This window comes from Streptomyces sp. NPDC001941, assembly GCF_040296945.1.
GTDB lineage: Bacteria > Actinomycetota > Actinomycetes > Streptomycetales > Streptomycetaceae > Streptomyces.
Window position 1 is genome coordinate 285576 of the sequence record NZ_JBEOYE010000003.1, and the last position, 50252, is coordinate 335827.

The 50252-nt window shown below is 73.0% G+C and carries 47 protein-coding genes (1 of these 47 only partly in view); 29 read left to right on the forward strand and 18 right to left on the reverse strand.

The features are described from left to right. From ABT160_RS04885 to ABT160_RS04915, 7 genes are all read right to left on the reverse strand, one after another. Positions 1-882, reverse strand: partial view of an acyl-CoA dehydrogenase family protein gene (locus ABT160_RS04885; protein ID WP_351643582.1) — the 5' portion only. The gene continues 324 nt to the left of window position 1, outside the view; 882 of the gene's 1206 nt are visible here — the first part of the coding sequence; its start codon is at positions 880-882; its stop codon lies off the left edge, out of view. Positions 883-884: 2 nt separating this feature from the next. Beyond that, complete coding sequence (locus ABT160_RS04890) at positions 885-1394, reverse strand: MaoC family dehydratase (RefSeq protein WP_351643585.1); 510 nt, start codon at positions 1392-1394, stop codon at positions 885-887. Positions 1395-1398: 4 nt separating this feature from the next. Further along, on the reverse strand, positions 1399-2364 hold the full coding sequence (locus tag ABT160_RS04895; RefSeq protein ID WP_351643587.1) for an HpcH/HpaI aldolase/citrate lyase family protein: 966 nt from the start codon (positions 2362-2364) through the stop codon (positions 1399-1401). Further along, entirely contained in the window at positions 2361-4421 is a 2061-nt protein-coding gene (locus tag ABT160_RS04900) for an ethylmalonyl-CoA mutase (RefSeq protein ID WP_351643589.1), read from the reverse strand. Before ABT160_RS04900 ends, ABT160_RS04895 begins: the two co-directional genes overlap by 4 nt. A gap of 22 nt (positions 4422-4443) precedes the next feature. Next, positions 4444-5781 (reverse strand): crotonyl-CoA carboxylase/reductase, encoded by a 1338-nt coding sequence (ccrA, locus tag ABT160_RS04905; protein WP_351643591.1) that lies wholly within the window; start codon positions 5779-5781, stop codon positions 4444-4446. 405 nt (positions 5782-6186) lie between these two features. After that, on the reverse strand, positions 6187-7005 hold the full coding sequence (locus ABT160_RS04910) for a TetR family transcriptional regulator (protein WP_351643593.1): 819 nt from the start codon (positions 7003-7005) through the stop codon (positions 6187-6189). 100 nt (positions 7006-7105) lie between these two features. Continuing rightward, entirely contained in the window at positions 7106-8911 is a 1806-nt protein-coding gene (locus ABT160_RS04915; protein WP_351643595.1) for a 3-hydroxyacyl-CoA dehydrogenase family protein, read from the reverse strand. 737 nt (positions 8912-9648) lie between these two features. Here ABT160_RS04915 and ABT160_RS04920 point away from each other — a divergent pair. Further along, on the forward strand, positions 9649-10224 hold the full coding sequence (locus tag ABT160_RS04920) for an adenylosuccinate lyase (protein WP_351643597.1): 576 nt from the start codon (positions 9649-9651) through the stop codon (positions 10222-10224). 121 nt (positions 10225-10345) lie between these two features. Here ABT160_RS04920 and ABT160_RS04925 read toward each other — a convergent pair whose 3' ends face one another. From ABT160_RS04925 to ABT160_RS04935, 3 genes are all read right to left on the reverse strand, one after another. Beyond that, on the reverse strand, positions 10346-10876 hold the full coding sequence (locus ABT160_RS04925) for a GNAT family N-acetyltransferase (RefSeq protein WP_502984158.1): 531 nt from the start codon (positions 10874-10876) through the stop codon (positions 10346-10348). A gap of 233 nt (positions 10877-11109) precedes the next feature. Then, a complete protein-coding gene (locus tag ABT160_RS04930; protein WP_351643599.1) occupies positions 11110-12717 on the reverse strand; it encodes an alpha/beta hydrolase in 1608 nt (535 codons plus the stop codon). Positions 12718-12862: 145 nt separating this feature from the next. Further along, positions 12863-13909 (reverse strand): Rv2578c family radical SAM protein, encoded by a 1047-nt coding sequence (locus ABT160_RS04935; protein ID WP_351643600.1) that lies wholly within the window; start codon positions 13907-13909, stop codon positions 12863-12865. A 199-nt stretch (positions 13910-14108) separates the two neighbouring features. On the opposite strand from ABT160_RS04935, the gene ABT160_RS04940 reads away from it, so the two are divergent. The 7 genes from ABT160_RS04940 to ABT160_RS04970 all read left to right on the forward strand — a co-directional run bounded on the left by ABT160_RS04940 (position 14109) and on the right by ABT160_RS04970 (position 24771). Then, the gene (locus tag ABT160_RS04940) at positions 14109-14552 is read left to right on the forward strand and encodes an SRPBCC family protein (RefSeq protein WP_351643602.1); all 444 of its coding nucleotides are present in this window, start codon (positions 14109-14111) and stop codon (positions 14550-14552) included. Between the two features lie 199 nt (positions 14553-14751). Continuing rightward, positions 14752-17178, forward strand: a complete 2427-nt coding sequence (locus tag ABT160_RS04945; protein ID WP_351643603.1) for an MFS transporter — start codon at positions 14752-14754, stop codon at positions 17176-17178. A gap of 241 nt (positions 17179-17419) precedes the next feature. After that, on the forward strand, positions 17420-18253 hold the full coding sequence (locus ABT160_RS04950; RefSeq protein WP_351643605.1) for a M55 family metallopeptidase: 834 nt from the start codon (positions 17420-17422) through the stop codon (positions 18251-18253). Further along, positions 18246-19577 carry a M20/M25/M40 family metallo-hydrolase gene (locus tag ABT160_RS04955; protein WP_351643607.1) on the forward strand — a complete coding sequence of 444 codons (1332 nt, stop codon included), beginning with the start codon at positions 18246-18248 and terminating at the stop codon, positions 19575-19577. The genes ABT160_RS04950 and ABT160_RS04955 overlap by 8 nt, the downstream gene beginning before the upstream one ends. Before the next feature lie 11 nt (positions 19578-19588). Beyond that, entirely contained in the window at positions 19589-21592 is a 2004-nt protein-coding gene (locus ABT160_RS04960; RefSeq protein WP_351643608.1) for an LpqB family beta-propeller domain-containing protein, read from the forward strand. Then, positions 21589-22524, forward strand: a complete 936-nt coding sequence (locus tag ABT160_RS04965) for a S66 peptidase family protein (protein ID WP_351643610.1) — start codon at positions 21589-21591, stop codon at positions 22522-22524. Before ABT160_RS04960 ends, ABT160_RS04965 begins: the two co-directional genes overlap by 4 nt. Before the next feature lie 411 nt (positions 22525-22935). Beyond that, positions 22936-24771, forward strand: coding sequence for a CocE/NonD family hydrolase (locus ABT160_RS04970; protein ID WP_351643612.1), 1836 nt, complete (start codon positions 22936-22938; stop codon positions 24769-24771). A 121-nt stretch (positions 24772-24892) separates the two neighbouring features. On the opposite strand, the gene ABT160_RS04975 is transcribed toward ABT160_RS04970, so the two are convergent. Together ABT160_RS04975 and ABT160_RS04980 are read right to left on the reverse strand one after the other, a co-directional pair. Further along, on the reverse strand, positions 24893-25993 hold the full coding sequence (locus ABT160_RS04975; RefSeq protein ID WP_351643614.1) for an adenosine deaminase: 1101 nt from the start codon (positions 25991-25993) through the stop codon (positions 24893-24895). Positions 25994-26141: 148 nt separating this feature from the next. Further along, complete coding sequence (locus ABT160_RS04980) at positions 26142-26891, reverse strand: GntR family transcriptional regulator (RefSeq protein ID WP_351643615.1); 750 nt, start codon at positions 26889-26891, stop codon at positions 26142-26144. A gap of 258 nt (positions 26892-27149) precedes the next feature. On the opposite strand from ABT160_RS04980, the gene ABT160_RS04985 reads away from it, so the two are divergent. From ABT160_RS04985 to ABT160_RS05000, 4 genes are all read left to right on the forward strand, one after another. Then, positions 27150-28619, forward strand: coding sequence for an MFS transporter (locus ABT160_RS04985; RefSeq protein WP_351643616.1), 1470 nt, complete (start codon positions 27150-27152; stop codon positions 28617-28619). Positions 28620-28863: 244 nt separating this feature from the next. Then, on the forward strand, positions 28864-29106 hold the full coding sequence (locus ABT160_RS04990; RefSeq protein WP_351643618.1) for a LapA family protein: 243 nt from the start codon (positions 28864-28866) through the stop codon (positions 29104-29106). Further along, positions 29106-29432 carry a hypothetical protein gene (locus ABT160_RS04995; RefSeq protein WP_351643619.1) on the forward strand — a complete coding sequence of 109 codons (327 nt, stop codon included), beginning with the start codon at positions 29106-29108 and terminating at the stop codon, positions 29430-29432. The genes ABT160_RS04990 and ABT160_RS04995 overlap by 1 nt, the downstream gene beginning before the upstream one ends. A 161-nt stretch (positions 29433-29593) precedes the next feature. Beyond that, complete coding sequence (locus tag ABT160_RS05000) at positions 29594-30172, forward strand: GNAT family N-acetyltransferase (protein WP_351643622.1); 579 nt, start codon at positions 29594-29596, stop codon at positions 30170-30172. Here the strand turns inward: ABT160_RS05000 and ABT160_RS05005 are convergent. Then, on the reverse strand, positions 30150-30488 hold the full coding sequence (locus tag ABT160_RS05005) for a DUF6204 family protein (RefSeq protein WP_351643624.1): 339 nt from the start codon (positions 30486-30488) through the stop codon (positions 30150-30152). The genes ABT160_RS05000 and ABT160_RS05005 overlap by 23 nt on opposite strands. A 93-nt stretch (positions 30489-30581) precedes the next feature. On the opposite strand from ABT160_RS05005, the gene ABT160_RS05010 reads away from it, so the two are divergent. Both ABT160_RS05010 and ABT160_RS05015 read left to right on the forward strand, forming a co-directional pair. Further along, the gene (locus tag ABT160_RS05010) at positions 30582-31481 is read left to right on the forward strand and encodes an arginase family protein (protein ID WP_351643626.1); all 900 of its coding nucleotides are present in this window, start codon (positions 30582-30584) and stop codon (positions 31479-31481) included. 139 nt (positions 31482-31620) lie between these two features. Then, complete coding sequence (locus tag ABT160_RS05015; protein WP_351643628.1) at positions 31621-33594, forward strand: DUF5107 domain-containing protein; 1974 nt, start codon at positions 31621-31623, stop codon at positions 33592-33594. 94 nt (positions 33595-33688) lie between these two features. Here ABT160_RS05015 and ABT160_RS05020 read toward each other — a convergent pair whose 3' ends face one another. After that, a complete protein-coding gene (locus ABT160_RS05020) occupies positions 33689-34048 on the reverse strand; it encodes a VOC family protein (RefSeq protein WP_351643630.1) in 360 nt (119 codons plus the stop codon). A gap of 134 nt (positions 34049-34182) precedes the next feature. After that, positions 34183-35010: a methyltransferase domain-containing protein gene (locus tag ABT160_RS05025; RefSeq protein ID WP_351643633.1), complete on the reverse strand. Its 828-nt coding sequence runs from the start codon at positions 35008-35010 to the stop codon at positions 34183-34185. 178 nt (positions 35011-35188) lie between these two features. Between ABT160_RS05025 and ABT160_RS05030 the strand changes: the two genes are divergently transcribed. The 4 genes from ABT160_RS05030 to ABT160_RS05045 all read left to right on the forward strand — a co-directional run bounded on the left by ABT160_RS05030 (position 35189) and on the right by ABT160_RS05045 (position 39915). Then, positions 35189-35689 carry a phage holin family protein gene (locus ABT160_RS05030; protein ID WP_351643635.1) on the forward strand — a complete coding sequence of 167 codons (501 nt, stop codon included), beginning with the start codon at positions 35189-35191 and terminating at the stop codon, positions 35687-35689. Positions 35690-35821: 132 nt separating this feature from the next. After that, entirely contained in the window at positions 35822-36580 is a 759-nt protein-coding gene (locus ABT160_RS05035) for an MBL fold metallo-hydrolase (RefSeq protein WP_351643692.1), read from the forward strand. Positions 36581-36685: 105 nt separating this feature from the next. Further along, entirely contained in the window at positions 36686-38038 is a 1353-nt protein-coding gene (locus tag ABT160_RS05040) for an NAD(P)/FAD-dependent oxidoreductase (protein ID WP_351643637.1), read from the forward strand. An 8-nt stretch (positions 38039-38046) separates the two neighbouring features. Then, on the forward strand, positions 38047-39915 hold the full coding sequence (locus ABT160_RS05045) for a transketolase (protein ID WP_351643640.1): 1869 nt from the start codon (positions 38047-38049) through the stop codon (positions 39913-39915). A 100-nt stretch (positions 39916-40015) separates the two neighbouring features. Here ABT160_RS05045 and ABT160_RS05050 read toward each other — a convergent pair whose 3' ends face one another. From ABT160_RS05050 to ABT160_RS05060, 3 genes are all read right to left on the reverse strand, one after another. Beyond that, the gene (locus tag ABT160_RS05050) at positions 40016-40705 is read right to left on the reverse strand and encodes a VOC family protein (protein ID WP_351643642.1); all 690 of its coding nucleotides are present in this window, start codon (positions 40703-40705) and stop codon (positions 40016-40018) included. 171 nt (positions 40706-40876) lie between these two features. Then, the gene (locus ABT160_RS05055; RefSeq protein ID WP_351643644.1) at positions 40877-42160 is read right to left on the reverse strand and encodes a globin domain-containing protein; all 1284 of its coding nucleotides are present in this window, start codon (positions 42158-42160) and stop codon (positions 40877-40879) included. A 163-nt stretch (positions 42161-42323) separates the two neighbouring features. Next, entirely contained in the window at positions 42324-42770 is a 447-nt protein-coding gene (locus tag ABT160_RS05060; RefSeq protein ID WP_351643646.1) for an RrF2 family transcriptional regulator, read from the reverse strand. Positions 42771-43073: 303 nt separating this feature from the next. Between ABT160_RS05060 and ABT160_RS05065 the strand changes: the two genes are divergently transcribed. The 11 genes from ABT160_RS05065 to ABT160_RS05115 all read left to right on the forward strand — a co-directional run bounded on the left by ABT160_RS05065 (position 43074) and on the right by ABT160_RS05115 (position 50142). Then, positions 43074-43529, forward strand: a complete 456-nt coding sequence (locus ABT160_RS05065; RefSeq protein ID WP_351643649.1) for a gas vesicle protein GvpO — start codon at positions 43074-43076, stop codon at positions 43527-43529. A 267-nt stretch (positions 43530-43796) separates the two neighbouring features. Next, entirely contained in the window at positions 43797-44222 is a 426-nt protein-coding gene (locus ABT160_RS05070; RefSeq protein ID WP_351643651.1) for a gas vesicle structural protein GvpA, read from the forward strand. Further along, complete coding sequence (locus tag ABT160_RS05075) at positions 44219-44935, forward strand: GvpL/GvpF family gas vesicle protein (protein WP_351643653.1); 717 nt, start codon at positions 44219-44221, stop codon at positions 44933-44935. The genes ABT160_RS05070 and ABT160_RS05075 overlap by 4 nt, the downstream gene beginning before the upstream one ends. 2 nt (positions 44936-44937) lie before the next feature. Beyond that, positions 44938-45171, forward strand: a complete 234-nt coding sequence (locus tag ABT160_RS05080; RefSeq protein WP_351643655.1) for a gas vesicle protein GvpG — start codon at positions 44938-44940, stop codon at positions 45169-45171. Continuing rightward, entirely contained in the window at positions 45168-45938 is a 771-nt protein-coding gene (locus ABT160_RS05085; RefSeq protein WP_351643657.1) for a DNA primase, read from the forward strand. Before ABT160_RS05080 ends, ABT160_RS05085 begins: the two co-directional genes overlap by 4 nt. Before the next feature lie 7 nt (positions 45939-45945). Continuing rightward, a complete protein-coding gene (locus tag ABT160_RS05090; RefSeq protein WP_351643659.1) occupies positions 45946-47130 on the forward strand; it encodes an SRPBCC family protein in 1185 nt (394 codons plus the stop codon). Next, positions 47127-47570: a gas vesicle protein gene (locus ABT160_RS05095; protein ID WP_351643661.1), complete on the forward strand. Its 444-nt coding sequence runs from the start codon at positions 47127-47129 to the stop codon at positions 47568-47570. The genes ABT160_RS05090 and ABT160_RS05095 overlap by 4 nt, the downstream gene beginning before the upstream one ends. Beyond that, the gene (locus ABT160_RS05100) at positions 47567-48400 is read left to right on the forward strand and encodes a GvpL/GvpF family gas vesicle protein (RefSeq protein ID WP_351643664.1); all 834 of its coding nucleotides are present in this window, start codon (positions 47567-47569) and stop codon (positions 48398-48400) included. Before ABT160_RS05095 ends, ABT160_RS05100 begins: the two co-directional genes overlap by 4 nt. Before the next feature lie 17 nt (positions 48401-48417). After that, entirely contained in the window at positions 48418-48672 is a 255-nt protein-coding gene (locus ABT160_RS05105) for a gas vesicle protein (RefSeq protein WP_351643694.1), read from the forward strand. Between the two features lie 173 nt (positions 48673-48845). Continuing rightward, positions 48846-49094 carry a gas vesicle protein K gene (locus ABT160_RS05110; RefSeq protein WP_351643697.1) on the forward strand — a complete coding sequence of 83 codons (249 nt, stop codon included), beginning with the start codon at positions 48846-48848 and terminating at the stop codon, positions 49092-49094. A 19-nt stretch (positions 49095-49113) separates the two neighbouring features. Further along, positions 49114-50142: a cation diffusion facilitator family transporter gene (locus tag ABT160_RS05115; RefSeq protein ID WP_351643666.1), complete on the forward strand. Its 1029-nt coding sequence runs from the start codon at positions 49114-49116 to the stop codon at positions 50140-50142. The last annotated feature ends 110 nt before the right edge of the window (positions 50143-50252 follow it).

The window sequence follows — 50252 nt, forward strand, 5'->3', positions numbered from 1 at the left end:
GTGCTGGGCGATCGGCTTCCCGAAGGTGTGGCGCTGCTGCGCGTAGGAGACGCCCAGCTCGAAGGCACGCTGAGCGACGCCGCAGCCACGTGCCGCGACGTTGACGCGGCCGACCTCCACGCCGTCCATCATTTGGTAAAACCCTCGGCCGGTGGTCCCGCCGAGTACGCGATTGGCCGGAATGCGCAGTCCGTCCATGATGAGCTCGGTCGTGTCGACGCCCTTGTAGCCCATCTTGTCGATCTTGCCGGGGATGGTGAGGCCGGGGCGCACCTCGCCGAAGCCGGGCTCCTTCTCCACCAGGAAGGTCGTCATCGACTTGTGCGGCGCGGTGCCCTCGGGGTGTCCTTCGTCACTGCGCACCAGGACGGCCACCAGCGTGGAGGTGCCGCCGTTGGTCAGCCACATCTTCTGGCCGTTCAGGACGTACTCGTCGCCGTCCCGCACCGCCTTCGACGTGATCGCCGACACGTCCGAGCCCAGCGCGGGCTCCGACATCGAGAACGCGCCGCGCACCTCGCCGGCCGCCATCCGCGGCAGGAAGTGGTCCTTCTGCTCCTGCGTGCCGTGCTGCTTGAGCATGTACGCCACGATGAAGTGCGTGTTGATGATCCCCGACACGGACATCCAGCCGCGCGCTATCTCCTCCACGCACAGCGCGTACGTGAGCAGGGACTCGCCCAGGCCCCCGTACTCCTCCGGGATCATCAGCCCGAAGACGCCGAGCTCCTTGAGGCCGTCGACGATCTCCTGCGGGTACTCGTCGCGGTGCTCGAGGTCGGTGGCGACCGGGATGATCTCCTTGTCGACGAAGTCCCGGACGGTGGCCAGGATCTCCTGCTGGACGTCGGTCAGACCGTGGGTCTGGGCGAGACGGGCCATGGCTACTTGTTCTCCTGCGGCTCCGGGCGGCCGGGCTGTTCGCCGCCGCGCTCCTTGATGTACGTCTCGGTGGGGACCATCACCTTGCGGCGGAACACGCAGACCACCGTGCCGTCCTGCTTGTAGCCCCTGGTCTCCACGTACACGATCCCGCGGTCCGACTTGGACTTCGACGGCGTCTTGTCCAGGACCGTGGTCTCGCCGTAGATGGTGTCGCCGTGGAAGGTCGGCGCGATGTGCCGCAGCGACTCGACCTCCAGGTTGGCGATCGCCTTGCCGGACACGTCCGGCACGCTCATGCCGAGCAGCAGCGAGTAGACGTAGTTGCCCACCACCACGTTCTTGCCGAAGTCGGTCGTCTTGCCCGCGTAGTTGGCGTCCAGGTGCAGCGGGTGGTGGTTCATCGTCAGCAGGCAGAACAGGTGGTCGTCGTACTCGGTGACCGTCTTCCCCGGCCAGTGCTTGTAGACGGCGCCGATCTCGAACTCTTCGTAGGTACGGCCGAACTGCATCGCGTCACGCCTCCGGGATCTCGAACTTCGACGTACGGGTCATCCCGGCGGCGCGGCCCTTGCCGGAGATCACGAGCGCCATCTTGCGGCTGGCCTCGTCGATCATCTCGTCGCCGAGCATCGCCGAGCCCTTCTTCCCGCCCGCCTCGGACGTGTAGTAGTCGTACGCGTCCAGGATCAGCTCGGCGTGGTCGAAGTCCTCCTGGGACGGCGAGAAGATCTCGTTCGACGCCTCCACCTGGCCGGGGTGCAGCACCCACTTGCCGTCGAAGCCGAGCGCCGCGGCGCGCCCGGCGACCTCGCGGTAGCCCTCCACGTTGCGGATCTGCAGGTAGGGGCCGTCGATCGCCTGGAGGTCGTTGGCGCGGGCGGCCATCAGGATCTTCATCAGGATGTAGTGGTAGGCGTCCGCGCCGTAGCCGGGCGGCTGCTCGCCGACGACCAGCGACTTCATGTTGATCGACGCCATGAAGTCGGCCGGGCCGAAGATGATCGTCTCGATCCGGGGGGACGCCTCGGCGATCGCGTTGACGTTGTTCAGGCCGCGCGCGTTCTCGATCTGCGCCTCGATGCCGATCTTCCCGACCTCGAAGCCCATCGTCTTCTCGATCTGGGTGAGCAGCAGGTCCAGGGCCACCACCTGCTCGGCGGTCTGCACCTTCGGCAGCATGATGCAGTCGAGGTTCTGCCCGGCGCCCTCGACGACGGTGACGACGTCGCGGTAGGTCCACTCGGTCGTCCAGTCGTTGACCCGTACGACCCGCGTCTTGCCCGTCCAGTCGCCCTCGTTGAGGAACTTCACGATGGTGTGCCGGGCCTCGGGCTTGGCCAGCGGGGCGCAGGCGTCCTCCAGGTCGAGGAAGACCTGGTCGGCGGGCAGGCCCTGGGCCTTCTCCAGGAACCGCGGGTTGCTGCCGGGCACGGCCAGGCAGGAGCGGCGCGGACGGAGCCGGTTGACGGGGCTGGTCATGCGGGGACCTCCGAGCTTTCGAGGGGGTTGAGCTTGTTCGCTGTGCGGATCTCGTCGACGATACGGCCGATGATCTCCGTGATGCCGAAGTCCTTCGGGGTGAAGACGGCTGCCACGCCCGCCCGCCTCAGGTCGTCGGCGTCGCTGTTGGGGATGATCCCGCCGACGATCAGCGGGATGTCGGCGCCCCCGGCCTCGCGCAGCCGCTCCAGGACGTCCGGGACCAGTTCGGCGTGCGAGCCGGACAGGATGGACAGTCCCACGCAGTGCACGTCCTCGGCCAGGGCGGCGCTCACGATCTGCTCGGGAGTCAGTCGGATGCCCTGGTAGACGACCTCGAAGCCGGCGTCGCGGGCGCGCACGGCGATCTGCTCGGCGCCGTTGGAGTGCCCGTCCAGGCCGGGCTTGCCGACCAGCAGGCGCAGCCGTCCCGCGCCGAGCTCGTCGGCGGTGCGGGAGACCTTCTCGCGGACGACGGCGAGCGGGGTGCCCGCCTCGGCGGTGACCGCGACGGGCGCGGAGGAGACACCGGTGGGGGCGCGGTACTCGCCGAAGACCTCGCGCAGCGCGCCCGCCCACTCGCCGGTGGTGACCCCGGCGCGGGCGCACTCCAGGGTGGCCTCCATCAGGTTCTCCGTGCCCGCGGCGGCCTCCTTGAGCCGGTCGATGGCCTGGTGGACGGTGGGGAAGTGGAACGGGTCGCCCATGCCCTGGCGGTCGCTGGACTCCTGGCGGGTGGTGCGCCAGTCGGCGAGGGCCCGCACGACCTTCGCCTCGACGGCGTGGTCCACCGTCATGATCGCGGTGTCCAGGTCCGCGGTGAGCGGGTTGGGCTCGGTGGTCTCGAAGATGTTGACGCCGACGATCTTCTCCTGGCCGCCCTCGATGCGCGCGCGCCGCTCGGCGTGCGAGGAGACGAGCTGCGACTTGAGGTAGCCGGACTCGACGGCGGCCATCGCGCCGCCCATCTCCTGGATCCGCGCGATCTCGGCGAGGCACTCGGTGACGAGGGCGTCGACCTTGGCCTCGATGACGTGCGACCCGGCGAAGATGTCCTCGTACTCGAGCAGGTCGCTCTCGTGGGCCAGGACCTGCTGGATGCGCAGGGACCACTGCTGGTCCCAGGGGCGCGGCAGGCCGAGGGCCTCGTTCCAGGCGGGCAGCTGGACGGCGCGGGCGCGGGCGTCCTTGGAGAGGGTGACGGCCAGCATCTCCAGGACGATGCGCTGGACGTTGTTCTCCGGCTGGGCCTCGGTCAGGCCGAGGGAGTTGACCTGGACGCCGTAGCGGAAGCGGCGCTGCTTCGCGTTCTCGATGCCGTAGCGCTCGCGCGTGATCTGGTCCCAGATCCGCCCGAACGCCCGCATCTTGCACATCTCCTCGATGAAGCGGACGCCCGCGTTCACGAAGAAGGAGATGCGGGCCACGACGTCCCCGAACTTCTCGGCGGGGACCTGCCCTGAGTCGCGGACGGCATCGAGAACGGCGATGGCGGTGGACATCGCGTACGCGATCTCCTGGACCGGTGTGGCCCCCGCCTCCTGGAGGTGGTACGAGCAGATGTTGATCGGGTTCCACTTGGGGACGTGGGACACCGTGTAGGCGATCATGTCGGTCGTCAGGCGGAGGGAGGGCCCCGGGGGGAAGACGTGCGTCCCCCGGGACAGGTACTCCTTGACGATGTCGTTCTGGGTCGTGCCCTGGAGCGTGGCGATGTCCGCGCCCTGCTCCTCCGCGACGACCTGGTAGAGCGCCAGCAGCCACATCGCGGTGGCGTTGATGGTCATCGAGGTGTTCATCTGCTCCAGGGGGATGTCCTGGAACAGCCGCCGCATGTCACCGAGGTGGGACACCGGGACGCCGACCCGGCCGACCTCGCCGCGGGCGAGGACGTGGTCGGGGTCGTAACCGGTCTGCGTCGGCAGGTCGAACGCGACGGACAGGCCGGTCTGGCCCTTGGCGAGGTTGCGGCGGTACAGCTCGTTGGACGCCTCGGCGGTGGAGTGACCGGCGTACGTCCGCATCAGCCACGGCCGGTCCTTCTGACGCTCAGTCATGATCGTGTGCTCCCCGGGATGTTCAGACGTTGCGGAAGCGGTTGATGGCGTCGATGTGCTGGGCGCGCTTGGCGTGGTCGCGCACGCCGAGCCCCTCCTCGGGGGCGAGTGCGAGGACGCCGACCTTGCCCTGGTGCAGGTTGCGGTGGACGTCGTAGGCGGCCTGGCCGGTCTCCTCGAGGGAGTAGACCTTGGAGAGGGTGGGGTGGATCTTGCCCTTGGCGATCAGGCGGTTGGCCTCCCAGGCCTCGCGGTAGTTGGCGAAGTGGGAGCCGATGATGCGCTTGAGCGACATCCACAGGTAGCGGTTGTCGTACTCGTGCATGTAGCCCGAGGTGGAGGCGCAGGTGGTGATGGTGCCGCCCTTGCGGGTGACGTACACGCTCGCGCCGAAGGTCTCGCGGCCCGGGTGCTCGAAGACGATGTCGATGTCCTCGCCGCCGGTGAACTCGCGGATGCGCTTGCCGAAGCGCTTCCACTCCTTGGGGTCCTGGGTGCGCTCGTCCTTCCAGAACTTGTAGCCCTCGGCGTTGCGGTCGATGACCGCCTCGGCGCCCATCGCGCGGCAGATGTCGGCCTTCTCGGGGCTGGAGACCACGCAGATGGGCGTGGCGCCGCCGGCCAGCGCGAACTGCGTGGCGTACGAGCCGAGTCCGCCGCTGGCGCCCCAGATGAGGACGTTGTCGCCCTGCTTCATCCCGGCGCCGTTGCGCGAGACCAGCTGGCGGTAGGCGGTGGAGTTGACCAGGCCGGGAGCGGCGGCCTCCTCCCAGCTGAGGTGGTCCGGCTTGGGCATCAGCTGGTTGGACTTGACCAGGGCGATCTCGGCCAGGCCGCCGAAGTTGGTCTCGAAGCCCCAGATGCGCTGCTCGGGGTCGAGCATCGTGTCGTTGTGGCCGTCGGAGGACTCCAGCTCGACGCTGAGGCAGTGCGCGACGACCTCGTCGCCGGGGTGCCAGGCGTTGACGCCGGGGCCGGTGCGCAGGACGACGCCGGCCAGGTCGGAGCCGATGACGTGGTAGGGCAGGTCGTGCCGCTTGGTGAGCTCGCTGACGCGGCCGTAGCGCTCCAGGAAGCCGAAGGTGGACAGCGGCTCGAAGATCGAGGTCCACACGGAGTTGTAGTTGACCGAGGAGGCCATGACGGCCACCAGGGCCTCGCCCGGGCCGAGTTCGGGCAGCGGCACCTCGTCCAGGTGCAGCGACTTGCGCGGGTCCTTGTCGCGGGTGGCGAGCCCGGCGAACATCTCGGTCTCGTCCTTGTGCACGGTGATCGCGCGGTACGACTCGGGGAGCTTGAGCGAGGCGAAGTCGGCCGGGGTGGACTCGGGCGACTGGATCGCGTCCAGGATTTCCTTCACGGTGGTGCCTCCGGCGAAGCGAGCCCCCTGTGCGGGGGCGGCTGAGGGAACGTCGGGAAGTGCTGCTGTGGAGGTGTGCCGTCGGTTCGGCCGGTGGTGCTTGGCAGCGCTGGTGAGCGCGGGAGGTTGCCTGTGACGCAGGCGTCCGGGCGCGCACCCCGATGGGGTGCGGGGACAGCCGGCACTCGATGTGATCTCGGTGCGCCGGCCGCCCGGACAACATCAACGTATGGCACCCCGTGACAGGTGACAAGGCACCGAGTGCCAAAAAGTTCTCTCACTTGAAAACTTCTCGTCACATATGAGCGATGATCGATCGAACCGGGGTGCCCGGACATGCGAAAAGGGACGTTCCCCCAGGGAACGCCCCTTCTCGTCCTACGGTCCTGCTACGGCCCGGCGCGCTCAGCCGCTGCGGCCCAGCGCCTTCCTGATGGTCCGCATGACCTCGTCCAGCGGTGCGTCCGTCCGGGCGACGGCGACCAGCACCTCGCCGTCCGACGACGCGGTCGCGGCCGGCGCGGCGGAGCCGTTCGCCCCCGCCTTGCGGCCCGCCCCGATGCCGGTGCCGAAGGTGTCCCGGACGATCGCGAAGGCGTGGTCGAGGTGGGTCTCCACGTCGCCCTGGCCGCCCGCCCGCAGCCAGCGGCGCAGCACGTGGTTGTGCGCGGTGACCACCGCGGACGCGGCCACCTCCGCCAGCAGCGGGTCGTCGTTGCCGTCGTGGTGGTCGCGCTCGTCGAAGTGGCCGAGCAGGTAGCGGGTGAACAGCCGCTCGTAGCGGGCCACCGACGCGATCTCCCGCTCGCGCAGCGTGGGCACCTCGCGGGTCAGCCGGTAGCGCTCCACGGAGACCGAGGGCGACGCCGCGTACATCTTCATGACTTCCTTGATGCCCCGGCAGACCGTGTCCAGCGGGTGCTCGTGCGCCGGGGCCGCGTTGAGCACGGCCTCCGCGCGCACCAGGGTGTCGTCGTGGTCCGGGAAGATCGCCTCCTCCTTGGACCGGAAGTGCCGGAAGAAGGTCCGCCGGGCCACCCCGGCCGCCGCCGCGATCTCGTCGACCGTCGTCGCCTCGTAACCCTTGGTGGCGAACAGTTCCATGGCCGCCGCCGCCAGCTCGCGGCGCATCTTGAGGCGCTGCGCGGCGGCGCGACTGCCTGCGGCACTTTCGGGCGCGTCGGGCGCGGCGCTGGCACGGGGTGTCTTCGACGGCTGGGGCATGAGCTGAACGTACTGCATTCGTGCAGGAGAGCGCGCCTGTGGGGCGGGGCTGCCCGAGGGGTCGAGCAGCCCTCCCCAGCCTCCAGGCGTCCCCGCGGCCTCAGCGCCGGGCATATTCCCGGAAGCCGCGTCCCGTCTTGCGGCCCAGGCAGCCCGCGGCCACCAGGTGCTCCAGCAGCGGCGCCGGGGCCAGGCCCGGGTCGCGGAACTCGCGGTGCAGCACCCGCTCGATGGCCAGCGACACGTCCAGGCCGACCACGTCGAGCAGCTCGAACGGGCCCATCGGGTAGCCGCCGCCGAGCCTCATGGCCGCGTCGATGTCGTCCAGCGACGCGTAGTGCTCCTGGACCATCTTCACGGCATTGTTCAGGTACGGGAAGAGCAGCGCGTTGACGATGAAGCCGGCCCGGTCGCCGCAGTCCACCGGGTGCTTGCGCACCTTGGCGGTGACCTCGCGGACGGTGGCGTGCACGTCGTCGGCGGTGAGCACCGTGCGCACCACCTCGACCAGCTTCATGGCCGGGGCCGGGTTGAAGAAGTGCATCCCGATGACGTCCTGCGGCCGCGAGGTGGCGCGGGCGCAGGCGATCACCGGCAGCGAGGAGGTGGTCGTCGCGAGCACCGCGCCCGGCTTGCAGACCTTGTCGAGCGCGGCGAACAGCGCCTGCTTGACCTCCAGGTCCTCGGCCACCGCCTCCACGGCCAGGTCGACCTCGGCGAACGCGTCGAGCGACCCGGCCGGGGTGATCCGCTCCAGGGCGGCCTCGCGGGCCTCGGCGGTCATCCGGCCCTTGTCCACCGAGCGGGCCAGCGACTTGGCGATGCGCGCCTTGGCGGTGTCGGCCTTCTCCGCGGAGCGGGCCGCGAGCACCACGGCGTACCCCGCCTTGGCGAACACCTCGGCGATCCCGGACGCCATGGTGCCCGAGCCGGCCACCCCGACGGAAGCCACCTCCCGCGCCCCGACGGCCAGTTCGGCGGTACGGGGGGTGAGCGCGTCCGGCATCACCACCGCGCTGCCCGGCGCCTCGTACGTGTAGAAGCCGCGCCCGGACTTGCGCCCGCTCAGGCCCGCCTCGCTGAGCTGCTTGAGGATGGGGGCGGGCGCGTGCAGCCGGTCGTGGGACTCGGAGTACATCGCCTCCAGGACCGTGCGCGCGGTGTCCACGCCGATCAGGTCGAGCAGGGCGAGCGGGCCCATGGGCAGGCCGCAGCCCAGCTTCATGGCCGCGTCGATGTCCTCGCGCGAGGCGTAGCGCGACTCGTACATCGCGGCGGCCTGGTTGAGGTAGCCGAACAGCAGCCCGTCCGCGACGAACCCGGGCCGGTCGCCGACCGCGACGGGCTCCTTGCCCAGGTCGATGGCGAGCGAGGTGACGGCGGCGACGGCGCCCGGCGCGGTCAGCACCGAGGAGACCACCTCGACCAGCTTCATGGCCGGGGCCGGGTTGAAGAAGTGCAGGCCGAGGACCCGCTCGGGGTGCCGGGAGTCGGCAGCGAGCCGGGTCACCGACAGCGCGTTGGTGCCGGTGGCCAGGACGGTGCCGGGACGCACGATCGCGTCCAGCGCGTGGAAGACCTGCTGCTTGGCCTCGTACGACTCCGGGACGACCTCGATCACCAGGTCGGCGTCGGCGGCGGCGTGCAGGTCGGTGAAGGTGCGGAAGCGGGCCAGCACGTCGCCGCGCTCGCGCTCGGTGATCCGTCCGCGCTCCACCGAGCGGGCGGTGGCGGCCTCCAGGGAGGCGACCGCCCGGCGGGTGGCCGCCTCGCTGATGTCGATGCCGACGACCTCGCGGCCCGCGCGGGCGAGGACCTCGGCGATGCCGGCGCCCATCGTGCCGAGGCCGACGACGGCGATGGTGGAGAGGGGACTCTCGTGAGGGGTGTCCACAGGGGTGTCCATCAGGGGACTCCAGGAATGAGTGACGACTGGGACGACTGGCTGCGCACGCGTACCGGTGCCCGATGCTCGGCGACGGGTACGGAGGTGCCGGTGCGGGAGGAACCGACGCGGACGCCAAGGGGCGCACCGCGTGCGGGAGTTGGGCGTCGTACGGAAGAGGGTGGACCGGCGCCGTCCGTGAGGGGACCGCGCGGTCACGGGAAGTCGTGCCGCGGCGCCGCGCCGTGGCGGCGCGAGCCGGGGATGCCGACCGACCCTGTCCCGGAGCCGAGTCGTGAAGTACCGCTGGGTGGTGCTGGGTTACCGCTGAACCGACGGAGCACTCACGGCGGCTGCGTCACCAGGCCGCCCTGAGGTGTGCGGGTGTGGTGGCCCGCTCACCTGAGATTAACCGGCGGGTAACGAGCGCGCCAGAGGTGGCGTGATCGATCATTGACGGATCGCGTGGGGTGTGTTGGGGGGTGTGGGGAGGGCGGAGTGGGGGTGCGGAGTAGGGGTGGTCCGGGGTGGTCCGGGGCGTGGGGCAGGTGGCGGTCGGGGCGTGTGGTCCGGGGTGAGCGGGGTGCCGTTCGGGGTGAGCGGGGGTGCCGTTCGGGCTGTGGGCCGGGGCGGTCGGTGGTGCGTTCGGGGCGTGCGGTCCTGGGTGGTCGGTGCGGGGTGGTGGTCCGGGCGGCTGCGGCGGACCGGCGTGACGGAAGCGCGATCATGGAGCCGTCCCCGGGCGTAGAGTGATCCGCATGGACGCGGAACTGCAGTCGCTCGCCCACCGGTTGAGGGAGGAATCCGGGGACGGGGCGCAGGGCGCCGCGCTCGACCGGCTCCTGGCCACCCGGGACCACGACGAACTGGCCGCCGTCCTCACCGAGTCCGGCCGCCCCCTGTGGGCGCGCGAACTGGCCGCCTTCCGGCTCGGCCTCGCGGGCGACCGGCGCGCCTTCGAGGCCCTGGTGCTGCTCCTCAACCACCGCGACCCCGACCGCTGCGTGACCGCCGCCTACGCGCTCGCCCGGCTCGGCGACCCGCGCACCCCGCGCGCGGCCGCCGCGCTGGCCACCAACGAGCTGCGCGTGGCCTACGCGCTCTCACCGGTGCGGCTGCTCGTCGAGCTGCGCGCCCCCGAGTCCGTGCCCGCGCTCATCACCGTATTGGCGCGCCGTCTCGCCCCGCACGACCCGCACTGGCGGGTCGGCGTGGCCTGCGCCGAGGGTCTTGGCGCGCTCGGCGACGAGCGGGCCCGCCCGGTCCTCGAAGAGGCCCGGGCCCACCCGCGCCTGGCCCTCGCCGCGGCCCAGGCGCTGCGACGGCTGGGCTGAGAGGGCGGGTCGCCGAGGGGGCAGGGTCGCGAGGGTACGGGCCGCGGCGGTGCGGCCGGGGGCTCCGCGTGCCCGGGCGGACCGGGACCCTGACCCCGTGCCACAGGCCCCCCGCCCGTGGCTACCCGCGCGGCAGCTCCCGTACGTAACGCACCTCGGCGACCGTGACCCCGTCCACCTCGAAGGGCTCCTCCGCGCCGTCCGGCACGTACCCCGCGCGCTCGTAGAACCGGCGGGCCCGGCCGTTCTCCTTCAGGACCCACAGCCGCAGCTCCCGGTAGCCGTCGGCGACCGCCCGCGACTGGGCCTCGGCCAGCAGCGCCCAGCCCACGCCCGTCGACACCCGCCGCGGCAGTACGTAGATCGCGTACAGCTCGCCCAGGCCGGGCACCGCGCCCTCCGCGTCGTCCTCGCGGTAGGGCCCGTACGCCGCCCAGCCCAGGACCTCCCCGTCCGCCTCGGCCACCAGCTGCACGGTGCCCCGGTTGCCCTCGGCGAACAGCTCCTTGCGCCGCACCGTCTCCTCGGCCACGTCCATCGCGTCCAGGTAGGAGTCGGGTATCAGCCCGGCGTACGCGAACTGCCAGCCGCGCACCCGCACCTCGGCGACCGCCGCGCAGTCCGCCTCGCGCATCTCCCGGATCCGGGTCACGACGCGGACCCTGTGACGGGCCCGGTCCCGGGCGCCCGGACGGCGGCGGGCAGCGCGGGGGCGGCCGGGGCGTGCGCCGGTTCGTGCGCCGGAGCGGAAGGGCGTCTGGTGCTCATGGCCCTCATCCTGGCGCATGCCACTGACAATCGGCACGCAAAATACCGCCCGGGCCGATCCGGCCCGGGCGGCACTCCTCCCACCTGCCCCGCAACGCGCTTGCGGTCAGGGCCCGTTCAGCTCCCCGGGGTGAAGCCGAGCAGCCCGTGCAGGGCCGCCCCGCCCGTCGCCGCCCCGGTGATCCCGGCCGCCTTCGTCACCGAGGGCGCCGCCGGCGTGGGGTCCGGGACCTTGGCGCAGACCGCGTCCGCGTCGCCGTGCCCGCTGCCCCGGGGCACCTTGCCGGTGTCCAGGTACTGCGCCAGGTAGCGGTCCAGGCAGGCGTTCCCGCCCAAGGTGATCGCGTGGTTGCCGCCGCCCTGCTCCACCACCAGGCTGGAGCCGCGCAGCAGCCGGTGCACGGCCACGCCGCCCGGGTAGGGGGTGGCCGGGTCGTCGGTCGCCTGGAACAGCAGCACCGGCGGCAGTTCGCGGTTGGCCAGGCCCGGCTGCTTCAGCGAGCCCACCGGCCAGGTCGCGCACGGCGCGTTGTACCAGGCGTTGTTCCAGGTGGTGAACGGCGCCTTCTTGTAGACCTCCTGGTTGTCCTCGCGCCAGGTGTCCCAGTCGCGCGGCCAGCGCGCGTCGCGGCACTGCACGGCCGCGTACACCGAGTAGCCGTTGTCCCCGGAGGCGTCGATCGCCGCGAAGGCGCGGTAGGTGTCGACCAGCGGGGCGGTGTCGTGCCCGTTGGCGTACGCGGCGAACGCCTCGGCCAGGTAGGGCCAGTAGCCGTTGTAGTAGCCGCCGGGCAGGAAGGTGTCCTCCAGCTCGGCCGCGCCGACCACCCCGCCCGCGGGACGGGCACGCAGCTCGCGCTGCATCGCGTACCACTTCGCCTCGACCTTCGCCGGATCGGTGCCCAGGTGGTAGGCGGAGTCGTACTTCGCCGTCCAGGCGAGGAAGGCCTTCTGGCGGGCGTCGAAGCCGAGGTCCTGGCTGAGGTTGTCGTCGTACCAGACGCCGCGCGGGTCGACCACGGAGTCGAGGACCAGGCGGCGCACCCGCTCGGGGAACAGGCGCGCGTAGACCGCGCCGAGGTAGGTGCCGTAGGAGTAGCCGAAGTAGTTGATCTTCCGGGCGCCCAGTGCCTTCCGGACGGAGTCCAGGTCGCGCGCGGTGCTCAGGGTGTCGATGTGGCGCAGCAGGGAGCCGTACTTCTTGCCGCAGGCGGCGGCGAAGGACGCGGCGCGCGCCCGGTTGGTCCGCTCGTCGCGCGCGCCGAGCGGCACGGAGGCCGGGCGCACGGGGTCGAAGTAGCCGGGCACGCAGTCCAGCGCGGGACTGCTCTTGCCGACGCCGCGCGGGTCGAACCCGATCACGTCGTACTGCGCGGCCGTCGCGGCGGGCAGCGAGGCCGCGACGAACCCGGCCAGGGTGAGGCCGCTGGCCCCGGGGCCGCCGGGGTTGACGAGCAGCGGGCCCTGGTAGGTCTTCGCGGTGTGCGCGACCCGCGACAGGGCCAGCGTGATCTGCTGCCCGCGCGGGGCGTCGTGGTCCAGCGGGACCCGGACCGAGGAGCACTCCAGCCGCGGGTAGTCGTCGGTGGGACACGGCGTCCACTTCAGGGACGAGGCCGTCTCCTGGAGGGGGTCGGTGCGCGGCTGGGCCGCCGACGGCAGGGCCGACAGCAGTCCGGCGGTCAGGGTCGCCACCCCGATGAGTACTCCTGCGCGTTTCTTCACTTGGCCTCCCGGTCGGAAGGGAACGCGGCTGTGGGTCCCCACAGCCCCCGCCGCATGGTGCCGGACGGGGCGTACGGGAGGGGCGCGTTCTGCCGGGACTTGACCTGATCGAGGGGTTCGGGGCCGCGGGGTCTCCGGCCGGGGCTCAGAGCAGGGTCAGCTGCGTGGGGCCGTCCTCGCGCGCGTGCGCGTGGTGCTCGGGCACCGGGACGCGGCGGGCGGCGCCGCGCCCGGCGGGGCCGATCCCGTACTCGGCGGCGAGCTCGTGCACGTACCGGGTGATGCGCCGCTGGTACCAGGTGGGCGCGTACGCCCCGTCCGCGTACAGCCGCTCGTAGCGCCCCACCAGCTCCGGGTGCAGCCGCCGCAGCCAGCTGAAGAACCACTCCCGCGCGCCCGGGCGCAGGTGCAGCACCAGCGGGGTCACCGAGGTCGCACCGGCCTCGGCGATCGCGCGGACGGTGGCCCGCAGCTGTTCGGGCCGGTCGCCCAGGAACGGGATCACGGGCGCCATCAGCACCCCGCACCCGATGCCGTGGTCGCCGAGCGTCCGTACGACGTCCAGGCGCCGCTCGGGGGCCGGGGTGCCCGGCTCCACGGTGCGCCACAGCTCCTCGTCGGTGAAGCCCACCGAGACGCAGACGCCCACCTCGGTCACCTCGTTGGCCTGCCGCAGCAGCTCCAGGTCGCGCAGGACCAGGGTGCCCTTGGTGAGCACGGAGAACGGGTTGGCGCGGTCGCGCAGCGCGGCCAGGATGCCGGGCATCAGCCGGTAGCGGCCCTCGGCCCGCTGGTAGCAGTCGACGTTGGTGCCCATCGCGACGTGCGCGCCCTGCCAGCGGGGCGAGGCGAGCTGGCGGCGCAGCACCTCGGCGGCGTTGGTCTTGACCACGATCTGGGAGTCGAAGCCCAGGCCGGTGTCCAGGTCCAGGTAGCCGTGCGTCTTGCGGGCGAAGCAGTACACGCACGCGTGCGTGCAGCCCCGGTAGGGGTTCACGGTCCACTCGAACGGCATGCGGGAGGCGCCCGGCACCCGGTTGAGGACCGAGCGGGCCCGCACCTCGTGGAAGGTGATGCCCCGGAACTCCGGGGTGTCGAAGGTACGGGTGGTCACCGCGTCCGTGCCGAACAGGGCGCCGTCCGTGCTCCCGGCCGGCCCGCCGTCGCGGTCGCTGAGGTGGTCCCAGCGCATGGGCGCCTCCTTCGGGGCTGTCGTCTCGGGTCGCTCGCGTCCCTCTCGTACCCCAGAATAGAACACCTGTTCCCTTCGTGGTCGCAACCCGGATTTTGGGCGGCCCCCGCACAGGTGGTTGGCTGTTCCCGCCCCCGTGGCCCGCCCTGGCGGGCCCACCCGGTGGGGTCCCGTAAGAACGAGTGCTGGAGGAACTGGCATGGCGCAGGTAGAGGCCACGACGGAACGGATCATCGCGGCGGACGCGGAGACGGTGTTCGACGCGCTGGCCGACTACAAGGACACCCGCGCGAAGCTCCTGCCCGAGCACTTCAGCGAGTACGAGGTGCGCGAGGGCGGCGACGGCGAGGGCACCCTGGTGCACTGGAAGCTCCAGGCCACCAGCAAGCGCGTGCGCGACTGCCTGCTGGAGGTCAGCGAGCCGACCGACGGACAGCTGGTGGAGAAGGACCGCAACTCCTCCATGGTCACCACCTGGACCGTCACCCCGGCCGGTGAGGGCCAGTCCAAGGCCGTCGTCTCCTCCGTGTGGAACGGCGCGGGCGGCATCGGCGGCTTCTTCGAGCGGACCTTCGCCCCCAAGGGCCTCGGCCGGATCTACGACGCCGTGCTCGCCAAGCTCGCCGCCGAAGTGGAGAAGTAGCCCTCCGCGCACCCCTGTTGAGTGGTCCGGGCACTCACCGGATCGAGTGGATTCGCGTGCGGGGGTGTTGTACGGCGTAGGGGCTCCGACCGGCGCACTTGCCGATTCCGCACGCTCCCGGCGCGACTCGTCGCGCTTGCCCTCCGTTGTCGCGTAATGCGAGAAATGGGCGGCGCAGGCGCGACGAGGGGAGCAGCAGGTGGGCGGGATCACGTTGGTCAAGGACGGGCACGTCGTCACGGACGACGGCCCGGGGCCCGGCTCCGCCACCGGGGCGCCCCCGCCGCCGTCCCCACCGGGACTGGCCGCGACGGAGGCCCTCAGCCCCCGCCAAGTCCGGCTGGTCTTCGTCGGGTTGATGCTCGCGCTGCTGCTCGCCGCGCTGGAGCAGATGATCGTCGCCACCGCACTGCCCAAGATCGTGGGCGAGTTGCAGGGCCTGGACCGGATGCCGTGGGCGATCACCGCCTACCTGCTGACCTCCACCATCGGCCTGCCGGTCTACGGCAAGCTCGGCGACCTCCTGGGCCGCAAGGGCGTCTTCCAGTTCGCCATCGTGGTGTTCGTCATCGGCTCCGCCCTCGCGGGCTGGTCGCGCACCATGGACCAGCTGATCGCCTTCCGCGCCCTCCAGGGCATCGGCGCGGGCGGCCTCATGATCGGCGTGCAGGCGATCATCGCGGACATCGTGCCGCCCCGCGAACGCGGCCGCTTCATGGGCCTGATCGGCGCCGCCTTCGGTCTCGCCTCGGTCGCCGGACCCCTGCTCGGCGGCTTCTTCACCGACCACGTCTCCTGGCGCTGGTGCTTCTACTTCAACGTGCCCTTCGGCCTGGTCACCCTCGCCGTCATCACCGTCGTCCTCAAGCTGCCCAGGCCGCGCGTCCGGGCCCGCTTCGACTTCCTGGGCACCCTGCTGCTCGCCGCGTTCTCCACCTGCCTGGTCCTGCTGACCAGTTGGGGCGGCAGCGAGTACGCGTGGGGCTCGCGCCAGATCATCGGCCTGGCCGCCGGCGCCGTGGGAAGCCTCCTGCTGCTCGTGGCCGTCGAGTCGCGCGCCGCCGAACCCCTCATCCCGCTGCGGCTGTTCCGCGACTCCGTGTTCAACATCTCCGGCCTGATCGGCGCGGTCGTCGGCGTCGCCCTGTTCGGCGCCGCCAGCTACCTGCCCACCTTCCTGCAGATGGTCGACGGGGCCACCGCCACCGAGTCCGGCCTGCTGATGCTCCCCATGATGGGCGGCATCGTCGGCGCCTCCATCGTCTCCGGCCAGCTCATCAGCCGCACCGGCCACTACCGGATCTACCCGATCCTCGGCACCGGCGTCTCCGCCGTCGGCATGTGGCTGCTCTCCCGCCTCGAAACCGACACCCCGCGCCTGGAGTACAGCCTCTGGCAGGCCGTGCTCGGCATCGGCATCGGCCTGGTCATGCCCGTCCTCGTGCTCGCCGTGCAGAACTCCGTACGGCCCGCCGACCTCGGCACCGCCACCAGTGCCAACAACTACTTCCGGCAGATCGGCGGCAGCGTCGGCGCCGCGGTGTTCGGCACGCTCTTCGCCGCCCGCCTCACCGACGCGCTCGCCGACCGGCTGCCGGCCGGGGCCGGCCTGCCCGACCCCGAGTCGATCACCCCGCAGGTCGTCCACTCGCTGCCGCCCGCGCTGCGCGACGCGTACGTCCAGGCGTACGCGGACGCCATGCCGAGGATCTTCCTCTACCTCGTGCCGGTCCTCGTGCTCGGACTGCTCATCGCCTTCTTCCTCAAGGAGAAACCGCTGGTGTCCCACAACGCCCCCGTCACCGACACGGCCCCCCTCCCCACGACCGCGCCCGTCCCGGCCGCCCGCGCCGCGCCGTCCTTCGGCTCCGGCGTCCCGGTCTGCGGCACCGTCCAGCACCACGACGGCAGCTGCGTCCCGCGCGCCGCGCTCACCCTGATCGACGTCCACGGCCAGCAGGTCGGCCGGGGCGCCAGCGGCGAGGACGGCCGGTACGCGCTGAGCGTGCCCGGGGCCGGGGCGTACGTGATGATCGCCGCCGCCGGAGGCCACCAGCCGCAGGCGGTGTCCGTCACCGTCGGCGAGCGCCCCGTCGACCTCGACGTGGTCCTCGGCGGCGCCGGACGCCTCGCGGGCACCGTGCTGACCCCCGACGGCGCCCCCGTGCGCGACGCCTCCGTCACCCTCACCGACGTGCGCGGCGAGGTCGTCGCCACCACCCGCAGCGGCCGCGAGGGCACCTACACCATCGGCGAACTGGTCGCCGGCGAGTACACCCTCGCCGCCAGCGCCCCCGCCTTCCGCCCGGCCGCCCTCCCGGTGAGCGTGCAGTCCTCCCGCGAGACCCGCCAGGACGTCGAACTGGCCGGCGGCGCCGTGCTGCGCGGCACCGTGCGGGCCGGCGGCGGACGGCCCGTGGAGGACGCCCGGGTCACCCTCCTCGACGCCGCCGGGAACGTCGTCGACACCCTCACCACGGGCGCCGACGGCACCTTCCGCTTCGTCGACCTCTCCTCCGGCGAGTACACCGTGATCGCCGCCGGCTACCCGCCGGTCGCCACCGTCCTCCAGGTCGCCGGGGGCGGCCGCACCGAGCGCGACCTCCAGCTCGGCCACGAGGACTGACCGGCCCGCGACACCGCCCCCTCGTCCGGCCCGGGGGCGACGGACCGCATTCCTGCGGTCCGTCGCCCCCGAGGCACGTCCGCGAACACGCCGGGCGCCGACGGGCAGGGCGTCCAACTGCCGTCGAACTGCCCTCGAAATGGCTGGTCGTGGGCCACAACGGGTGAACCAGAGGTCTGGTCCACCGACAGTTATCCACAGGGCTGGCCCGGCCGCCGGGCGGCGCGTACGGTTTCCAGGCATGAAGATCCTGATCAGCGCCGACATGGAGGGCGCCACCGGAGTCACCTGGCCGGCCGACGTGCTGCCCGGGACGCCCCAGTGGGAGCGCTGCCGCTCGATGTTCACCTCCGACGTGAACGCGGCGGTGCTCGGCTTCCTCGACGGCGGCGCCGACCAGGTGCTGGTCAACGAGGCCCACTGGACCATGCGCAACCTGCTCCTCGAGCGGCTCGACGACCGCGCCGAGATGCTCACCGGGCGCCACAAGTCGCTCTCCATGGTGGAGGGCGTGCAGCACGGTGACGTGGACGGCGTGGCCTTCGTCGGGTACCACACGGGCGCGGGCGCCGAGGGCGTCCTCGCCCACACCTACCTCGCCAACTCCATCACCGGGGTGTGGCTCGACGGCGAGCGCGCCAGCGAGGGCCTGCTCAACGCACGGGTGGCCGCCGAGTTCGGAGTGCCCGTCATCCTGGTCACCGGCGACGACCTCACCTGCGAGGACGCCCTGGGATACGCGCCGGAGGCCCGCAAGGTCGCCGTCAAGGACCACGTCTCGCGGTACGCGGCGGTGTGCCGCACCCCGGCGCGCACGGCCGCCGACATCCGGGCCGCCGCCCGGGACGCCACCGCGATCGCCGTGCGCCACCGGCCCGTCGACGCCGGGCCGTTCACGGTGCAGGTGGAGTTCGACGCCGAGCACCTGGCCGCCGCCGCGACCGTCGTCCCCGGCGTGGCGCGGACCGGGGAGCGCAGGATCGCCTACACCAGTACGACCATGTACGAGTGCATTCGCACGTTCAAGGCGGTCACGACGATCGTGTCGGCCGCCGTGGAGGAGCAGTATGGCTGACGTGACGCCTCTGGACGCCCGGGCCCTCGACGAGGTGGTGGACTTCACCTCCGAGCTGATCCGCGTGGACACCACCAACCGCGGCGCGGGGGACTGCCGGGAGCGGCCCGCGGCGGAGTACGCGGCGGAGAAGCTGGCCGGAGCGGGCCTCGAACCGCTCCTCCTGGAGCGCACCCCGGGCCGCACCAACGTCGTCGCCCGCATCGAGGGCACCGACCCGTCCGCAGACGCCCTGCTCGTCCACGGCCACCTCGACGTGGTGCCCGCCGAACCGGCCGACTGGAGCGTCCACCCCTTCTCCGGCGAGGTCCGCGACGGCGTCGTGTGGGGGCGCGGCGCCATCGACATGAAGAACATGGACGCGATGGTGCTCTCCGTGGTGCGGTCCTGGGCCCGCACCGGGACGCGGCCCCGGCGCGACATCGTGATCGCGTTCACCGCGGACGAGGAGGCCAGCGCCGTCGACGGCTCCGGCTACCTGGCCGACCACCACCCCGGCCTCTTCGAGGGCTGTACGGAGGGCGTCAGCGAGTCCGGCGCGTTCACCTTCCACGCCGGACCCGGCCTCGCCCTCTACCCGATCGCCGCCGGCGAGCGCGGCACCGCCTGGATCGAGCTCACCGCCCACGGCAAGGCCGGCCACGGGTCCAAGGTCAACCAGGCCAACGCGGTCAGCAGGCTCGCCGCCGCCGTCGCCCGCATCGGCGACCACACCTGGCCGGTCCGCCTCACCCCGACCGTGCGCGCCGCCCTCGCCGAACTGGCCGCGGTGCACGGCATCGAGACCGACGTCCACGCCCCCGACTTCGACGCCGACCTGCTGCTCGACAAGCTCGGCCCGGCCGCCGCCCTGGTCGCGCCCACCGTCCGCAACAGCGCCAACCCGACCATGCTGAACGCCGGGTACAAGATCAACGTGATCCCGGGGCACGCCGTCGCCCACGTCGACGGACGCGTCCTGCCCGGCGGCGAGGACGAGTTCCGCGAGACCCTCGACCGGCTCACCGGACCCCACGTCGACTGGGAGTTCCAGCACCGCGAGGTCGCCCTCCAGGCCCCGGTCGACTCGCCGACGTACGCACGGATGCGCGCCGCCATCGAGCGCTTCGACCCCGCCGCGCGCGTCGTCCCGTACTGCATGTCGGGCGGCACCGACGCCAAGCAGTTCTCCCGGCTCGGCATCACCGGCTACGGCTTCTCCCCGCTGAAACTGCCCGTCGGCTTCGACTACCAGGCCCTGTTCCACGGCGTCGACGAGCGCGTTCCCGTCGACGCCCTGCACTTCGGCGTCCGCGCCCTCGACCACTTCCTGCAGACCGCATAGGGGGATCTCGCATGGTACCCACGGGCGCCTACGGCACCTGGCCCTCACCCATCGACGCCGCGCTCGCCGCCTCGCACGACGGCCGCCCCGACAACGTGGGGGTGGTCGGCGACGAGGTGTGGTGGACGGCGCCGCGCCCCGCCGAGTCGGGCCGGCGCACCCTCGTGCGCCGCCGCGCCGACGGCACGCAGGAGTCGGTGCTGCCCGCCCCGTGGAACGTGCGCAGCAGGGTCATCGAGTACGGCGGACAGCCCTGGGCCGGCACCGAGCGCCCCGGCACCGGGCCGCTGATCGTCTTTTGCCACTTCCCCGACCAGCGGCTGTACGCGTACGAACCGGACGGCTCGGGCGAGCCCGTACCGCTCACCCCCGTCTCCGCCACCGGCGGCGGACTGCGCTGGGTGGACCCCGTCATCCTCCCGGACCGGGGCGAGGTCTGGTGCGTACTGGAGGAGTTCACCGGCGAGGGCCCCACCGACCTGCGCCGCGTCATCGCCGCCGTGCCCCTGGACGGGTCGGCCGCCGAGGACCGCGCGGCCGTGCGGGAGCTCACCGACGACCGGCACCGCTTCGTCACCGGCCCCCGGCTCTCCCCGGACGGGCGGCGGGCCGCCTGGATCGCCTGGGACCACCCGCGGATGCCCTGGGACGGCACCGTCGTGATGACCGGGGAGGTGGCGCCGGACGGTCCGTTCACCGGGGTGCGGCCCGTGGTCGGCGCCACCGACGAGTCCGTCTGCCAGATCGAGTGGGCCCCCGACGGCTCCCTGCTCTTCGTCTCCGACCTCGGCGGCCACTGGTGGGAGCTCCAGCGCACCCGGCCCGACGCCACCGCCACCGGCGTCGTGCCCAGCAGCAACCTCTGCCCCGGGCGCGCCGAGGAGTTCGGCGGCGCCCTGTGGAAGATCGGCCAGCGCTGGTTCCTCCCGCTGGAGAACGGCACGGTCGCGGCCATCCACGGCAAGGGCTCCACCGCCCTCGGCATACTCGACCCCGAGACCGGCGAACTCGTCGACGCCGCCGGGCCCTGGACCGAATGGGCCTCCACCCTCGCCGTGCACGGCAACCGCGTCATCGGTGTCGCCGCCAGCCCCCGCAGCGGCTACGAGGTCGTCGAACTGGACACCTGCACCGGCCGGGCCCGCGTCATCGGCGCCGCCCACCAGGACCCCGTCGACCCGGCGTACTACCCCGAGCCGCAGATCCGCACCTTCACCGGACCCGACGACCGCGAGGTCCACGCCCACGTCTACCCGCCGCACAACCCCGACCGGATCGCCCCCGACGACGAACTGCCGCCCTACGTCGTCTGGGCGCACGGCGGCCCCACCGGGCACGCGCCGCTCGTCCTGGACCTGGAGATCGCCTACTTCACCTCGCGCGGCATCGGCGTCGCCGAGGTCAACTACGGCGGCTCCACCGGCTACGGCCGCGAGTACCGCGAGCGGCTGCGCGAACAGTGGGGCGTCGTCGACGTCGAGGACTGCGCCGCCGTCGCCCGCGCCCTGGCCGCCGAGGGCACCGCCGACCCGGCGCGCCTGGCCATCCGCGGCGGCAGCGCCGGCGGCTGGACCACCGCCGCCTCCCTCACCTCCACCGACGTCTACGCCTGCGGCACCATCCTGTACCCCATCCTCGACCTCACCGCCTGGGGCACCGGCGAGACCCACGACTTCGAGTCCCAGTACCTGGAGTCCCTGGTCGGCCCGATCGCCGAGGTGCCCGCCCGCTACCAGGAGCGCTCGCCCGCCAGTCACGTCGACCGGATCACCACGCCGTTCCTGCTGCTCCAGGGGCTGGACGACCCGATCTGCCCCCCGGCGCAGAGCGAGCGGTTCCTGGCGCGCACGGCCGGGCGCGGCATCGCCCACGCGTACCTCGCCTTCGAGGGCGAGGGCCACGGCTTCCGCCGCGCCGACACCATGGTCCGCGCCCTGGAGGCCGAACTCTCCCTGTACGCCCAGACGTTCGGCATCAGCCGGGACGACGTGACGCCACTGGAGATGCGCAAGTGAACCTCGCACCCCTGACCCGCCCGCCCCGGCTGCGGCCCGGAGCCCGGGTGGCCGTCGTCTCGCCCAGCGGCCCGGTGCCCGAGGAGCGCCTGCGGGCCGGGCTGGAGCTGCTGCGCGGCTGGGACCTGGACCCGGTCGTCGCGCCGCACGTCCTGGACGTCCACCCGCGCCTGGGCCACCTGGCCGGGGCCGACGCCGACCGGGCGCGTGACCTGGAGGACGCCTGGTGCGACCCACGGGTCTCGGCGGTGATCTGCGCGCGCGGCGGGTACGGCGCCCAGCGGATGGCCGACCTGGTGGACTGGGCGGCGATGCGTGCGGCCGGGCCCAAGGTCTTCGTCGGCTACAGCGACGTGACGGCGCTGCACGAGGCGTTCGCCCTGCGCACCGGTCTGGTCACGCTGCACGGGCCGATGGTCGGGGCGGCCTCCTTCATCAAGGACGCCCGCACCCAGGAGTCGCTGCGGGCCACCCTGTTCGAGCCCGAGTCGGTCCTCGAACTCGGCCTGGAGGGGGCGCGGGCGCTGGTGCCCGGGCGGGCGCGCGGGGTGACGGTGGGCGGCTGCGCGTCCCTGCTCGCCGGGGACCTGGGCACGCCCGGGGCACGGGGCGGCGTGCCCGGCGGGCTGCTGCTCCTGGAGGACGTGGGCGAGGAGCCGTACCGCCTGGACCGGATCCTGACACAGCTGCTGCGCGCGGGCTGGCTGGACGGGGTGGCCGGGGTGGGGCTCGGCTCCTGGCAGGAGTGCGGCCCCTACGAGCGGGTGCGGGCGGTGCTGGAGGACCGGCTCGGCGGCCTGGGGGTGCCGGTGGTGGAGCAGCTGGGCTTCGGCCACTGCGAGCCGGCGCTGACCGTGCCGCTGGGCGTGGCCGCGGAGCTCCTGGCGGGGGAGCGGGGCGTACTGCGGCTGGAGGAGCCCGCGTTGGCGTGAGGGAGGGGGCACGGGTGGGTCGGGCTGGGGCTGGGGCGTGGCCCGAGGTGCGGCCCGGGGCGGGGCTTGGGGTGCGACCTGGGGTGGAGCCCGGGGTGGTTCGGGATACGGCCCGGGGCGGGGCTTTTCGGCTGGGGGCGGGTGAGGCTCCGGGCGTGTGGCGGGGCGCGGGGGGCGCGTGGGCCGGGGTGACGCGCTCCCGGTTTCACTCCATCTCCGCCGTGAACCGCCGTCACGAGCGTTGACGCTGCCGTTACACGTGTCACAGCATGGGCCTCGGCCGTCTACCGGCCGCCAGCACAGGCCGGCCGAGCGGACCGGCGGTGCGAGGCGCCCGGTGTCCTCGACGTGGAGGTTCCCGTGCCCCGATCCCGTACAGGCCGAACGCCCCGCCCCCGTGGGGGACTCGCGTTGCTCTCCGGCGCCGCCCTGGCCCTGCCGCTGCTGCTCGCGGGCCCGGCGAGCGGTGCCGACGCGAGTGCCACCGACGCGAGTGCCGCCCGTGCGGGCGGAGTCGCCGACAGCGGCCGGTCGGGCGTCACCGCGTTGAAGTTCACCGTCCAGGCGGGCGGTCGCCGGTGCACCGTGGACGCCGACCTCTACCGCCCCGCCGGTGCCGACGCGGCCCACCCCGCGCCCGCGGTGCTGACCACCAACGGCTTCGGCGGCAGCAAGTCCGACGGTTCCACCGACGCCACCGCCCGCGCCTTCGCCGCCCGGGGCTACGTCGCCCTCGCCTACTCCGGCCTCGGGTTCGGCGGGACCGGCTGCCTGATCTCGCTGGACGACCCGCGCATCGACGGCGCCGCCGCCTCCCGGCTCATCGACTTCCTGGGCGGCGTCGCGACGGCCGACGACGGCACCCGGGCCGACTTCGTCACCCGCGACCGCGCGGGCGACCCCCGGGTCGGCATGATCGGCGGCTCCTACGGCGGCGCCGTCCAGCTCGCCACCGCCGCCGTCGACCACCGCGTCGACGCCCTCGTCCCGATGATCACCTGGCACGACCTGTCGTACGCGCTGAGTCCCAACAACGCGGGGCCGGTCCGGGCGGCAGGGATGAGCTCCCTGGTACCGCCGTCCGATGACGCGGTGCCGTCCGGAGCGTTCAAATGGCAGTGGGCCAACGGCTTCTACCTGATGGGCGAGGGCCAGCCGCTGCTCGTGCCCTCGCTCGACCCCTCGCGGATCAACAAGCTCGGCTGCCTGCACTTCACGACCCCGGCCTGCGACACGATCAAGCTGCTCAACTCCGGCCGCTATCCGGCCGGTGACGCCGCCGCGATGACCGCGTACGCGCGCAGCGTCTCGCCGGTCGGCTACCTCGACCGGGTCGCGGCGCCCACCCTGCTGGTGCAGGGACAGGCCGACACGCTGTTCAACCTCAACGAGGCGCGGGCCAGTTACGAGCGGCTGAGGGCGCGCGGCACCGAGACCCGGATGATCTGGCAGTCCTGGGGCCACAGCGGCGGGGTCACCGACCCGGCCGCCGGGGAACTCGACCTCGCCCGGGGCAACTTGGAGACCAGCTACGTGGGTCGGCGGATCCTCGCCTGGTTCGACCGGTACCTGCGCGGGAACACGGCGGCGGACCTCGGCCCGGCGTTCGCGTACTACCGCGACTGGCGCAGTGGGTACGGCGAGGCGGCCACCCTGCCGCCGCTGTCGCGCACCCTCTACCTCTCCGGTGACGCCCGGCTCGTCGACGACCGCTCCGAGGTCGTGCGCGGCGCCCGCCAGTACCGCAACTGGCCGGTGCCGACCAGCCATTCGGAGTCGTCGATCGCCGGGATGATCGGACTGCCCGACCCAGCGCCGTACGACACCGCGGGCACGTACCTCGGCTGGACCAGCGCCCCGCTGGTCGCGCCGGTGGACGTGGTGGGCGCCCCGAGGGCCACGCTCCGGGTGCGTTCCCCGGAGGCCGAGCGCACCCAGGGGTCCGGGGACCTGGCGGACAAGCTGGTGCTGTTCGCAAAGGTCTACGACGTGGCGCCCGACGGCACCAGCACCCTGGTGAACCGGCTGGTCGCGCCGGTGCGGGTGCCCGACGTGCGGAAGCCGTTCACGGTGACGCTCCCGGGCGTCGTGCACCGCTACGACCGGGGCCACCGGCTGCGGTTCGTGATCGCGGCCAGCGACGACGCGTACTTCGGCAACCGGGGGATCAAGTCCGTCACCGTGACCAGTGCACCCGGAGACACCGGTGTCCTCCAACTCCCCGTCGTGCAGGGCGAGTCGGACTGATGGTCCGGAGGTGGTGGCCCGAGGTCTCAAGGCCGCCTGCGAACCCACCGGCCTTGAGGGCCCACGGGAAGGGGAGCGGGAGTGCCGCCCGTCGGGGGGCGGGCGGCACCTCGCGAACGGCTCAGCCGGCCTGGGCGGCCAGCGCGGCGTAGCCGGGGCGGATGACCTCGTCGATCAGCCGGCGGCGCTGCGGCAGCGGCAGGAACGCCGACTCCACGGCGGCCACCGTGAACTCCTCGAAGACCTCCGGGCCGTAGCCGAACGCGTCCGCCATGTGCTGGAACTCGCGGCTCATCGTGGTGCCCGAGACCAGCCGGTTGTCGGTGTTGAGCGTGATGCGGAAGCCCAGGCGGCGCAGCTGGTCGATCGGGTGCGTCGCGTAGTCCTTGGCCGCGCCCGTCTGGAGGTTGGAGGTCGGGCAGACCTCCAGGGCGATGCGGTTGTCGCGGACGTACGCGGCGAGGTGGCCCGGCGTCCCGTCGGGTGCGATGTCATCGGTGATGCGTACGCCGTGACCGATCCGCTCGGCGCCGCAGACCTGCACCGCCTCGTGGATCGACTCGGCGCCCACGGCCTCGCCCGCGTGGATGGTGAAGTGGCAGTTGTGCCGCTTCAGGTGCTGGAACGCCGGCAGGTGGTTGGCCGGCGGGTTGCCGATCTCGCCGCCCGCGATGTCGAAGCCCACCACGCCGCGCTCACGGTGCGCGACGGTCAGCTCGGCGATCTCCAGGGAGCGGTTCGTGTGGCGCATGCCGGTGAGCAGGGTGCCGACGGTGATGCGGCCGCCGGCGCGGCGCTCGCCCTCGCGGAAGCCGTCGTTGACCGCCTCGACGACCTCGTCCAGGGTCAGCCCGGCCGCCAGGTGCTGCTCCGGCGCGTAGCGCACCTCGGCGTAGACGACCCCGTCCGCCGCCAGGTCCTCGGCGCACTCGGCCGCGACCCGGAACAGCGCCTCGCGCGTCTGCATGACGGCGCAGGTGTGCGCGAAGGTCTCCAGGTAGCGCTCCAGCGAACCGGAGTCGGCGGCGTCGCGGAACCAGGTGCCCAGCGCGGCGGGGTCCTCGGTGGGCAGGCCGGTGTAGCCGCACGCGCGGGCCAGCTCGATGATCGTGGCGGGGCGCAGGCCGCCGTCCAGGTGGTCGTGCAGGACGGCCTTGGGGGCGCTGCGGATCCAGTCGGAGACCTCGGCGGCAGCGGCGGCAGGGTTGTCAGACAAGTGCATGGCGCGGAAGTGTACGTCACTCCCGCGCCCCGCGCTGTGACGGGAGCGACAGGGCGGGAGCCCGTAGGCCGGAGGCCGTCTCCGGAGCGGGCCCCGGGGATGCGGCCCGGAGTCCGGCGGCGCCGGGTCCCGGGGTCCGGGCCACCGCTCAGCCCGACTGGAGCACCGGTAGCGCGGGCGCGCCCGTCGGGAGCATGTGCTTCGCCGCGAGGACCGGGGTGTCCCCGACCCGTACCACCTGCGTCACCAGCACCGCGGGCGTGTCCGAAGGGCGGCCGAGCTGCTCGCCGCGGCGCTGCCCGAGCAGCGTCGCGCTCACGCTGCTGTGCGCGGTCAGCGGCACCCCGCGCGAGGCGCCCGTCAGCACCGCGAGCATCGAGGTGCGCTCCGGCGAAGCGGCGGTGCGCAGCGCCGTCGCGAAGGCCGGGTGGACCTGTTCGAGCACATCGTCCGGCGCCGCCCACTCATGGCTCAGCGCCGCCGCCGCACCGTCCCCGGCCAGCAGCGACTCCCAGAACCGCAGCTCGGCGCGGGCCGGGGCGAGCAGGTGCTGGGTGGTGAAGTCGGTGGGCTCCTCGACGGCCCGCAGCAGGGCCTGTACGCGCAGGGGCGCACCGGCCCCGATCAGCTCCTCCAGCGGCTGGACCTGCTCGAACCCGCGGCGCGGCGGGCGGTCGTTCACGGTGCGCCCCACCCCGCGCCGCACCGTGAGCAGCCCGTCCTCCTGGAGCAGCAGCAGCGCCTCGCGCAGCGCGGGACGGCTGACGCCGAGCTCACGGGCGAGCCGGGGCTCGGAGGGGAGGGTGGAGCCGGGCGGGTAGGTGCCGTCGTGGATGGCGTCGGCGATCCGCTCGTACAGCACCACCACGGGTCTGCGCTGTGCTCCGCCGACTGCCATGGTGCCTCCTCGACTCACTTGTCAGCTCACCTGCCAGCAAGTTACGGGGTGCGCGCGGGCCCCGGCAACGCGCACCCACCACCCCTGGCCAGGCATCGGGGAACGGCTGCCCGGATTCGGAACTCACAAGCGGAAGGGTCTTGACGTTTTACGCGCGTAGATCTCACTCTGTGGGAGCGGTACTTGTCTGACAGGTGAACAGTGGCTGTCGGGCTGAAGGCGGCATCACAGCAGGACATCCGAGGCAAAGGGGCCTACATGTCTACCTCGCACGGCCGGACGCGTTCCGGCGGCGACTCCGATCTCGCGGGCCGCGGGCCCATGCTCCTGGCGATGGTGCTGGCCGTGCTCGGCTACCAGATCAACGCCACGATGCTCAGCCCCGCGCTGCCGGACGTGATCGAGCGCCTCGGCACCACGACGGCCGCGGCGGGACTGTCCCAGACGCTGTTCTTCCTGATGGCGGCCATCGGCCAGGTCACCCTCGCCCGGCTCAGCGACCAGCGCGGCCGCAAGCCGATGATGCTGGTCTGCGCGGTCGTGCTGATCGTCGGGAACGTGCTGTGCGTCCTCGCCCCGAACATCGAGGTGTTCATCGCGGGCCGCATCCTCCAGGGCGTCTCGGCCGCCATGTTCACGCTGGCCTTCCTGACCCTGAACCAGACGCTCAGCCCCGCCGGCTTCGGCAAGGCCGCGGGCGTCGTCACCGCCGTCAACGGCGGCCTGGCCGGCGTCGACGCCATCGCCGGCGGCCAGATCGCCGACACCATCGGCTTCCGCGGCATCTTCGTCTGCTCCACGCTGATCGCCGTCGCGGGCCTGCTCGGAGTGCGCAGGTACGTCCCCGACGTCCCGCCGACCACCACCGACACCCGCTTCGACTCGCGCGGCATCGCCGCCCTCGCCCTGGGCCTCACCGGCATCCTGGTCGGCCTCGCCCAGGGCGCCGCCTGGGGCTGGACCTCGCCGCTCACCCTCGGCTTCCTGCTCGGCGGCCTGGCCGCGCTGGTGTTCTTCGTGCTCTCGCAGAAGACCGCCGCCAACCCCGTCATCGACCTGGACGTGCTGGCCTCGCGCCGCGCCTGGCCGCTGCTGATCACCACGATCTGCACCCTGGGCGGCGCGTTCGGCGCGATCGCCATGACCATCCCGCTCTTCTCGCAGGACGCCCGGGTCGGCCTCGGCCTGTCGGCGGTGGCCGCCGCCGTCCTCTTCCTCACCCCGATCCAGCTCATCGGGGTCGTCTCCGCGCCGCTGACCGGACGGCTCGGCCCGCGGCTCGGCTGGCGCACGGTCGTGGTGGCGGGCGCGGTGTCCAACCTGGTGATCTTCGTCTTCGCCACGGTGTTCCTGCACAACGAGTGGATCCTGGTCGCCTCGCTGGCCGCGCTGGGCTTCACGTACGGCGGCTTCATGCTCACCGGCCTCAACGGCCTCGCCGTCACCACCGCCCCCAAGGACAAGCCCGGCTCGCTCTCGGGGCTCAACGGCGCCTGCTTCGGCATCGGGGCCTCGCTCGGCATCGCCCTCGCCTCCGCCATGATCACCGGGGGCAGCGACGCCGGGGGCGTCACCGAGGCGGGCTACCAGCACGCGATGTACGCGGCCCTGGCCCTGCTCGCGGTCGGTGTCGTCACCGCCTTCCTGATCCAGCGCCCGGACCCGGCGCAGGAGGCGGCCGACGGGGACTCCGAACAGGGGCGGCCGCTGGTGCTGACGCACCACTGAGGCGGGCGACTGAGGCGAACGACTGAGCCGGGCGCGTGACGGGACGTCGAGGCGGGGCGTCGAGGCGGGCGCGTGACCGGTCATCGGGGTGCTCGCGTGACGGGTCACTGGGTGCACGCGTGACGCGTGCACGGTGACATGTCACCCGTACGGACCGTCCCACCGCTCCCTCACGCACCACAGTCGCCATGCTGGGTGCCGAGGGGGCGGCAGCGGCATTCCGGACGAGACGAAGGGACGGGTCATGAGCCCCAAGGACGCATCGAGCGGAGGGAAGTCCGGCGCGGTCGGGGCCTTCACCCCCGCACGCATCGCGGTCATCGCGATCGCGATCCTCGCCATCGTCTTCATCTTCGAGAACACCCGGCAGGTCAAGATCCGCCTGCTGATTCCCGAGGTCTCCATGCCGTTGTACCTCGCCCTGCTCGCCATGTTCGTGGTCGGCGTCCTGTGCGGCGGCTACTTCTTCAGGAGGCGCGCTAAGTGATGCGACGGCGTACAGCGACGGTGACGGCGGGCGCGGTGCTCGCCCTGGCGGCGATGACCGGTACGGCGGTGGCGGTGGCCGCCGGGCCGCCGATGCCCGACTTCTCGGGCAAGAGCCTGATGACGGTCTTCAACCAGCTCGACTACCGCACCCGGGTCGAGGTCCACGACGACAGCGGCTTCGACCGCAACGTCCTCTGGCCGCCGAGCTGGAAGGTGTGCACCCAGAGCCCGGCCAAGGGCGCCGCGCTGAACGGTCAGACGGTGACGATCGGCGTGGTGAAGAAGGCGGAGAAGTGCCCGGGGCAGAAGGCGCTGCACTCGTGACCTGAGCAGTGTGCGGGTGTGAGTGTCGCGTGTGACGTATGACGTGTGACGTGTGATGTGTGCGATGTCAGTGTCGCGCGTGACGTGTGACCGTGTACCGGTGCGGGCGCCCCCAGGGCCCCGCACCGTACCGTCCGTACCTCCCGGCCTACCCTGGCCCGATGGAAACGATCTACCTCACCGAGGGCCCCCGCGTGGGGCTGCGGCGCTTCCGGGACGAGGACGCCGACGAGTTCGTGGCGCGGGCCCGCGAGAGCCGGGAGCTGCACCGGCCCTGGCTGTTCCCGCCGCAGGACCGCGAGGCGTACGCCACGTACGTACGACCCCTGATCGACGACCCCACCCGGGCCGGCTTCCTCGTCTGCGACCGTGCCACCGGCGCGATCGGCGGGTTCTGCAACATCAACAACATCGTCCGGGGCGGCTTCAGGAGCGGCGCCCTCGGCTACGGCGCCTTCGCCCACGCGGCCGGGCGCGGTCTGATGGGCGAGGCCTTCGGGCTCGTCCTGGACCAGGCCTTCGGCCCGCTCGGCCTGCACCGCCTGGAGGCGAACGTGCAGCCCCTGAACGCGGCGTCCCTCGCGCTGGTGCGCCGCTGGGGGTTCCGCCTCGAAGGCTTCTCGCCCGACATGCTCTTCATCGACGGCGCCTGGCGCGACCACGAGCGATGGGCGATCACCGCGGACATGCACGAGTCGCGCGGGTCGCGCGCGTCCGTCAGCGGCGGCCCTTGTAGTTGATCTTCATGGTGTCCATGTCGGTGACCTTCGACTTCAACTCCGTGTGCGGATGGCCCAGTTCGGCCAGGGCCCGCTCCGCGTGGTCCTCGGCGATCGCGCCCGCCATCTCGTCGCCGTCCTCCGGATCGGAGTGGACGATGATCCGGTACGAGAAGTGCTTCAGCGTCCGGTCGTAGGAGAGCGAGCCCTCCTCGGTGAAGCGCATCGACTCCAGGCCGTGCCCGTCGAGGCCGGCGAGCAGCCGCGCCCGGCCCTCCGCCGACAGCCCGTCCCAGGCCCCGCGCACGATCACCCGGTACGTGTGCTGCGTGCTCATCGCTCTCCGCTTCCTTCCACGACGACGTCCGACGCTTGACGCAGGTCGTCAAACGCGTTGAACCTCCAGCCTACGGAAACGAGGATGGATCGCATGCGGAATATCGTCGTCGTGGACGCCCCCTCCAACCTGGGCCTTCGCCCGCCCGCCCCCGGTGCCGTGCCCGGCTGCTACAAGCTGGCCGGCGCCCTGCGCGAGAACCGGATCGTCCAGCGGCTGCGCGCCTTCGAGGGCGGTGTGGTCGTCCCGCCGCGCTACGACCGCGGCGACTGGCAGGAGGGCGACGGCGTCTTCAACGCCGGGGCCATCGCCGACTACACCCGCAAGCTCGCCGACCGCGTCGAACACCACGTGCGCGCGGGGGAGTTCACGCTCCTGCTCGGCGGCGACTGCTCCATCCAGCTCGGCGCGTCCCTCGCCCTCAAGCGGCTGGGCCGCTACGGACTCGTCGCCGTCGACGGCTCCGCCGACTTCCGCCACCCTGGCAACTCCGACCGGATCGGCGCCGCCGCGGGCGAGGAGCTGGCCCTGGGCACCGGGCGCGGGCAGCGGGACCTCGCCGACCTGGAGGGCCTCGGTCCCTATCTGCGCGACGAGGACGTTCGGCTGTTCGGGCTGCGGGACGGGGACGAGGACCTGCCGGAGCTGGCCGCCCTGCACATCCCGACCGTCACGGTCGGCGAACTGCGCGAGTGGGGCGCCAAGGCCCTGGCGGGCGCGGTGACGCAGGCGTACGAACTCGCCGGTGAGATCGCCGGGTTCTGGCTGCACGTGGACGCCGACGTGCTCGACCCCTCGGTGATGCCGGCCGTCGACAGCCAGGAGCCGGACGGGCTGATGCCCGACGAACTGCGGGAGCTGCTGCGGAAGTTGGTCCGCTCGCCGAGCTGCGTCGGCATGAACGTCACGGTGTACGACCCCGACCGCGACCCGGACGGCGTCGCGGGACGCCTGCTCACCGACCTGATCGTGGACGCGCTCACCGCGTCGTAGCGGCACCGGACGGGGCGCGACGGGGCGCGACGGGGCGCGACAGGGCGGGGCGCGCGGCAGGCGGAGGAAGCGGACTTGTCCGAATTTGCCGAAGCCTGACCCACGGAACCCCTGGTCGGCCCCGCACCTCCCGTGTTCCATGGTCGACATGACGACCGTACGACGCGCCGTACTGACGCTGCCCGCGGCCCCGCTGGGGCCCGACAACCCGCTGCCCGCCCTGCGTCCGCTCGACGAGGTCCACACCCTCGACGAGCAGGCCAAGCGGGGCATGCCGCGTGACATGGCACGGCAGATCGGGTACGAACCGCTGCGCACCCTGCTGCCCGTGCGCGTCCGCGACGGCTACGGGCGCGCCCGCACGCCCACCGGACTCGACGCGGTCGTGGTCGAGAACGACCGGCTGCGCGCCACCGTGCTCCCCGGGCTCGGCGGCCGTGTCCACTCCCTGCACCACAAGCCCACCGGACGCGAACTCGTCTACCGCAACCCGGTGTTCCAGCCCGCCGACTTCGCGCTCAACGGCGCCTGGTACTCCGGCGGCGTCGAATGGAACATCGGCGCCACCGGGCACACCACGCTGTCCTGCTCGCCGCTGCACGCCGCCGTCGTACCCGCCCCCGACGGCGGTCCGATGCTGCGGCTCTGGGAGTGGGAACGGCTGCGCGACGTGCCGTTCCAGGTCGACCTGTGGCTGCCGGAGCACTCCGACTTCCTGTACGTCGGCGTGCGGCTGCGCAACCCGCACGAGCGGCCCGTACCCGTGTACTGGTGGTCCAACATCGCCGTCCCCGAGGACCGGCGCGTGCTCGCCCCGGCCGAGGAGGCCTGGCACTTCGGCTACGAGCGGTCGCTGCGCCGGGTGCCCGTCCCCGAGTGCGACGGCGCGGACCGCACGTACCCGCTGAGGGGCGAGTACCCGGCCGACTACTTCTACGAGGTCCCCGACGGGGAGCGGAAGTGGATCGCGGCGCTCGACGAGGACGGTCACGGCCTGGCGCAGACCTCCACGGACGTGCTGCGCGGGCGCAAGCTGTTCCTGTGGGGCGCGGGCCCGGGCGGCCGGCGGTGGCAGGAGTGGCTGACCGAGCCGGGCACGCCTGGCTACGCGGAGGTCCAGGCGGGCCTGGCCCGCACCCAGTTGGAGCACGTCAAGCTGGAGGCCGAGCAGGAGCTGAGCTGGCTGGAGGCGTACGGACCGCTGAGCGCGGAGCCCGCCGCGGTGCACGGCGCCGACTGGGGCGCGGCCCGCGCGGAGGTCGCCGGACGGCTGGAGGAGGCGCTGCCGAGGGCCGCCGTCGAGGAGGCGTACACGGCCTGGCGCGAACGCGCGGCGGACGCCGAACCCGTCGAATCCCTTGCCACCGGCTCCGGTTGGGGTGCGCTGGAGGTCCTGCGGGCCGGGTGCAAACTGCCGGGCACGCCCTTCGACGAGTCCACGCTCGGCGAGGAACAGGCGCCCTGGCGGGAGTTGCTGCGCACCGGGGTGCTCCCGGTGCCCCGCAGGGTGGTGCCGCCGGGGCCGACGCTGGTGGCGCCGCACTGGCGGGACATGCTGGAGACGGCTCCGGCCGAGCCGCTCACCGAGTATCACCTGGGCGTCGCGCAGTGGCACGCCGGAGACCTCGCCCAGGCCGTGCGCAGCTGGGAGCGCGGTCTGCAACTCGCGCCTTCGCGCTGGCCGTTGCTGCGCTGCCTGGCCGTCGCCGACCGTGAGGGCGGCCATCCCGAGCGCGCCGCGGAACGCTACGCCGAGGCCTTCGCCGACCTCTGCGAGGAGCGCCGCGACGACGGTGAGGCCTGGACGGCGGCCACGGCGTCGCTGGCGCGGGAGGCGATGGGCGCGCTCCTCGACGTGGGGCGGGCGGACGGGGCGCGCCAGGTGTGGCGGGCGCTCTGGCCCGCGATCAGGAACCGGGGCGCCTTCCGCCTGATGGAGATTCAGCTACTGATAGCTGAGGGGGACTTGGCCTCCGCGCGCGCCGTGTTCGACGAGGGCTTCGAGGTGGCCGACCTGAGGGAGGGGGCCGAGGTGCTGGGAGAGGTGTGGGCCCGGCTGACGCGCGAACCGCTGCCGGAGAGGTACGAGTACCGGATGCGACCGCCGGAGTAGGGCGCACCACGGCGGTCCTCGGGCGGCTCCACGGGATGCTCCACGAGCCCGGGCCCATCGGGCGGCCCCACGAGCGGAGACCGGTGCGGGACGCTCAGACCCCGGCCATCCCGCGCCGGTCCGCGTACTCGAACACCGAACCGTCCGGGTGCACCGCGATCAGGTTGCGGCCCACCGGTGTCGGCACCGGGCCCGCCACGATCCGCGCCCCGGACTCCGACAGCGCGGTCTGCGCCTCGTCCACGTCGTCCACCGCGATCGTCGCCGCGACCTTGCGCAGCACGTCGAGCTCGGACTCGGGGCCGCTCATCAACAGGAAGCAGCCGACGGCCGCCACCCGTACGCCGCCGCGCTCGAAGCGCTGTGCCTGCGTGCCCGTGAGGCGCTCGTAGAAATCCACCGAGGATTCCAGGTCGTCGACGCAGACGCGCAGTGTCGTGCCGAGGATCTCCATGCGCACGAGCCTAGTTGGTCACCCCGGCACCCGGCACCCGATCCCGCGCGGTCACGGTCGCCGGGTACGCGAGTCGTTGTCGTACGGTCACCGGCGCCCGGCAGTCGGCCGCCGCCTCGCACCCGCAGGGCCCGCTACTCCTCCACCCGGCACAGCACCTCGCCGTGCGGGACCAGGAACCACGCGTCCTGCGCCGCGCCCCAGGTGCGCCACGCGTCGGCCGCCCGCTCCAGGTCCTCCTGCGTGGCGTGCCCGCCGTTCACCGCGATCTCCGCGTAGCCCGACGCGACCGTGCGGTCCGCCCACAGGCCGCTCCACCACGCCCGCTCCTCCGCGGTGGCGTAGCACCAGGTCCCGGCGGTGGAGGTGATGTCGGTGAAGCCGGCCGCGCGCGCCCAGGACAGCAGGCGGCGTCCGGCGTCCGGCTCGCCGCCGTTGGCCCGGGCCACCCGGTGGTACAGGTCGTTCCAGTCGTCCAGCGCGGGTACCTCGGGGAACCAGGTGAACGCCCCGTAGTCGCTGTCGCGCGCCGCGACCACCCCGCCGGGACGGCACACCCGGCGCATCTCGCTCAGCGCCCGCACCGGATCGCCCACGTGCTGCAGCACCTGGTGGGCGTGGACCACGTCGAAGGAGTCGTCGGGGAAGTCCAGGGCGTGCACGTCGGCGACGGCGAACTCCACGTTGTCCAGGCCGCGTTCGGCCGCGTACGAGGCCGCCGCCTCCAGTACGTCGGGGGCGGCGTCCACCGCGGTCACCCGGCCCGGCGCGACGGCCGCGGCCAGGTCCGCGGTGATCGTGCCGGGGCCGCAGCCGACGTCCAGGACCCGCTGGCCCGGGCGCAGTTCGGGCAGCAGGTAGGCCGCCGAGTTCGCCGCCGTGCGCCAGCGGTGCGAGCGCAGCACGGACTCGTGGTGGCCGTGGGTGTAGACGGCGGTCTCTTTCGGCGTGGCGTGCGACATGGCCGGGCTCCCCTCGAACGTGACAGGTGAAACGGCACATTTCACCGGTGCCGCTCCCTGTGCGGTGCGTGACACCACCGTACGCGCTCGCGCCGCATGCTGAGATGGGCGTCTCGGCATGTGGTCAGCGCAGGTGAAGCGGACGTTAGCCGTCCCCGGCCTCGGGTACGCGGCCACCATGGACACGAACCTGACGAACCTGCCCCAGCAAGTCGCCCAGGTCGTCCGTGAGACCCTCAAGGACGAGCTGCGCGAACAGACCAGGAAGCAGCGGCAGTCGGCGCGCCTGTACGCCGGATCCGGTGCCGCCGGGCTGTACGGCGGAGCGGCCCTGGTGGCCTGCCTCGTCCTGCTCCTGGACCTGGTGATGCCCGCCTGGGCGGCCGCGCTCGTGGTCGCCGCCGTCCTGTTGGCCGCGGCCTTCCTGATGCGACAGGCGGCCCGCTCCGGCCGCACCCCGGCCGCCCGGGTGCCGGGCAGCGGCGCCGCGTCCGACGCACCCGTGCCCGGGGCCGCCGCCGTACCGGACGTGCAGGTGCCCGGCACCGACGCCCGGCCCGGCGCCACCGGCGGCGAGCCGCACGTCCGCACCCCGCGGACGCCGCCGCACGCCGACCCGGCCGGCGGCGTCCCGCCGATCCCGGCGCCCCCGACCGGCAGGCCCGGCACCGGCCGGTGATCCGGGCCCCGCACACGTGCGTGCACACAGTCACGCGTACACGTACGCGCACGGTCACGTACACGGAAACGGCCACGCGCGCACACCCACTCCAACGCGCACATCCACTCCAAGGGGAGCACCAGCATGGGGATGTCCCTCCGCTACGTCGGCGGCCCGACCGCGCTCCTGCGCTACGGCGACCTGCGCCTGGTCACCGACCCGACGTTCGACGCCCCGGGTGACTACCCGGTCGGCGACCGCGCCATGGTCAAGGACGCCGGGCCCGCCGTCGCCGCCGGGGACACCGGGCCGGTGGACGCGGTGCTGCTCTCGCACGACCAGCACCCCGACAACCTCGACCGCTCCGGCCGGGAGTTCCTCGACGGCGTGCCGCTCGTGCTCACCACCGCGGCCGCCTGCTCCCGGCTGGGCGACGCTCCGACGCCGCTGCCCAACTGGGCCACGCACGAGGCGGGTTCGGTCCGGATCACGGGCGTGCCCGCGCAGCACGGTCCCGATGGCACCGACCACCTCACCGGCGAGGTCACCGGGTTCGTCCTCCAGGGCGAGGGCCTGCCCACGGTGTACGTGAGCGGGGACAACGCCTCCCTGGACGTCGTACGGGCCGTGGCCGGGCGCTTCGACACCGTCGACGTCGCCGTGCTCTTCGCCGGCGCCGCCCGCGCCCCGTTCGTCGAGGGCGGCGAGGCCGACCTCACCCTCTCCAGCGACGCCGCCGCCGAGGCCACCCGCATCCTGGGCGCCCGGCACGTGGTCCCGCTGCACTTCGAGCACTGGGCGCACTTCACCCAGGGCCGGGAGAGCCTGGAGGAGGCGTTCGGGCGCGCGGGGCTCGGCGAGCGGCTGCACCTGCTGAAGCCGGGGGAGACGTATACGTACGCCGGGTGAGGCCTTCGCAAAGCCTGCGCGGGTGCGGGCGCCACCGCGTTTGACGCGGTCCTCGAAGGGCACCGGGACAAGTCCTGCCGCCCGCACCGCGCTGGAGGCCCCTCCATGACCACCACCGTCAACCGCATCGTCGTCGTCGGCGCAGGCTTCGCCGGGTACGAGACCGCGCGCGGCCTCTCCCGCGTCCTGCGGGGCGACGTACTCGGCGGACGCACCGAGATCGTGCTCCTCAACCCGACCGACTACTTCCTCTACCTGCCGCTGCTGCCCCAGGTGGCAGCCGGGATCCTGGAACCGCGCAGGGTGACCGTCTCCCTCCAGGGCACCCTGCCCCGGGTCCGGCTGGTGCTCGGCGAGGCCGACCACGTCGACCTCGCGGGACGCCGCGTGACCTACACCGACCCGGAGGGCGGCCGGGGCGAGCTGGCGTACGACCGGCTCGTGCTGTCCGTCGGCAGCGTCAACAAGCTGCTGCCGGTGCCCGGCGTCGCCGAGCACGCGCACGGCTTCCGCGGTATGCCCGAGGCCCTGTACCTGCGGGACCACATCACACGTCAGATCGAAATGGCAGCGGTCACCGGTGACATGGCACAGCGCACCGCGCGCTGCACCTTCGTCGTCGTCGGCGCCGGCTACACCGGTACCGAGGTCGCCGCCCAGGGCAAGCTGTTCACCGACGCCCTGGTGCGCGGCCAGCGGTCCTGGAAGTCCGGCGCGCGCCCACGCTGGCTGCTGCTCGACGTTGCGCCCCGCGTCCTGCCCGAGCTCGACCGGCACCTGTCCACCACCGCCGACCGCGTGCTGCGCCGGCGCGGCGTGGAGGTGCGCACCGGCACCTCCGTGAAGGAGGCCACCCGGGACGGAGTCCTGCTCGACGACGGGGAGTTCATCGACACCCGCACCCTCGTCTGGTGCGTCGGCGTGCGGCCCGACCCGCTCGTCTCCGAACTGGGCCTGACCGTCGAGCGCGGCCGGCTCCTGGTCACCCCGCAGCTCGGCGTGCCCGGCCACCCGGAGGTCTTCGCCTGCGGGGACGCCGCCGCCGTCCCCGACCTGACCCGGCCAGGGAAGTACACGCCGATGACCGCGCAGCACGCGTCCCGCCAGGGCCGCGCCTGCGCCCGCAACGTGGCGGCCTCGCTCGGGCACGGTGAAGCGCGGGCCTACCGCCACCACGACCTGGGCTTCGTCGTCGACCTCGGCGGCACCAGCGCCGCCGCCAACCCGCTGGGCATACCGCTCTCCGGGGCCCTGGCCGGGGCCGTGACCCGCGGCTACCACCTGGGTGCCATGCCCGGGAACCGGATCCGCGTCGCCGCCGACTGGCTGCTGGAGGCCGTACTGCCCCGGCAGGCGGTGCAGCTCGGCCTGGTGCGCTCCTGGTCGGTGCCGCTGGACACGGCGTCCCCCGAGCTCGCGCGCGTGCCCGGCGGACCGGCGAAGCAGCGAGAGGAGTGAGTGAGTCCGTGAAACCCGCAGAACAGCGCGTCGACTCCGACGACAACCAGGAACTACACGAACTGGCCCAGCAGTTGAGGGTCGACGCGGTACGCGCCGCCGACGCCGCGGGATCGGGGCACCCCACGTCCTCGATGTCCGCCGCCGAGCTCGCCGCCGTGCTCATGACCCGCCACCTGCGCTACGACTTCGCACGCCCCGACCACCCCGGCAACGACCACTTCGTCCTCTCCAAGGGCCACGCCTCACCGCTGCTGTACGCCATGTACCGCGCGGCCGGGGCCGTCGACGAACAGGAACTGCTCACGTTCCGCTCGAACGGCAGCCGCCTCGAAGGGCACCCGACGCCCCGGCTGCCCTGGGTCGACGTGGCCACCGGCTCGCTGGGCCAGGGCCTCCCGGTCGGCGTGGGCATCGCCCTCGCGGGCCGACACCTGGACCAACTGCCCTATCGCGTCTGGGTGTTGTCTGGCGACAGCGAAATGGCCGAGGGGTCGGTGTGGGAGGCGGTCGAGCACGCCGCGCACCAGGGCCTGGACAACCTCACCCTGCTCGTCGACGTCAACCGCCTCGGCCAGCGCGGCCCCACCCGCTTCGAGCACGACCTCGGTGCCTACGCGCGCCGCCTGGAAGCCTTCGGCTGGCACACGGTCGAGGTCGACGGCCACGACGTGGCGGCCGTCGACGCGGCGCTCGCCGAGGCCCGCGCGACCACGGACCGGCCCACCGCCGTGCTCGCCGCGACCAGGAAGGGCCGGGGCGTGGCCGCCGTCGAGGACCGCGAGGGCTTCCACGGCAAGCCGCTCAAGGACGCGGCCGCCGCCGTCGAGGAGCTCGGCGGGGTCCGCTCGCTGCGGGTCGACGTCCAGAAGCCCCCCGCCGCGCGGGTGCTGCACGCCGAGCGGGCCGGGCACCTGGCCCTGCCCCGGTTCGAGGAGGGCGACGAGGTCGCCACCCGTACCGCCTACGGGCAGGCGCTGGAGGCGCTCGGCTCCGCGCGCGGCGACGTGGTCGCCCTGGACGGGGAGGTCAGCGACTCGACGAAGGCGGAGTTCTTCGCCAAGGCGCACCCGGGCCGCTTCTTCGAGTGCTACATCGCCGAACAGCAACTCATCGCCGCGGCAGTGGGGTTGCAGACGCGCGGCTACCTCCCCTACGCGTCGACGTTCGCCGCGTTCCTCACCCGCGCCCACGACTTCCTGCGGATGGCCGCGGTCAGCCGGGCCGGGATCTGCGTCGTCGGCTCGCACGCGGGCGTGAGCATCGGCCAGGACGGGCCCTCCCAGATGGGGCTGGAGGACCTGGCGATGTTCCGCGCGGTGCACGACAGCACGGTCCTCTACCCGTGCGACGCCAACCAGACCGCCCGACTCATCGCGGAAATGGCCGAGTTGAAGGGGGTACGCTACCTGCGCACCACGCGGGGCGAGACGCCGGTGCTCTACGGACCGGACGAGGACTTCCCGATCGGCGGCAGCAAGGTGCTGCGCCGCAGCGACGCGGACCGGGCCACGATCGTGGCGGCCGGACTGACCGTGCACGAGGCGCTGCGGGCCGCCGACGCCCTCGCGGCCGACGGCATCCCGGTGCGCGTGATCGACCTCTACTCGGTCAAGCCGGTGGACGTGGACACCCTCAACGACGCGGCGGGCGCGACCGGTTGCCTGGTCACGGTCGAGGACCACCACCCCGAGGGCGGCCTCGGCGACGCCGTCGCGGACGCCTTCGCCGACGGACGGCCGGGTCCGCGCCTGGTGCGCCTGGGCGTACGGAACATGCCTGGGTCCGCGAGCCCCGAGGAGCAGCTGCACCTCGCGGGCATCGACGCGGACGCCATCGCGGCGGCGGTGAAGCTGCTGGTGGAGCGGGTGGTATAGGGGCTGGGGAGCGGGCGCGTCGGGCCGATGGGCGCGCCGGGTGGCTGAGGCGCGCATGCCGGACCGGCGGTCGGTTCGGCGTGCGGGCGTACGCGGACGGTCAGCGGGCCGGGCGCAGTGCCAGGCCCTCGACCTCCGTCGTGGGCGCGGCCGCCCCGGTCAGCAGCAGGGTCGTGATCGCGTCGGAGGGGCCGGGGGTGAAGTGCACGTCCGCCCCCGGCAGCCGTACCACCGGCCCCGCGGGGTCGGCCGCCACCCCGGCCACCTCGCCCAGCCACACGGCGGCGGCGGCCGGGCGCGGCGTCTCGACGACCAGCCCGGCCACCGCGTGCCCGGCGCCGTCCCCGGTGCGCTCGTCCGCCCGTACGTACGTGACGAAGTACGGCGCCCACTGCGGTACGTCGAGCAGCACCGCCTCACGGAAGCCGCCGGGCGTGAACTCACCGGTGCGGACGCGGTGTCCGTCCGCGCTCAGCCGCGCGCCGGCCGCCTCGGCGTCCGGTACGCGCAGCGCGAAGGTGAGCGCGCCGCCGCCGTTGGCCGCGAGCTCGTCCGCGTACGGCAGCCAGCCGCGTTCGGCGAACGCCCGGCCCCGGTCGGTACCGAGGAAGTCCGGCCGGTTCTCGACGGTCACGATCTCGACGAACGGTGCCCCGAAATGTGCCTTGGCGACCGGGAGTTGGCGATGTGGGGAAGCCGTGAGGCCGGCCTCGCGATAGGCCTGTACGGCGGCGTCCAGGTCGGGCACGCAGTGCAGTAGATGGTCGAACCGGGGTGACTCGTCGGTCATTCCGTCAGGCTAGCCGCGCTTCCGGCCGCTGTTTCCCGGCCGTTGACACTCCGTGTCCCCCTGCCCCGTTCCACCGTCGACTTCGGGCCAGGAGGCGCCAGGGCGGGGAGGGATCCGGGAAGGGGAGGGAGGGGCAACAGGGAGGGGAGGGGATGGTGCGGCGGGGTGGCTTCAGGCTCCCAGCCAGAGGTCCGGTCCGAACACCTCGTAGTGGATGTCCGCGGGGCGCACGCCCGCCTCGATCAGCTGGGCGCGCACCGAGCGCAGGAAGGGGAGCGGGCCGCAGAGGTACGCGGTGGTGCCGGCCGGGACCTCGACGTCCGCCAGGTCCACCAGGCCGGTCCGCTCGGCCGGCCAGTCGCCGAGGGGGCGCTCGTAGAAGACGTGGGCGGTGGCCTGCGGGAGCTTGGTGGTGAGCTGCTTGAGGTCGGCGCGGAAGGCGTGCGAGGCCTGGTCGCGGTCGCCGTGCACCGAGACGACCCGGCGGGCCGACCCGGTCGCCGCGAGGTGCGCCAGCATGCTGATCACGGGCGTGCAGCCGATGCCGGCCGAGGCCAGTAGCACCGGGCCGTCGCCTTCGGCGAGGGCCACGTCGCCGAACGGTGCGCTGACCTGGAGGTGGTCGCCGGGGGAGAGGTGGTCATGGAGGTGGTTCGACACCTCGCCGTCAGGGGTGGTGGGTGCACGGTGACCGGTGGGGTGTGCCATGTCACCGGTCATGTCATCACCCGTGAGGTGTGGCATGTCACCGGTCACGGCGTCACCACCCACCTCGCCGGTGACCCGCTTGACCGAGAACTGCAGTGCGCCGTCCGGGTGCCCCGACAGGCTGTACTGGCGTATCTGGCGTGCGCCGTCGGGGAGTTCGGCGCGCACGGACACGTACTGGCCCGGCTTCGACGCCGGTACCGGACGGCCGTCGACCGGCGCGACGAGGAAGGTCACGACGTCGGCGGTCTCCTGCAGCCGGGCGACGAGCCGGTACTCGCGCCAGACCTCCCCCTCGGGCGTCCCGGCCCGCTCGTACAGCCCCCGCTCCAGCTCGATGAGCGCGTTGGCCATCAGCCAGTACACCTCGTCCCAGGCGGCGGCGACCTCGGGCGTGACCGCGTCGCCGAGGACCTCGGCGATGGCGGCGAACAGGTGCCGGTGCACGATCGGGTACTGGTCCGCGCGGATGCCGACCGACGCGTGCTTGTGCGCGATGCGGGCGAGCATGGCGTCGGGGCGGGTGTCGGGGTGCTCCAGGAGGGCGCCCGCGAACGCGGCGATGGATCCGGCGAGGGCCTGGCGCTGGGAGCCGTTGGCCTGGTTGCCCCGGTTGAAGAGGTCGCGCAGCAGCTCCGGGTGGGCGGCGAACATCTTGTCGTAGAAGAGCGGGGTGATGTCGCCGATGGCGGCGCCCACGGCGGGGAGGGTCGCGCGGACGGTGGCGGCGGATGCGGGGGAGAGCATGGCGGGCTCCTCGGAGGGCCGGGGGTGAGGGGTGGAGGCGGGGCACCTGTAATGCGTATGTGGGATGCGTATTAAAGGGCGTGAAGGGCGTGAAGGGCGTGAAGGGCGTGGGGCGGGGCCGTGCGGTGGCGCGTGCGCGTGGTGACGGCCCGGTGGTGTGCGGTCAGCCCGTGTCGGGGCGGGCCGAGAGGCTGACCAGCACCGGGCCCGTGGGTGGGCGCACCAGGTCGTCGATGGTCAGGGGGTCGAGGGTGGCGTAGAAGGCCTCCTGGGCCACGGCGAGGGCGCCGCGCAGTCGGCAGGCCGAGCGCAGGGGGCACGGCGGGTCGTCCTCGCAGCCGACCACGTCGCCGACGCCCTCCAGCTCCCGCACCAGTCGCCCGAGCGAGCCGGTGCGGCCGTGCCCGGTCAGCGCCAGGCCGCCGCCGCGTCCCCGGCGGGCCTCGACGACGCCCAGGTGCTGGAGCCGGCTGACCACCTTCGCGGCGTGGTTGTACGGGACCTCCAGCGACTCCGCGACCTCGCGGGTCGTCGGCAGCGCGGCCTCGTCGAGCACCGCCAGGCGCATGGCCACGCGCAGGGCGATGTCGGTGTGCTTGGTCAGCTTCACGCCCCCAGGCTAGCTAATGCGCACGATGGATACCAATTAAGGGGGTGCGATCAAGGGTGTGCGGTTAAGCGGGTGCGATGAAGCGTGTGCGGTGAAGGGGGGCGGTGAAGGGGGGCGGTGAAGAGGGTGCGATGTCCCCGGTGACATGTCACCGGGCATCCCGGGTACTCCGTGGCCAGGGACCGAGGAGGACCGGAGGCGGTCGGGGCCCGTTGGGAAGCGCATCGAGGTGCGCGGAGGGTCAGATCCCAGGCCATGGGTTTGGAGAGCGCTGTCAGGGCTACCCGCCGGAGCGAGGATGACATGGCGAACACATCAGAGAACACCGAAGAGACCACGGAAGAGCACACCGACAAGCGCGCCGAGACCGAGGACTCGGAAGGCAGGGCGCCCCGCAAGACGGCGCCCCGCAAGACAACGGCCCGCAAGGCGGCACCCCGCAAGGCGCCTCCCCGCAGGGCCGCGCCCCGTACGGAGTCGGACGAGCCGCCGCCGCGCAAGCGGCCCGGCGTCACGCAGGTGCTGCGCCACGCGCGTGAGCAGCTCGTCGAGGTCACGGGCCTGACCGTCGAGTCGGTGTCCTCCTTCGAGCGCAACGACGAGGGCTGGCACCTCAACGTCGAAGTGCTCGAACTGGAGCGGGTGCCCGACACCATGAGCCTGCTCGCCTCCTACGAGGTCGAGCTCGACGACGACGGCGAGCTGGTCGGCTACCGCAGGCTGCGCCGCTACGAGCGCGGTCGCGCGGACCGCACCTGAGCGCACCCCGCACCGGCCCGGGTCCCCCGGACTTCTCGCCCCACCGATGTCACGGTCAGCACCGCGCATCGCACGTCACATATCACATATCACCACTTACCCACACAGCGACGGGGAGCCGGACCGGACGCGCGGTTCGACGTGCCGTCCCGCACCCCGTGCAGGCACCACCCGACACGCACCACCCGCACGGCCATTCACAACAGGCGCACAACAGGCATACGCACCAAGGAAGTTCAGTCACCCGCAACAGGAAGGCATCGCACCATGACGGTCGTCCCGGCACAGCAAGGCGGCGGCGGATCCGGTGGCACCAGTGGCCTCTACGACGTCCTGGAACTCGTCCTGGACCGGGGCCTCGTGATCGACGCGTTCGTACGCGTCTCGCTGGTGGGCATCGAGATCCTCAAGATCGACATCCGCGTCGTCGTCGCCAGCGTCGACACCTACCTGCGCTTCGCCGAGGCCTGCAACCGCCTCGACCTGGAGACGGGCAGCAAGAAGCCCTCCGGTCTCACCGACATTATCGGCGACAGCATGGAGTCCGGCGCCCGAGGCAAGACCAAGGGCGCGCTCAGCGGCGCCGCGCAGACCATCTCCGACGCGTTCAACCAGGCGCGCGACGAAGGCCAGACCGAGAAGCCGCGCAGCCGGCGCACCGCCGCCTCGCGCCGGAAGGAGGAGCAGGAGTGAGCACGTACGTCTACGGCATCGCCCGCAGTTCGCACCCGAGCCTCCCGGAGGAGCTGGGCGGGGTCGGCAATCCGCCCCGGCCCGTGCGCGTCATCGCCCACGGCAGCCTCGCGGCGCTGGTCAGCGACGCCCCCGAGGACCTGCGGCCCAAGCGGCGCGACCTGCTCGCCCACCAGACGGTGCTGGCCGAGGCGGGCGCGTCGGGGCCGGTCCTGCCGATGCGGTTCGGGGGCGTCTCGCCCGACGACGCGTCCGTGGTCTCGGTGCTCGGCGAGCGCGAGGGCCACTACCTGGAGCGCCTTGACGCCCTCGACGGCAAGGTCGAGTACAACGTCAAGGCCACCCACAACGAAGAGGCCGTCCTCCACCAAGTCCTGGCCGAGGACCCCCAGTTGCGGGCCATGAGCGAGGCCAACCGGGCCTCCGGCGGCGGCACCTACGAGCAGAAGCTCGCGCTGGGCGAGCGGGTCGTGGCGGCCGTCAAGGCGCGCGAGGCGCGGGACGCCGTCCTGGTCCAGCAGGCCCTCGAGGACGCGACGGCGGACGTGTGCGCCGGCCCCGAGAGCACCGGCTGGCTCGCCAACATCTCCTTCCTGGTGGACCGCGACGCCTCGCACGCGTTCGTCGACGCGGTCGACCAGCTGCGGCGCGAGCAGACGCACCTGGTCCTCCAGGTCAACGGCCCGCTGCCGCCCTACAGCTTCGTGGAGTGAGCGTGGGACTTCTCTCAGAGCTGGTGCTCCTGCCCGCCGCCCCGGTGCGCGGCACCTTCTGGGTGCTCAACCAGGTGGTGGCCGAGGCGGAGCGGCTCTACTACGACCCCGCCACCGTCCGTCGCGAACTCGCCGAGCTGGAGAAGCGCTTGGAGGCGGGCGAGATCGACGACGACGAATTCGACCGGGCCGAGGACGAGCTCCTCGACCGGCTGGAAAGGACGACACCCCGATGAACAATCGAGTCACGCTAGGACTCGCGGTCGGAGCGGGCTATCTGCTCGGCCGCACCAAGAAGGCCAAACTCGCCTTCGCCGTCGGCACGTTGGTGGCGGGCAAGAAGCTCCAGCTGAGCCCGCGCGCGCTGGCCGACTTCGCCGCCTCGCAGCTGCAGAACAACCCGCAGTTCAAGGAGCTCGGCGACACGCTGCGCGAGGACCTGCGCGGCGTCGGCAAGGCCGCGACCGGAGCCGTGATCAACCGTCAGCTCGAAGGCCTCGCGGACCGGCTGCACTCGCGCACCCTGGGCGTGCGCGACCAGCTCTCCGGCGTGGTGCCGGGCGAGCTGTACGAGGACGAGGAAGAGGACGACGAGGAGGAGTCGGGCGAGCGGGAGTCCCGCGGCTCGCGTTCCCGTGGCCGGTCCTCGGGTCGCTCTTCCCAGGGTCGTACCTCCAACGGCCGCTCCTCCAGGGGGCGTTCCGAGGATGGCGACGAGGACGAGTCGGACGGCGGATCGGGCGGCCGCTCCCCGGGCCGTACCGCCAAGAAGACGGCGTCGGCGAAGTCCGCGCCCGCGAAGAAGGCCGCCAAGAAGGCCCCGGCCAAGAAGACGGCCGACCGGGCGGGCGGCACGGCGCGGCGCACCGCGGGCGGTGCCTCCGGCGCCGCGAAGAAGACCGCGTCGGGCACGTCCGCCGCGCAGTCCTCCGGCCGCTCCGCCGCGCGGGCCACCCGGTCCGCCGCCGGCTCCGGCACGAAGGGCGGTGGCAGCCGTGGTTGACCAGGCCGTGACCGACCGTCTCAAGAGCGAGGTCCAGGGCTATCTGCTCGCTCAGGCCGAGCGCGCCCTCGTCGGCGCCGGCCGCAAGCTGGGCCAGTCCACCGCGAAGCTCACCGACATAGCGGAGGGCAACAGCCCCGGCTTCGCCAAGCTCGCCCTGCAGGGCGGCCGCAAGCTCGCCGAGGGCAAGGGACCCATGCGCACCGCCGTGGAGCTGGGTGCCACGCACCTGAAGGACAACGTCAAGGAGGGCTTCAAGGGCCTCTTCGGCGGCAAGAGCAAGCGCAAGGGCGGCGGCGGCAACAAGCCCGTCGTCATCATGGAGTCGATCGACGTCGGCGTGCCGGTGCGCCAGGCGTACGACCAGTGGACCCAGTACCAGGACTTCGCCTCCTTCGCGCGCGGCGTCAAGAGCGCCAACGCGGCCGACGACGCGACCTCCGACTGGAAGGTCAAGGTCTTCTGGTCCACGCGGAGTTGGAAGGCGCACACCACCGAGCAGGTGCCGGACGCGCGGATCACCTGGACGTCCGAGGGCGCGAAGGGCACCACCAAGGGCGTCGTCACCTTCCACCCGCTCGGCGAGAACATCACCCGGGTGCTGCTCGTCATCGAGTACTACCCCAAGGGCCTGTTCGAGCGCACCGGCAACATCTGGCGCGCCCAGGGCCGCCGGGCCCGCCTGGACCTCAAGCACTTCGCGCGGCACATCGCGATGAAGGGCGAGGCCGAGGGCGGCTGGCGCGGCGAGATCCGCGACGGCGAGGTCGTGCGCACCCACGAGGAGGCCGTGGAGGCCGAGGAGCGGGAGCGCGAGGAGCAGGAGAACCGGGAGGACGAGGACGGCGAGGGCCCCGAGGGCGCCGCGGCCGAGGACTCCGACGCCGAGGACTCCGACGAGGTCCGCGACGAGACCGACGAGGTCGAGGACGCCGAGGACGCCGAGCACGAGGACGGCCGCGACGCCGAGGACGCCTACGAGGACGAGGTGGACGGCGAGGAGGAGCCGGAGGAGTACGCGGAGGAGTACGACGAGGAGTACGGCGAGGACGAGGAGCCCGAGGAGTACGAGGACTCCGAGCAGCCGGAAGCCGAGTACGAGGACGAGTGCGAGGAAGAGCCCGAGGGCGAGCGGACCGAGGCCAAGAAGCGCCGTGAGTACGCTTCCGCCGGGGGCCGGAGCCGCCGATGACGTCCCCCGCACCCCGGATGAGCGCCTACCCCTCCGAGGGCGGCGGCGGTGCCAACCTCGCGGACATCCTGGAACGGGTCCTCGACAAGGGCATCGTCATCGCCGGCGACATCCGCATCAACCTGCTCGACATAGAGCTGCTCACCATCAAGCTCCGCCTGATCGTCACCTCCGTCGAGCGCGCCAAGGAGATGGGCATCGACTGGTGGGAGAGCGACCCCGAGCTGTCCTCCGGCGCCCGGGACCGTGAACTCGCCGCTGAGAACGCGGAGTTGAAGCGGCGCCTGGCGGCCCTCGAGACGCCGGGACGGGCCGCGCTCCCGCAGGAGGAGCACGACGAGGAGCACGAGGACGGGCAGCGGGAGGAGCGCCGGACGCAGCCGCGGGGCCGCAAGCCGCCCCGCGCCCGCAAGGAACCCCAGGAGGGAGACGAGGCATGAGCGACGGGGAACGGCTGTTGTACGTCTACGCCGTCACCCGGCCGTACGAGGGCGGACTGCCCGGCGCCGTGACGGGCGTCGCGGGCGGCCCGCCCCGGCCCGTGCGCCACGGCGGGCTGGCCGCCGTGGTGGGTTCCGTACCGGCCGCAGAGTTCGACGAGGCGCCGCTGCGCGCGAACCTGGAGGACATCGACTGGCTCTCCGACACCGCGCGCGCCCACCAGGACGTCGTCGCGGCCCTGACCGCGGTCACCTGCGCGCTGCCGCTGCGGCTCGCCACCGTGTGCCGCGACGAGGACGGCGTGCGACGGCTCGTCGAGGAGGGCGCCGAGCGCTTCACCCGCGCCCTGGAACTCTTCGAGGGGCGCGTCGAGTGGGGTGTGAAGGTGTACGCGGATCCCGAGGCGGCCCCCGAGCCCGCCCCGGCCCCCGCCGCGACGGCGGCCCCCGCCACCGGACGCGACTACCTGCGCCGCCGGCTGCGGGACCGCCAGGGACGGGACGACGGGATGCGCGGCGCGGAGGCCGTCGCCCGGGCCCTGCACGAGGAGCTGTCGGCCCGCGCCGACGCGGCCGCGCTGCACCCGCCACAGGACGCCAGGCTGTCCCGGGCGAAGGGCGTCAACGTGCTCAACGCCGCCTACCTGGTGCCGGATCCGGACGCCGAGGCGTTCGCCGCCCGGGTCGGCGAGGCGTCGCGCCCTGGGGTGCGGGTGGAGCTGACGGGCCCCTGGGCCCCGTACTCCTTCGCCCACCTCGCCGACCCCGACCCGGACCGGCCCGATCCCGACCGGCCCGACTCCGCACGCGGGGCGGAGGCGGCCCGATGACCTTCCCCGACCTGACCATGCCCGAAGCCGCGTCCTCGCCCCTGGCCCAGCGCCAGGTCGCCCTGGTGGACCTGCTCGACCGGCTGCTCGCGGGCGGCGTGGTCATCCGGGGCGACCTCACCCTGCGCATCGCCGACGTGGACCTGGTGCGCGTCGACCTGAACGCCCTGATCAGCTCGGTCAGCGCGGAGGTCCCCTCGCCCTGGGGCACCACACGGGCCCCGGAGCGGCCCGCCCCGCGGCCGGGCGACACGGAAGGGGGGACGCGGTGAAGGACGCGTCGAGGAGGCTCGACATCGACCTGGAAGCCGTCGACCTGGACCCGGCGGCCCTCGAAGCGCTGGCGGGGGAGACCCTGGACCGGTACGCGGGGGAGCCCGAGCCGGAGCGCGACGCGGCCCCGGACGACCCCGACGGGGCGGCGCACCCGCGCAGGCGCGTCGACCTGGACCCGGACACCGTGGAGCGGGACCTGGCCCGCCTGGTGCTCACCATCATCGAACTGCTGCGGCAGTTGATGGAGCGTCAGGCCCTGCGGCGGGTGGAGACCGGTGACCTGACGGAACATCAGGAGGAGCGCATCGGCATGACCCTGATGCTGCTCGAAGACCGCATGGAGGTCCTCCGGACGCGGTTCGGGCTCGCTCCGGAGGACCTCAACATCGATCTCGGGCCGCTGGGCCCGCTGCTGTGAACGGCTACCAGAGGACGCGATGACCGCACGCACCGATGAACGGACCGCCGACGACCGCCACGGGAAGGACCCCGACGGCCCCGCCGGCTCGGACGACCCCGGCAGCCCCGACGGTGCCGATGACTTCCAGGGCTCCGGCGGCTCCGGCTCCGACGGCCACACCCGGCTGACCGTCCTCGTCGCGCTCGCCGCCAACCTCCTGATCGCCGTCGCCAAGGCCGTCGGCGGCCTGATCGCCCAGTCGCCCGCGCTGCTCTCCGAAGCCGCGCACTCCGTCGCGGACAGCCTCAACGAGGTGTTCCTGCTGGCCTCGCTGCGCCGCAGCCGCCGCCCCGCCGACCGCCGCCACCCCTTCGGGTACGGCAAGGAACGCTACTTCTGGGCACTGCTCGCGGCCGTCGGCATCTTCGTGATGGGCGGCTGCTTCTCCTTCTTCCAGGGGATCGAGGCGCTGCGCGGCGGACCGCAGGAGTCCCACTCGGGGTACACGGTGGGGATCGTGGTGCTCGTCGTCGCACTCCTCGCCGAGGGCGCCTCGCTGGCCCGGGCCCTGTACCAGCTGCGGCGGCACGGCGACGCGGGCGGCGACCCCGCGCTGCGCACCGTCGTCGCCGAGGACGGCACCGCGGTCCTCGGCGTCCTGTTCGCCCTCGCCGGGATGATCCTGCACCTGGTCACCGGCCAGGTGGTCTGGGAGGCGTCCGCGTCGCTCGCGATCGGTGCGCTGCTCGTGTACGTCGCCTACCGGCTCGGCCGCGACGCCCGCGCCCAGCTGGTGGGCGAGGCGGTGGACCCGGAGATGGCCGCGCGGATCCGGGCCACGCTGGACGCGCAGCCGGAGATCGACAACGTCGCGGACCTGCTGACCATGCGGCTCGGCCCGGACCAGGCGCTGATCGCGGCGCGCGTGGACCTGGCCCCGGGGCTCGACAGCGAGCGGGTGGAGCTGGTCGCGGTGCGCATCAAGAAGGCGGTGCGCGAGGAGTTCCCGGACGCGGGCCACGTCTTCCTGGACGTCACGGAGGCCCCGGCGGAGGGCCAGGCCTGACCGGGCCCGCAGGGCCGGCCGCGTACGGAGGCTACGTGCGACGGGGCCTGACATGCGAGGGGCCTGACGTGTGACATGTGACTGTTCACCGTGAACAGTCACATGTCACA

Excerpts from the sequence above, each read along its gene's own strand:
- ABT160_RS04890 (WP_351643585.1), bottom strand. The coding sequence starts at position 1,394 with ATGCAGTTCGGCCGTACCTACGAAGAGTTCGAGATCGGCGCCGTCTAC.
- ABT160_RS04895 (WP_351643587.1), bottom strand. The coding sequence starts at position 2,364 with ATGACCAGCCCCGTCAACCGGCTCCGTCCGCGCCGCTCCTGCCTGGCC.
- ABT160_RS04900 (WP_351643589.1), bottom strand. The coding sequence starts at position 4,421 with ATGACTGAGCGTCAGAAGGACCGGCCGTGGCTGATGCGGACGTACGCC.
- ABT160_RS04910 (WP_351643593.1), bottom strand. The coding sequence starts at position 7,005 with ATGCCCCAGCCGTCGAAGACACCCCGTGCCAGCGCCGCGCCCGACGCG.
- ABT160_RS04915 (WP_351643595.1), bottom strand. The coding sequence starts at position 8,911 with ATGGACACCCCTGTGGACACCCCTCACGAGAGTCCCCTCTCCACCATC.
- ABT160_RS04920 (WP_351643597.1), top strand. The coding sequence starts at position 9,649 with ATGGACGCGGAACTGCAGTCGCTCGCCCACCGGTTGAGGGAGGAATCC.
- ABT160_RS04935 (WP_351643600.1), bottom strand. The coding sequence starts at position 13,909 with ATGCGCTGGGACCACCTCAGCGACCGCGACGGCGGGCCGGCCGGGAGC.
- ABT160_RS04940 (WP_351643602.1), top strand. The coding sequence starts at position 14,109 with ATGGCGCAGGTAGAGGCCACGACGGAACGGATCATCGCGGCGGACGCG.
- ABT160_RS04950 (WP_351643605.1), top strand. The coding sequence starts at position 17,420 with ATGAAGATCCTGATCAGCGCCGACATGGAGGGCGCCACCGGAGTCACC.
- ABT160_RS04955 (WP_351643607.1), top strand. The coding sequence starts at position 18,246 with ATGGCTGACGTGACGCCTCTGGACGCCCGGGCCCTCGACGAGGTGGTG.
- ABT160_RS04960 (WP_351643608.1), top strand. The coding sequence starts at position 19,589 with ATGGTACCCACGGGCGCCTACGGCACCTGGCCCTCACCCATCGACGCC.
- ABT160_RS04975 (WP_351643614.1), bottom strand. The coding sequence starts at position 25,993 with ATGCACTTGTCTGACAACCCTGCCGCCGCTGCCGCCGAGGTCTCCGAC.
- ABT160_RS04980 (WP_351643615.1), bottom strand. The coding sequence starts at position 26,891 with ATGGCAGTCGGCGGAGCACAGCGCAGACCCGTGGTGGTGCTGTACGAG.
- ABT160_RS04985 (WP_351643616.1), top strand. The coding sequence starts at position 27,150 with ATGTCTACCTCGCACGGCCGGACGCGTTCCGGCGGCGACTCCGATCTC.
- ABT160_RS04990 (WP_351643618.1), top strand. The coding sequence starts at position 28,864 with ATGAGCCCCAAGGACGCATCGAGCGGAGGGAAGTCCGGCGCGGTCGGG.
- ABT160_RS04995 (WP_351643619.1), top strand. The coding sequence starts at position 29,106 with ATGCGACGGCGTACAGCGACGGTGACGGCGGGCGCGGTGCTCGCCCTG.
- ABT160_RS05000 (WP_351643622.1), top strand. The coding sequence starts at position 29,594 with ATGGAAACGATCTACCTCACCGAGGGCCCCCGCGTGGGGCTGCGGCGC.
- ABT160_RS05005 (WP_351643624.1), bottom strand. The coding sequence starts at position 30,488 with ATGAGCACGCAGCACACGTACCGGGTGATCGTGCGCGGGGCCTGGGAC.
- ABT160_RS05010 (WP_351643626.1), top strand. The coding sequence starts at position 30,582 with ATGCGGAATATCGTCGTCGTGGACGCCCCCTCCAACCTGGGCCTTCGC.
- ABT160_RS05015 (WP_351643628.1), top strand. The coding sequence starts at position 31,621 with ATGGTCGACATGACGACCGTACGACGCGCCGTACTGACGCTGCCCGCG.
- ABT160_RS05020 (WP_351643630.1), bottom strand. The coding sequence starts at position 34,048 with ATGGAGATCCTCGGCACGACACTGCGCGTCTGCGTCGACGACCTGGAA.
- ABT160_RS05025 (WP_351643633.1), bottom strand. The coding sequence starts at position 35,010 with ATGTCGCACGCCACGCCGAAAGAGACCGCCGTCTACACCCACGGCCAC.
- ABT160_RS05030 (WP_351643635.1), top strand. The coding sequence starts at position 35,189 with ATGGACACGAACCTGACGAACCTGCCCCAGCAAGTCGCCCAGGTCGTC.
- ABT160_RS05035 (WP_351643692.1), top strand. The coding sequence starts at position 35,822 with ATGTCCCTCCGCTACGTCGGCGGCCCGACCGCGCTCCTGCGCTACGGC.
- ABT160_RS05040 (WP_351643637.1), top strand. The coding sequence starts at position 36,686 with ATGACCACCACCGTCAACCGCATCGTCGTCGTCGGCGCAGGCTTCGCC.
- ABT160_RS05050 (WP_351643642.1), bottom strand. The coding sequence starts at position 40,705 with ATGACCGACGAGTCACCCCGGTTCGACCATCTACTGCACTGCGTGCCC.
- ABT160_RS05055 (WP_351643644.1), bottom strand. The coding sequence starts at position 42,160 with ATGCTCTCCCCCGCATCCGCCGCCACCGTCCGCGCGACCCTCCCCGCC.
- ABT160_RS05065 (WP_351643649.1), top strand. The coding sequence starts at position 43,074 with ATGGCGAACACATCAGAGAACACCGAAGAGACCACGGAAGAGCACACC.
- ABT160_RS05070 (WP_351643651.1), top strand. The coding sequence starts at position 43,797 with ATGACGGTCGTCCCGGCACAGCAAGGCGGCGGCGGATCCGGTGGCACC.
- ABT160_RS05085 (WP_351643657.1), top strand. The coding sequence starts at position 45,168 with ATGAACAATCGAGTCACGCTAGGACTCGCGGTCGGAGCGGGCTATCTG.
- ABT160_RS05095 (WP_351643661.1), top strand. The coding sequence starts at position 47,127 with ATGACGTCCCCCGCACCCCGGATGAGCGCCTACCCCTCCGAGGGCGGC.
- ABT160_RS05100 (WP_351643664.1), top strand. The coding sequence starts at position 47,567 with ATGAGCGACGGGGAACGGCTGTTGTACGTCTACGCCGTCACCCGGCCG.
- ABT160_RS05105 (WP_351643694.1), top strand. The coding sequence starts at position 48,418 with ATGCCCGAAGCCGCGTCCTCGCCCCTGGCCCAGCGCCAGGTCGCCCTG.
- ABT160_RS05115 (WP_351643666.1), top strand. The coding sequence starts at position 49,114 with ATGACCGCACGCACCGATGAACGGACCGCCGACGACCGCCACGGGAAG.